Here is a 56,847-nt window from a genome sequence, read left to right on the forward strand (position 1 = left end):
GGCGTCACGCCTCAGCGCTGCGGATAGCCCTTTCAGCAGCAGAGGCGCACAGGCCTTCACTCTCGTGCCCTTTCTGACAATACACACTGAAGTTTCAGAGCAGGCCCGACACCAGACTGCGTTATCACTGACTGGCATTATGCCAGTGGCAGCCTTTTTTGATCTCAGCGACCAAAGAGATCGCGACGTTTAGGTTTCAGCGGCTGGGCTATCAGCACCAGCGCCGCGACCAGCAGATAACCGGCGAACACCACAATCATCCACTGCGGCATGCTGAGCGTCAGGAAAGTCCAGCTGCGTTCTGCACAGTCACCGCTGGCAAGAAACACCGACGGCAGCCACTTATCCAGCGGTAAGCCGCTGGGGAATCGCGCAGCAAAATCACAGGTGGTGAAGGGGTTAGGGTGCAGCTGAATCATGGTATGTTCATAAGAGAGACGCAGACCTTCCCAGGCACTGTAGATCCACAACGCCAGCGCCGCCAGACGCAACGGCGATTTCGGCGCAATCGCACCGACCAGACCCGCGCCCAGCACACCAAACAGCGCATTGCGCTCATAAATACACATCACGCAGGGCTTCAGGCCCATTACGTGCTGAAAAAAGAGTGCTGTTAATTCCAGTGCAAGTGCAGTCAGTGCCAGTAGTAACCAGGCTCCGCGACCACGTGAGCATTGATTCAGATATCGCAACATATTGCATTCCCTGTAAACGTTAATGCCACGCAGTGTAAACCAAAAGCGTTTGCAAACCAGCCAGGGGCAGGGAAAAATCGTGTGCAAACATGACCTGATTCTGATCCAGAGCAGGTTAAATGAGGATAAGCCGGACCTTATCTGCAGAACGACCGTCAGTGAAGCGCGGGGAGATCCGCAGCGGCGACAGAGACGATCGCATGCGGTCAGGAGGCGAAACGGCAGGCGCGGGTTATATGCTGCCAGCGTTCTGCGCTTTCAGGGCGCCTGAACGCTGACACTCAGCGGTGCTGTGGCACGCGCCATTTCAGCGCAGAAAGCCATTCAGCCCGCCCGTGATCCCGAAGCCGCTGATACTGCGGTCAGCCATGCTGAAATATGCGCCTGCGCCCGGTTTTAATGGTTACTCAGGCTATATCCGCTATAGGGCGTCTGGTATGATGAGTGCCCATCATGATTAGAAAAGCAACGAGAACACATTGCTATGGTTATAAAGGCTCAGAGTCCAGCGGGATTTGCTGAAGAGTATATTATTGAAAGCATCTGGAACAGTCGCTTTCCGCCAGGGTCGATTCTTCCTGCTGAGCGTGAGCTTTCTGAATTGATTGGGGTGACGCGCACCACCTTGCGTGAAGTGCTGCAGCGCCTGGCGCGCGATGGCTGGCTGACTATTCAGCATGGTAAACCGACGCGGGTGAACGATTTCTGGGAGACGTCCGGCCTGAATATTCTGGAAACGCTGGCCCGTCTCGATCACGACAGCGTTCCGGTGCTAATCGACAACCTGCTGTCGGTACGCAGCAATCTTTCATCGATCTTTATCAGCCGTGCGCTGCGCCATCATCCGGACAAAGCACGCGAAGTGCTGGAAACCGTCAGTGCGGCTGCCGATCAGGCTGATGCCTATACCGAACTCGACTACCGGGTGTTCCGCGGTCTGGCGTTTGCGTCAGGTAACCCGATTTACGGTCTGATCCTGAATGGCCTGAAAGGGCTCTACACCCGCGTTGGCCGCCACTACTTCTCTAATCCGGAAGCCCGGCAGGTCGCGCGCGATTTCTATCTCAAACTGCTGGAACTGTGCGACAAAGAGCCCGGACAGGATGAGATTGTGGATGTGGTGCGCAACTACGGCCGCCGCAGCGGTGAAATCTGGCACAGTATGCAGAAGAATCTGCCCGACGATCTCGGCAGTAAGCGTTAAAAAAAACCGGACATCGCGTCCGGTTTATTGTTTTAACCCATCAGAGTGACGAACCGCGTGGTGGATTACGATCCAGCAACTCTACGCTGCCATCCTCGTTCTGCTGTTCCAGAATCACATCAAATCCCCACAGACGATGCACATGCTTCAGCACCTCGCGACGGCTCTTATCCAGCGGCGTGCGGCTCTGCGGCACATAGCGCAGGGTCAGGGAACGGTCACCGCGCAGATCGACGTTATAGACCTGAATATTCGGTTCGAGATTACTCAGGTTGTACTGCGCGGAGAGCTGCTGGCGAATCGCCCGGTAGCCCGCTTCATCGTGGATCGCGGCAATTTCGAGATAGTTGTTGCGGTCATCATCCAGTACGGTAAACAGACGGAAATCTCGCATGACCTTCGGCGACAGGAACTGGCTGATAAAACTCTCATCCTTGAACTCGCGCATCGCAAAATGCAGCGTTTCCAGCCAGTCGGAACCGGCGATATCCGGGAACCAGTAGCGATCCTCTTCGGTCGGCGACTGACAGATACGTTTGATATCCTGCATCATCGCGAACCCTAAGGCATAGGGGTTGATGCCGTTATACCACTGACTGTTATAGGGCGGCTGAAACACGACGTTGGTGTGGCTGTGCAGGAACTCCATCATAAAGCGTTCCGACACTTTGCCTTCATCATAGAGGTGATTGAGGATGGTGTAGTGCCAGAATGTCGCCCAGCCTTCATTCATCACCTGGGTCTGTTTCTGCGGATAGAAATACTGGCTCACCTTGCGCACAATGCGCAGGATCTCACGCTGCCATGACTCCAGCAGCGGGGCGTTTTTCTCCATAAAATAGAGCAGGTTTTCCTGCGGCTCAGAGGGGTAGCGCGCGGCTTCAAAGGTCACGGCCTCTTTCTCACGCCGTGGCAGCGTTCGCCACAGGGTGTTCACCTGACTTTGCAGATACTCCTCACGGCTTTTCTGCCGCGCCTTCTCCTCCTGCAGAGAGATCTTCTGCGGGCGCTTATAGCGATCGACGCCATAATTCATTAAGGCATGGCAGGAGTCGAGCAGCCGCTCTACCTCTTCGACGCCATAGCGCTCTTCGCAGTCACTGATATAGTTTTTGGCGAACAAGAGGTAATCGACAATCGACCCGGCATCCGTCCAGCTGCGGAACAGATAGTTATTTTTAAAGAAAGAGTTGTGGCCATAGCAGGCATGCGCCATCACCAGCGCCTGCATGGTCATGGTGTTCTCTTCCATCAGGTAGGCGATGCAGGGATTAGAGTTGATGACAATCTCATAGGCCAGACCCTGCTGACCATGCTTATAGCGCTGCTCGGTCTCGATAAACTTTTTGCCGAATGACCAGTGTGAATAGTTGATTGGCATGCCGACGCTGGAGTAGGCGTCCATCATCTGTTCAGAGGTAATCACTTCGATTTGGTGCGGGTAGGTATCAAGCCGGTAGAGTTTAGCAACCCGGTCGATCTCGGCTAAGTAGACATCAAGCAGTTCGAATGTCCAGTCTGGTCCGTCATTGAGTCGTTTGCTGTCTCTGATGGCTTCGTCAAAGATTGTCGTCATAGCGCACCTCTTTTTTGCAAACCGGCTGACCCGAAAGACAACCCGTTCTGGTTATTTAAGGCTTCATCCTGAAAAAGGGAACCCGAAAAAAACTGAGCGAACACAACAATGATAGCCCACTGTCGCTTATCCGAAATGCGAACTCAAACGAATTCTTTGGCACAAAATCATTAAGAGTCGTGTGGCAGGGGATTTAGCAGCCTTTAATTCTGACTGTATTATAAATATCGAAATCTAATCCTGTTTATAAGCGGAATGTATGGGGTTGAATGAATCTCCTGCAACAGGCAGATTTAACTGCCTTCGTTGTCATTTATTTCTGTGTTTAAGGATTAAGACGCATAAAGCGCTGAAATTGGCCGCGCGACAAGATTTTAGTTACCTGAAAAGTAAAAAAGATGTGAAATGGATGGTGAAATTCTGTGGTGGTGTCCGCTATGTAAATCCGCTGACTATCATCAGTTGAACAGTGAATTATGCTTTTACAGGTCGGGTGGGGGAGCTATGCACGTTGTAATTCTTGGAAGTGGTGTGGTCGGGGTGGCGAGTGCCTGGTATCTGGCGCGTGCCGGACATCAGGTGACGGTCATTGATCGTCAGCCCGCCGCAGCGATGGAGACCAGTGCGGGGAATGCCGGTCAGATCTCACCGGGTTATGCCGCACCCTGGGCTGCGCCCGGCGTGCCATTGAAAGCGGTGAAGTGGATGTTTCAGCGCCACGCGCCACTGGCTATCCGGCTGGATGGCAGTAGTTTTCAACTGGAGTGGATGTGGCACATGCTGCGCAACTGCGACATCAATCACTATCAGCAGAACAAAAGCCGCATGGTGCGGATTGCCGAATATAGCCGTGACTGTCTGAAAGCGTTGCGCAGTGAAACCGGCATCGCCTATGAGGGCCGTCAGGGCGGTACGCTACAACTGTTCCGTACTCAGCAGCAGTTCGACAGCGCCAGCAAAGATATTGCTGTGCTGCGCGACGCGGGTGTGCCCTATGAGCTGCTGCAGGCGCATGAACTGTCTCGCGTTGAACCGGCACTGGCGGCAACCCAGCATAAACTCACCGGCGGATTACGCCTGCCCAATGATGAAACCGGCGACTGTCAGCTCTTTACTCAGCGGCTGGCACAAATGGCCGAAGAGGCGGGCGTAGTCTTCCGCTTTAATACTCCGGTCGACCACCTGCTGCGCGATGGCAATCGCATCTATGGCGTGAAGTGCGGTGATGAGATCATCAAGGCAGACCACTATGTGGTGGCGTTTGGTTCCTACTCGACCGCGCTGTTAAAAAATGTCATCGATATTCCGGTCTATCCGCTGAAAGGCTATTCACTCACTATTCCGATTAAAAATCCTGATGCCGCACCGGTTTCAACTATCCTGGATGAGACCTACAAAGTGGCGGTGACGCGGTTTGACGATCGTATTCGTGTCGGCGGGATGGCAGAAATTGTTGGTTTTAACACCAAACTCACCGAAGCGCGGCGGGAAACGCTGGAGATGGTGGTCAGTGATCTCTATCCTGAAGGCGGTCATCTCGCGCAGGCGAGTTTCTGGACCGGTCTGCGTCCGATGACGCCAGACGGTACGCCGATTGTGGGTGCCACACCGATCTCTAATCTCTGGCTCAATACCGGTCACGGTACGCTGGGCTGGACGATGGCGTGTGGTTCTGGTCAGCTGCTGGCCGATCTTATCTCCGGTAAAAAGCCGGCCATTGCGGCGGATGACTTAGCGGTGTTCCGCTACTTACCCGGTTTCGCGGCGACCTCATCGCCGCTGCGTAACGCCAACGCAACTCGTTAAGTATTCAGGGAGAGAGAGGATGTCACGTCCGATTGTCGCTACCATCAACCAGCAGGCGTTACGTCATAACCTGACTGTTGTTCGCCAGGCGGCACCCGCCTCCCGCGTCTGGTCAGTAGTGAAAGCTAATGCTTATGGCCATGGCATTGATCGCGTGCGCGAGGCGTTATCTGCCACTGACGGCTTCGCGCTTCTTAATATGGAAGAGGCAATCCAGCTGCGCGAACAGGGCTGGAAAAAGCCGATTCTGCTGCTGGAAGGTTTCTTCAAGCCAGAGGATCTGCAGCTGATTGACCGTTATCGTCTCACCACCAGCGTACACAGTAACTGGCAAATCAACGCGCTGGCCAGTGCCAGACTCGCAGCACCGGTTGATATCTATCTCAAAATGAACAGCGGGATGAACCGGCTGGGTTTTCGCCCGGAACAGGTCAACGGTGCATGGCAAAAGCTGCGGGCGCTGAGCACTGTAGGTGAGATGACGCTGATGGCCCATTTTGCCGATGCGGAAAATCCGCAGGGTCTGATTGCGCCATTGCAGCGCGTAGAGCAGGCGGCTGAGGGGCTGAACTGTCCGCGATCGCTCTCCAACTCCGCCTGCACCCTATGGCATCCTGAAGCGCACTTTGACTGGGTCCGTCCCGGCATCATTCTGTATGGCGCGTCGCCCAGCGGTGACTGGCAGGACATTGCAGGCAGTGGCCTGAAGCCGGTGATGACCTTAAGCAGTGAGATTATTGCGGTCCAGCAGCTACAGGCGGGCGATGGAGTGGGTTACGGCTACCGCTATCACGCCAGTGCAGCGCAGCGAATTGGCGTGGTGGCCTGTGGCTACGCGGATGGCTATCCACGGCATGCCCCGACGGGTACGCCCGTCTGTGTCGATGGCGTGATGACTCAGGTGGTTGGTGCGGTTTCGATGGATATGATCACCGTGGATTTAACCCCCTGTCCCCAGGCCGGTATTGGCTCAGCCGTGGAACTGTGGGGGGAGCAGGTAAAAATCGATCAGGTGGCAAAAGCGGCCGGAACGGTAGGGTACGAGCTGATGTGCGCGCTCGCACCCCGCGTTCCGGTCACGGTTATTTAAGCGCGGTCAGGCTACCGCGCATCTTTCTGCTGCAGCGCCAGGCGATAAAGGCCAGCGCTGCACCCAGCAGCATCATCAGACTCAGCGACAGCTTCTCCGCCACCGGCAGCGCCACAATGACAAGACTGCCTGACGCGCCACCAGCCATCTGAATGAATCCCTGCAAGGCGGACGCCACGCCCGCCTGTTGCTGATAGGGCTCCAGCGCATAGCTGGTGGCCGGTCCCACCGTAAAGGCCAGCCCGGCAACTGAAACGGCTACCGGGAACATGTAAAGCGCCCAGTGCGTCTGCATCTCCGTCGGGAAGATCTGCATCCCCGCTACCAGCAGCACCGCGCCCAGCAGCATAGTGAAAAACCCCATCGCCAGGCAGAAAGGGCGACCCGCTTTGCGAATCGCTTTATTGACGAACATGCTGACAAACATGATCCAGAAACCGTTGGCGCCAAAAGCAAAAGAGAACTGGATTGGCGTCAGCCCGCCTTCGGTCATTAATACCTGCGGTGCCAGCGACACGTAGGTCAGCACCATGCCCAGTGCACCGGCATTGGCGAACGCGAACGCCAGAAAGCGCGGCTGACGCAGGATCGCGGCATACTGTTTAATCGGTAATCCTTTCACCCGCAGGGTATCCGCCGGACGCGTCTCTGGCAGCCAGATAATCACCAGCAGCGTAATCAGCACGCCGTAGGCGCAGAGAAACCAGAAGGGCGCGCGCCAGTCAAAGGCGCTGGCCAGCAAACCGCCCAGCAGCGGAGCCAGAGCCGGAACGATGTTTAATGCGCCATTCAGGAAGCCATACGCACGGGCGGCATCATCACCGCTCAGGCGGTCACGCACGCCGCTAAAGGCCACGACCGCGCTGCAGCAGACGCCACAGCCCTGCACCAGGCGGGCAAGGACGAACAGCGGGAATGAGGTGGCGGTGGCGGCGATGGCACTCCCCGTGATGTAAAGCGCCAGGCCCAGCAGGGCAATCGGCTTACGGCCATAGTTGTCCACCAGCGGGCCGGTCACCAGTTGTCCCAGCCCCATGACCAGCAGAAACAGGGGAATGGTGGTCTGCACCAGATTAACCGGCGTTTCCAGCCCTTCTGCGATTTGTGGCAGCGTGGGCAAATAGAGATCGATGCCTAAGGGTGCCAGCAGCACCAGGCTTAATAACAGCAGAGTAAATTTTTGCATAACAACCAGAGGGTAAGCGTTCTGTTAAAAAACGATCGCAGAGGGTAATGATTCAGCGGCAAAAAAGATAGAGGAAGTCGTGCGGAAAGTGCGATGCCTGCTGTAAACAGGCATCGCAGAGGTCTGATTAGTAAGCGCCGTCGCGACGTAACACCACGCCTGCGGTTTTGAACAGGATCGCAATATCGGTCCAGAGCGCCCAGTTTTTGACATACCAGGAGTCAAAATAGACGCGGGTGTCGTAGTCGATATCGTTACGTCCGCTGACCTGCCACAGACCGGTCATACCCGGCTTGGCCATCAGGTAGTAGTCGACATCACCGGCATAACGCTCCAGCTCAGCTTCAATCACGGGACGCGGGCCAACCAGGCTCATCTCGCCACGAATCACGTTCCACAGCTGCGGCAACTCGTCGAGGCTGGTTTTACGCAGGAAACTACCAATCCGGGTCACGCGCGGGTCATTCTTCAGTTTGAAATCTTTGTCCCACTCAATCCGGGCCTCTTCACTGGTTGCCAGTAATTTCTCCAGCACCTCTTTGGAATTGGTCACCATGGAACGGAATTTCAGACATTTGAATTTTTTGCCATTCTGGCCCACACGCTCGTGACCATAAATGGCATTGCCGCCATCACGTTTCACCATATAGCAGAGCAGGGCGAAGATTGGGCCGAGGAACAGCAGCAGCATCGACGCCACCACGATATCAAAGGCGCGCTTCATGAAACGGGAGGAGTGTTTCGCAAGGTTGTTGCTGACACGCAGAATCATTACTTCATGGCTGAAGATAAAGGACATGTCGGTGCCGTAAAGCGGCACGCCGCGCAGCGTCGGGATCACTGAAACTGAACGGCAGTTCATTTTCGACAGGAATTTCAGCCAGCGATCGCGCATCGGCTGCTGCTCATACTCCATAGCCACAATAAACTGCACGTTGTCACGGTCAATGGTCTGCCAGTTGATATCTTTCCAGGTGATCACCGGCACGCCATTCACGCTCTGCTGAGCCGGGACATCATCGACCGAGATAAAGGCCTGTACGTTGTAGCCCAGAATCTCTTCACTCTGCAGCGCCGCGTAAGCTTCGGTGGCGTTTCTGCCGGAGCCAATAATGATGGTCTCTTTCTGCCACTGACCCGCCTTGTGAATGGCGCGTTTAACCAGAGCACGCATCAGCGGCAGCAGCAGCAGGGCATATGTCCAGCTGAAGACCCACACCATGCGGGAGAAATCCCATTTAGAGAAGGCGATCAACGCAAGGTCGAGCAGCGAGAAAACAAATAATGTTTTAATGATCTCTTTCAACTCAAACCAGAAGGGTTTGCGATAGGTGTAGTGACGCAGGCGTACCCAGAACCAGCCGGTACACATGACGGACATAATAAACTGTGCCACAAAACGATATTCAATTTGATGGGGTGGAATAAAGGTATCCAGCTCGCCCCAAATACCCTGTATCGTCGCGGCAGATAAAAACAGTGCGAGGTTAAGTGCAATCAGATCGGAAAAGCTCAGGGCGAATTTCACGATGATATTTTTACGCGTGCCGCTCCACGAGCGGCTCGGGCTATTCATTATCAATGTACTTGCCATAAAACCTGCTCTCTTTCTCAAGTAAAAGATGGCCTGACCAGAATCATGTACGCGCTCAGGGGTGGGCTTCTGAAAAATTAAAAAATAATTTTCAGTCTGTTGCAGTCAGTAAAGCCAGTGCAGCTGCAAAAAAGATAACGGCTAAAGCGTGATAGTACTCACGAAATGTTGCAGCATTGAGAATGAGTATGCAGGAGTTATTTGACAGAGTTAATACGGAAAAAATCTGAAAACATCAAAAGTGATTAAAGTTTTAAATGGCTAAGTTTTGGTTTTTACTGGATAAAATAAGGCGGGGGTTGGTTATAACCAAACTGTTTAAGACGCTTTTTAGGAATTACCGCCAAATCTTACGACTGGCGGTAGTGATAACGGACTCAGGCAGGTTTTTTTAAAATCCAGCGGTCCTGCTGTTTATCGTAATGACCAATCTGCAGATCCACCGGTTCTCCGTCAATCCATGCCGGGACGCTGGTATCGCGATCCCAGCCATCAAGTTGGGTAATTAAGCCGGGATTGGTGTGACAGGGGATGCTGACGGTGTCGAGGTTCTCACTGTCAAGATCGGCATCAACAATCTCATAACGACCAATTTTAACCACGTGTCCCATTCATTTCTCCCGTTTTTGCTGGCATAGACATTTAAGCTTAGCGTATCGACAGAAAATAACGTGGCTGAATGATTAGGATTATTCCTTCTCTTCAGCCGGACGGACACCAATCTTCACAATACGGTTATCCTCTTTCTCCGCGACGGTCCACGTTAGCTGATTCCACTCAACCTGATCGCCAACCACCGGCGCGCCGCCCAGCATACTCAGCACCAGTTGTCCCAGCGACTGCTGATCGTTGGTGTTCTCATCCAGTTCCAGTCCGTAAATCTGCGCAATATCGCGCAGGCGAGCTTCAGCATCCAGAATAAAGTCACCAAAGAAACGCTGGTCGAGGGAAACGGGCGGTGACTGGCTGAACATTTTACCCAGCGCCGGCAGATCGCGCTCACGGCCAATCACGCAGATGACGTCGTTCTCCCTGAGCCGCGTTCCATCATTCGGATGCATCAGCACATTGTCACGGAACAGGGCGGCGATGCGGGTCTCACGTGGCATCTTCAGGTCACGCAGTGCGGCGCCGACGCACCACTTGTCAGCGCTGAGCTGGTAGACGAACTGCTCCCATGGGTTTTCGGGGTGAATATCCAGGCCGATACGGCTGATAGGCGATGCGGTAGGCGGAACCACCACTTTGGCTTTTTTCGCTGCAAAGCCCAGCGAGGTGCCCTGCAACATCAGAGAGACCAGCACCACAAAGAAGGCGATATTAAAATAGAGCGACGCGTTTTCTAATCCGGCCATCATCGGGAAGACCGCAAGGATAATCGGCACCGCGCCGCGTAAACCGACCCAGCTGATAAAGACGCGTTCGCGGGTGGTAAAACTGCGAAACGGCAGCAGACCAATAAAGACCGACAGTGGGCGCGCCACCAGAATCAGCCATAGCGAGAGGATCATCGCCGGAACCGCGATATGCCACAAATCAGACGGGGTGACCAGCAGTCCCAGCACGATGAACATGCCAATCTGACTCAGCCACGCCATGCCGTCAAAGGTCTGCAGAATGCCGTGACGGTTGCGAATCGGCCTGTTGCCCAGTAAAAAGCCGCAAAGATAGACCGCGAGGATGCCGCTGCCCTCTAATACCGTGGTCAGGGCGAACACCAGAATGCCGCCACTCAACGCCAGCAGCGGATAGAGCCCACCGGCCAGACTGATACGGTTAATCAGCTGCTGCAGCGCCCAGCCGCCGCCCAGGCCAAGCACAATACCCAGCCCAAACTGCTGCACCAGATGCACCAGGAACATCCAGTCAAGGCCGCTGCGGCCCTGTTCGATCATCTCAATCAGCGTAATGGTCAGGAACACCGCCATCGGATCGTTACTGCCCGATTCAATCTCCAGCGTGGAGCTGACGCGCTCATTCAGGCCTTTGTCACCCAGCAGTGAGAAGACGGCGGCGGCATCCGTGGAGCCGATAATCGCGCCAATCAGGAAGCCCTGCATCATATCCAGGTTAAACAACCAGGCGGCGACCACACCGGTTAAGCCTGCGGTAATCATGACCCCGACGGTCGCCAGCGACAGCGCTGGCCCCAGGGCGACTTTAAATGAGCTGGCTTTGGTCCGCATGCCGCCATCCAGCAGGATAATCGCCAGCGCCAGGTTCGAGATTAAGTAAGCCGCCGGATAGTTATCAAAGGCGATGCCGCCGATGCCATCAACCCCGGTCAGCATGCCCAGAGCAAGGAAGATCACCAGAATGGGGATACCCAGTCTGGATGAGAAAGAGCTGAGCAGAATGCTCGATGCGACCAGCACGGAACCGATGATAAACAGACTGTAGACAATAGTGTGGTTCAAACCCGATCTCCTGAGATATGACAGTGCGGTGCAGCGACTGGTGACAAATATCCATGCTATCTCTGAAAGATAATGTTTTATCAAGGAGTTGTCATTGTGAAAATGATCATTATACGAATTGCTTAACAGCGTATGGAATCAGATTAATGTGAAGAATGAGGGGGTTGGCAGGCAAGCGGCAGAAAACAGACTGTTTTAGCAGGTTATTCGGAAGATAAAAAAAGCCGGCGATGAGCCGGCTTAGTGCATCAGGCTTCCGTTGCCTGTTTATGGAACAGCGATCGGAACACCGGGTAGATATCTTCCGGCTCACGAATATGTTCGATAGCAAAGTTATCGAACGTCGCCTGCAGATGCTCATACTCGCGCCACAGCGTCTGATGTGCACGGCGGGTAATCTCGATATAACTGTAATAACGCACCACCGGCAGAATATGCTTCGCAAGGATCTCGTGACAGAGCGGTGAATCGTCGGCCCAGTTATCGCCATCCGACGCCTGTGCAGCATAGATGTTCCACTGCGCCGGGTCATAGCGCTCTTTCACCACCTCATCCATGAGTTTCAGCGCACTGGAAACGATGGTGCCACCGGTCTCCTGGGAGTAGAAGAACTCCTGTTCATCCACCTCTTTGGCCTGCGTGTGATGACGAATATAAACCACATCGACATTCTTGTAGGTGCGGCTCAGGAACAGGTAGAGCAGGATATAGAAGCGTTTCGCCATATCCTTGGTGGCCTGATCCATGGATCCGGATACATCCATCAGACAGAACATCACCGCCTGGCTGGAAGGCTCCGGCCGTTTCTCAAAGTTTTTGTAGCGCAGGTCGAAGGTGTCGATAAAAGGCACCCGTTCGATACGCGCCCGCAACTCGGCGATCTCTTTACGCAGCCGCTCCTCTTCAAGAAGCTGAGCCGGTTCAGAGTTCTCAATCTCCCGCAGCGTTTCTTCCAGTTCGTGCAGCATCCGGCGTTTACCCGCCGTCATCGCCGTACGACGCGCCAGCGAGTTCTGCAGCGAACGTACGACGCTGATATTGGCAGGTACACCGTTGGAGGTGAAACCGGCACGGTGGGTCTTATACTCATTCAACTGGCGATGCTGGTTCCGGCGCAGGTTAGGCAGGGCGAGATCTTCAAACAGCAGGTCCAGATACTCATCTTTCGATATCTGGAAGACAAACTCATCCTGACCTTCACCATCCTGGCTGGCATTGCCCTGGCCACTGCCGCCGCCACCACCACCCTGCGGGCGCTCGACCCGGTCATTCTGCACAAAATGGTCGTTGCCCGGATGGACCCGATGGCGGTTGCCACCGCGTCCCTGATGGAAAATCGGCTCATTGATGTCGTCAATCGGGATAGAGACAGACTCACCGCTGCTTACATCGGTCACCGAGCGTTTATTGATGGCCTCGGAGATCGACTGCTTAATTTGCGACTTATAACGGCGCAAGAAGCGCTGGCGGTTTACCGCGCTCTTGTTTTTGCCGTTAAGTCGGCGATCGATGAAATAGGCCATGGTATTCCCCCAAACTACATTGTAAGCAGGCCGGGCGAACCCGACCTTGTCAGACCGGTATCACTTACCGGCAAGCTTACAGACTCTTATCAGGACGATTTACGCACACGCAAATACCATTCACACAGCAGGCGAACCTGTTTGCGGGTATAGCCTTTTTCCATCATGCGATCGACAAAATCATCATGTTTTTTCTGCTCATCGGTAGAGGTCTTGGTATTAAACGAGATCACCGGCAGCAACTCTTCCGTATTCGAGAACATTTTCTTCTCAATCACGGTGCGTAATTTCTCGTAACTGGTCCAGTTCGGGTTGCGACCGTTATTGTGTGCCCTGGCGCGCAGCACGAAGTTGACGATCTCGTTACGGAAATCTTTCGGGTTACTGATGCCTGCGGGCTTCTCGATTTTCTCCAGTTCTGCGTTGAGCGATTCACGATCAAACAGCTGTCCGGTGTCAGGATCGCGATACTCCTGATCCTGAATCCAGAAGTCGGCATAGGTCACATAGCGGTCAAAGATGTTCTGACCATACTCAGAGTAAGATTCCAGATAGGCGGTCTGAATCTCTTTGCCAATAAACTCAGCATATTTGGGGATCAGATAGCCTTTGAGATGCTCAAGGTATTTCTCAGCCTGATCCTGAGGGAACTGTTCGCGCTCAATCTGCTGTTCCAGTACATAGAACAGGTGCACCGGGTTGGCTGCCACTTCGGCGTGGTCAAAGTTAAACACCCGCGACAGAATCTTAAAGGCAAAGCGGGTCGACAGGCCATTCATCCCCTCATCCACACCGGCGTAATCATGATACTCCTGCCAGGACTTCGCCTTAGGGTCGGTATCTTTCAGGCTTTCACCATCATAGACCCGCATTTTGGAATAGATGCTGGAGTTATCCGGATCCTTGAGACGAGACAGGATTGAGAAGCGTGCCAGCGTCTCCAGCGTACCCGGTGCGCAGGGCGAGGTCGCCAGCTCACTGTGATTAAGTAACTTGTCGTAGATTTTGATCTCTTCCGAGACCCGCAGGCAGTAGGGCACCTTGACGATATAAACACGGTCAAGGAACGCCTCATTATTCTTGTTGTTTCGGAACGTCACCCACTCTGATTCATTGGAGTGCGCCAGAATAATGCCGTTGAACGGCAGCGCCGAAATCCCCTCGGTGCCGTTGTAGTTTCCCTCCTGCGTCGCCGTCAGTAAGGGGTGCAGCACTTTGATAGGCGCTTTAAACATCTCAACGAATTCCATGATCCCTTGGTTCGCACGGCAGAGTGCGCCGGAGTAACCGTAAGCATCAGGATCGTTCTGCGCGTGGTTTTCCAGTTTACGGATATCCACTTTACCAACCAGCGCGGAGATATCCTGGTTGTTCTCATCACCCGGTTCAGTTTTAGCAATCGCCAGCTGTTCCAGGATTGACGGCCAGACTTTCACCACTTTGAAACGCGAGATATCGCCGCCAAAGTCGTGCAGTCGCTTAGCGGCCCACGGCGACATGATCGTGCCGAGATAACGGCGCGGCACGCCATACTCTTTTTCGAGAATATGCGCATCTTCCTGCGGATTAAACAGGCAGAGAGGGTGGTCATTAACCGGGCTGCGTTCCCCGTCGGCGCTCAGTACATAGATGGGCACCCGCTGCATCAGCGACTTAAGCCGTTCCGCCAGTGAGGATTTACCGCCACCTACCGGCCCCAGTAAATAGAGGATCTGTTTCTTCTCTTCCAGTCCCTGAGCGGCATGTTTCAGATAGGAGACGATCTGTTCAATCGCTTCCTCCATGCCGTAAAACTCCTCGAACGCCGGATAGCGTCCCATCACACGGTTGGAGAATATTCTGGAAAGGCGTGGCTCCTGAGCAGTATCGACCATTACCGGCTCTCCGATAGCCATTAACAGTCGCTCTGCAGCGTTGGCGTATGCACTGCGATCCTGCTTACAGATAGCAAGAAATTCCTGCAGTGTGAACTCTTCGTCCTTGGCAGCTTCATAACGCTGACGATAGTGATCGAATATATTCATAGCGATGCCCGTCCTTTCGTTTTTAGCACAGGTAAGGAGCGTAATTAGAGGCTTATAGCAGCTCCCGGAAGATATTCTCTGTTGAGTACAGCAACCCTTATGCCAACCTGATCTTTCTTATCGGGATACACAACTTTTGTGGTTACTCTGCTCGTACAAAATGTCTGCTGTTACTTCTAACTGTAGATGGCTTCTAGGAAATTTCCTCCACGGGTTTGGGTTAATGAGGGGAAGATCAACTGTACAGCGGGTCTGTTGTGAGATGCGTTCATATGGGTGATGCTTTAACTTAACGTGTTTTTAACCTTTAATGCCACTTTCATCGGTTAGTCACTTAAAGGATTTCGATATAAGTTAATCCAGCCGTGAAAAAACGTTAGACTTCCTGTTTGATTGTTATATTTATGGAATGAATAAATTGTGAACCAATTCAAATTTAAGACGCTTGTTGCACTTCTGCCCTGTTATTTACTGGCCACACACGTGAATGCCGCACCGCTTTCCATTGGTGCGTCGGTCATCTATGCCGAATCACCTTATCGCGGCGGCCAGGACCGGTATATCCCGGTTCCGGTTATCAATTATGAGGGTGAAGACTTCTGGTTCCGCAGCCTGCAGGGCGGCTACTACCTGTGGAAAGATCCCCAGAACCAGCTGTCACTGACCCTGCTGGGGTCACCGCAGGAGTACAAACCCAGCGACAACGACCTGGGCGACATGAAAGGGCTGGATAAACGCCGCATGACGCTGATGGGTGGCGCAACCTATCGTCACACTGCGGACTGGGGGATTGTCCGTACCTCATTACTGGGTGATGTGCTCAATAACAGCAACGGGATAATCTGGGACCTGACATACCTCTATCGCTTCCAGATGGGTGACTTCAGCCTGACGCCGGGCATCGGGGCCACATGGAATAGCGCCAATCAAAACCGTTATTACTATGGGGTATCCGGGCATGAAAGCGCCCGTACCGGCATCAGCCGTTACAACCCGGATGACAGCTGGTCGCCTTATGTGGAACTGAGCGCCAGCTATCAGATTGCGCCGCAGTGGAATGCCAGCGTCATGGGACGTTACGTCCGCTTCGACAGCGAAATCAAAGACAGCCCGATGATTGATAAAAGCGGGCAGGCGTTAATCTGGACGGGTGTCAGCTATACCTTCTGATAACGCACCAAAAGAGGGCATTTAATGCCCTCTGTTCTTTTACAGGGCCTCAGAATGGGGCGGGAGAGCAGAATGCGTAACACGATTAACTTTGCCGGTTTTAGCGATCTGCCTGTTATTGGTCAGGGCACCTAGTATATGGGTGAAAACCCGGCGCAACGTGCTGATGAAGTCGCTGCTCTGCAGGCGGGTCTTGAGTGCGGATTACAGCTTATTGATACCGCTGAAATGTATGCAGATGGCGGAGCCGAAGAGGTGGTCGGGCAGGCACTGCTGGGCCGTCGCGATCGGGCGCTGCTGGTCTCCAAAGTTTATCCGTGGAATGCGGGCGAAGTGGATGCCATTGCAGCCTGTGAGCGCAGCCTGCGCCGTCTGCAAACCGATTATCTCGATCTCTACCTGTTGCACTGGCGCGGCAATATTCCGCTGGAAGAGACACTGCGCGCCATGGAACGCCTGCAGCAGCAGGGCAAAATTCGTCACTGGGGCGTATCCAATTTCGATACCGACGATATGGCTGAACTGTGGGATGAAGAGAAGGGCGAGGCCTGCGCGACCAATCAGGTGCTCTATCATCTGGCTTCACGCGGCATTGAATTTGATCTGCTGCCGGCATGTCAGCAGCGTGGCGTACCGGTCATGGCCTACTGTCCGCTGGCCCAGGCCGGACGGCTACGTGACTCACTCTTCACCGATCCTCAGCTGACTCAGATTGCACAGCAGAAGGGCATCAGCGTGGCGCAATTACTGCTGGCCTGGGTAATTCGTCAGCCAGGGGTGATTGCCATTCCTAAAGCCAGTTCCGTGGCCCACGTTCAGGAAAATGCGGCGGCGCTGGAGGTGGAACTGACCGATGAGGATTTGCAGCTCATCGATCGCGCCTGGCCAGCGCCACAGCATAAGTTGCCGCTGGATATTGTTTAGCCGTTAACGTTATCGCTGGCTGCGGCTCTCTTTTTGAGGCGGAACGTCGTGGCCAGTCGTGCTGGCTTTTCACCCGCGCTGCGTAACGGTTTGCTGATACGCGCAGTCTCCACACAGACCATGGTCTTATAGCCCTCATTCGCCATATCCGTCATGCTGCAGGAGAGTTCCACACCAGGATTCCAGGTGACAACGTCACTATGATGATGGTGGTACACCTCGATCTGCCGCTCGCCCGCAGTATCATTAATCACTGAGCAGTCTTCTGCTGCGGTAAAGATACGGTCGATACGCCCAGGATAACGCTGTTTGCCGTCGCTGCTGGCCACCTCGCCGTTATTCACTTTGTCGATATAGCTGTTGCCCAGGCCCGAGACTTCCACACCGTTGATGTCGCTGACGGTAAAGTAGCTGTGCAGAGCCGCCGTCGCTTCAAAGTCACCATAGGCTTCCAGCTCTATCTCACAATGCTGGCCCAGCCGGAAGCGGGCAATCAGGGTGAACTCATGCGGCCAGAGCTTCAGCGTCTGAGGGTTGCTCTCCAGCACCAGCGTCAGCATGACGCCATCTTCATTTTCATCATGCGCCGTGAGCTTCCACGGCTGAACCCGCGCAAAGCCGTGTGCCGGTTCGCCCGCCGGGCCGAACCACGGCCAGCAGATCGGAACGCCGCCACGAATCGCCTTACCCGGTGCAAAGAGACTCTTATCGCTCAGCCAGAGTACCGGCTTTTCGCCGCTGGGTTGCCAGGCAATCAGGTGCGCGCCCTGAAGCGTAATGGCTGCCCGCACTTTCGGGTGACTCACCACAATGGCGGGGAGTTCGCCAATCTGGCGCTGGGTGAGGTAAGGGGAGATCTGCGTGACCACCGGCAGAGAAAACAGTTTATCTTGCATGTTCGATTCCTTCCTGAGCGGATCAAAAAAAGGGCGACCGAAGTCGCCCTTATTCTCAATGATGTCTGGCTGCCTTATTTAGCAGAAACCAGTGCAATCAGGTCGAGAACTTTGTTTGAGTAGCCAGTTTCGTTGTCGTACCAGGAAACCAGTTTCACAAAGTTGTCGTTCAGCGCGATACCGGCTTTAGCGTCAAACACTGAAGTCAGGATTTCGCCGTTGAAGTCGGTAGAAACCACGTCATCTTCAACGTAGCCCAGCACGTCTTTCATCTCACCTTCTGCAGCCGCTTTGATTGCAGCACAGATTTCTTTGTAAGAAGCCGCTTTTTCCAGACGCACGGTCAGGTCAACAACGGAAACGTTAGGGGTTGGTACGCGGAATGCCATACCGGTCAGTTTGCCGTTCAGCTCTGGCAGAACTTTACCAACGGCTTTAGCTGCGCCAGTTGATGAAGGAATGATGTTCTGCGATGCGCCGCGGCCGCCGCGCCAGTCTTTATGAGACGGGCCATCAACGGTTTTCTGGGTAGCAGTGGTGGCGTGAACGGTCGTCATCAGACCTTCAACGATGCCAAACTTGTCGTTGATCACTTTTGCCAGCGGTGCCAGGCAGTTAGTGGTACAGGATGCGTTAGACACGATATCCTGGCCATCATATTTGTCGAAGTTTGCACCACGAACAAACATTGGGGTGTCATCTTTAGATGGACCGGTCAGAACGACTTTCTTAGCACCTGCGGTGATGTGTTTACGCGCGGTTTCGTCGGTCAGGAAGATACCGGTTGCTTCAGCAACAACGTCAACGCCTACTTCATCCCACTTCAGGTTGGCCGGATCACGTTCAGCGGTAACACGGATTTTTTTACCGTTAACCACCAGTGCGCCATCCTGAACTTCTACGGTGCCGTCGAAACGACCGTGAGTAGAGTCATACTTCAGCATGTACGCCATGTAATCCGCGTCCAGCAGGTCGTTGATAGCAACGATTTCGATGTCAGAACGCTTTTGAGCAGCACGGAAAACGATGCGACCGATACGGCCGAAACCGTTGATACCTACTTTGATAGTCATATATTCCACCAGCTATTGGTTAGTGAATAAAAGGTTGCCTGTAAAATTACAAAAACCTTACCAGGCGTCAAGCGGAATCGTGTCAATTGTTGCGACAAATCAATTCGCCTGAAAGGAATTATTCGATGCGCAACCGCTTGCGCGCCGCCAATGATATCGCGCTTCGTTGAATCAATCGCCGAATATATAGGGATGCTCCGGATAAAAGGTGATCGATGTCACAAATCCGCTTAGCAGAGAGCAGGCTGAAAGGGTGAGCACAAAAAAAGACCCGGGTTATGTTGATCATTTGTTAGAATAATAGTCGAATTTTTCAGAATGGCACTGCCCGGAATCCTAAAATGGCTAAAGACACCGCACCCGAAGCAAAAATTGCACAGTTGACCGAAATGCAACGCTACGTCACTCAGCAACGCGGAACGGAACCGCCTTACAGCGGCGCACTGCTGCACAACAAGCAGGAAGGGATCTATCACTGTCTGATCTGTGAGGCGCCACTTTTTCTCTCTGAGACGAAGTATGACTCGGGCTGTGGCTGGCCCAGTTTCTACCAGCCGGTCAGTGATGATGCGATTCGCTATATAGAAGATGATTCACACGGTATGCAGCGTATTGAGATCCGCTGTGGCAGCTGCGATGCGCACCTGGGACATGTCTTCCCTGACGGCCCTCAGCCGACCGGCGAACGCTATTGTGTTAACTCCGCCTCGCTGAATTTCACCGACGAGCAGGGCGAACAGACCAAAGGGTAAAGGCGATGAAGGAACAGCTTGAAGCAATGCTTGCATCGATGACGCCTGAAGTCTATCAGCGTCTTGCCACGGCGGTTGAGATTGGTAAGTGGCCGGATGGCGTGGCACTGACTCAGGAGCAGCGCGACAATTGCCTGCAGCTGGTCATGATGTGGCAGGCGCGGCACAACGACGCGCCGCAGCACATGACCATCGGCAAAGGTGGCGAAATGGTGATGAAGTCGAAAAAAGAGCTCAAAGAAGAGTTTGGAATTGACCCTGACGTGACCCGCATCCATCTGCATTAAAAAGAGCTGGCGTCATGCCAGCTCCATTTTAAATCAGAATGGCACCCTGAGCGGTCATCTGGGCAAAGGCAATTTCACTGTCTTCAGGATTCAGATTGACCCCCCGGCAGCCCTCTTTAACCACCTCAACGTGATAACCCAGCTCCAGCGCATCCAGCACGCTATATTTTACGCAGTAATCCGTCGCCAGCCCCAGCATCACCAGATGGGTGATCCCACGCTCACGCAGCCAGCTGTCCAGCTCGGTCTTACGGCGATGACCATTGTCAAAAAAGGCGCTATAGCTGTCGACATCCTGATCCTGGCCCTTATGGAACGTCGCATCGAACAGTGAGCGATCCAGACCCGGATGAAAATCAGCGCCAGCTGAGCCCTGAATGCCGTGATCGGGCCACCAGATCTGGGCCAGACCATTTAACTCGCCCAGCGTGTAGACCGGTTCGCCGGAAATTGAGGCAAAGCTGCCGTGATCGGCCGGATGCCAGTCCTGCAGTGCCAGTACGCATTCCCCGTTTTCACGGAACAGTCGCGCATAACGATTTGCCACCTCGACCGTATGGTCACCCTCATGGACTGCCATCGGGCCGCCGGGGCAAAAATCGTTCTGAATATCAATAATGATGAGTGCCCGCTTCATTACATATCGCTCCGTTTCAGTCTTCAGTCAGTTCGCCGCGCAAATTCTGCTGCATTCTGGCACGGATTTGATCGGCCGAAAGATCCTGGCTGAGTAAAAAGTGTAGCTTTGTCAGCGCCGCTTCCACGGTGAGGTCAAATCCGCTGATGACACCAGCATGTTCCAGCGCATTGCCGGTAGCGTATCCGCCCATATTCACTTTGCCGGAAATACACTGGGTGAGATTTACCACCACGATGCCACGCTCGCTGGCCTGCTGCAATTCTGCCAGAAATTCCTTGTTCTGCGGTGCATTACCCACACCATAGGAGCGCAGGATCAATGCTTTGACTGGCTGACGCAGAAAGTTACGCACAACGTCGGCTGAAATCCCGGGATAGATGGTGACCACGCCAATGGGCTGAGGTGTAATGGTGTGAACCTTCAGTTCGCCCTGACCGGCTGGAGCAGGTGGTGTATTGAGACGACGAATATGAATGCCCGCTTCCAGCAGCGCAGAGAGGTTGGGCGAAGCAAAGGCGTTGAAGCCATCTGCATGTGCCTTGGTGGTCCGGTTACCGCGATAGAGCGTGTTATTGAAAAACAGCGACACTTCGCTGATCGGATAGTTGGCTGCCACATAGAGCGAATTTAAGAGATTCTGCTGACCATCTGAACGTAATTCCGCTAATGGAATCTGCGAGCCCGTGACGATAACCGGCTTGGCCAGATTTTCCAGCATAAAGGAGAGTGCTGAGGCGGTAAATGCCATGGTGTCGGTGCCATGCAGGATCACAAAACCATCATAGCGATCGTAGTTCTGACGGATATCTTCTGCGATAGACTGCCAGTCCTGCGGGGTCATGTCGGAAGAGTCGATCAGCGGCTGATATTCATGAATGGTGAAATCAGGCATCTCAGGGCGGTGGAACTCCGGCATGTTAGCCAGCTGTTGCTGCAGGTGTCCGGAGACGGGAATATAACCCTGCGCCGAACGCTGCATACCGATCGTCCCGCCAGTGTAGGCTACGTAGATGTTTTTCTTTTGCATTAGAGAACTCAGACTCGCCATAAAACGCGCAGTATAAGGGGAATAGCGGGGAAAAGCAGCCCGACCAGCGGCCGGGCTGCGAGGTTTATCGCACTTCGCCGCAGTTCAGGCAGAATGCATAACGGTTCTGAGGATCGTTCTGCTTGTCGAACAGACCAGGCTGGGCTTTCATGGCACTCATCACATCCAGCATCGGTGCTGGCAGCCAGGCTTTCAGCGTATCAGGCAGGACAGCCTGCACCGACGCGTTCATCTGACTCAGCATCATATCCAGGAAGCTCGGGTCATCCTGATACCAGCTCAGCTGCGGCTTACTGACTTTCGCCAGCTCGCCCGCCTTTTTCACGGCATCATCGAAGTCACCCAGTGCATCAACCAGACCATTGGCTTTCGCATCGCTGCCGGTCCAGACGTGGCCCTGTGCAATGGCATCAATCTGCTCTGGCGTTTTATGACGTGACTTCGCCACCAGACCGACAAAGTTGCGGTAGCCATTTTCGATAGTCAGCTGCATCAGTTGCTGCACTTCCGTTGGCAGCGCTTTGGTGGTTGAGATATCCGCCAGCGGTGAGGTCGCAACACCGTCGGTGTGCACGCCGATACTGTCCAGGCTGTTCTCCAGCGTATTGATTACGCCGAAGATGCCAATCGAGCCAGTCAGCGTGCTGGGGTTCGCCACAATGTAACTGGCAGGCGTTGAGATCCAGTAACCGCCGGACGCGGCCATGCCTCCCATCGAGACCACAATCGGCTTACCGGCCGCCTGCGCTGCCGCCAGCTCTTCACGAATCGCTTCCGAGGCGGTGACGCTGCCACCCGGGCTGTTCACCCGCAGAATAATCGCTTTGATTTTCGGATCGAGACGCGCATCGCGGATCTGTGCCGCCGTCGTGTCGCCACCGACGTTGCCCGGCGTCTCTTCACCGTCCATGATGGCACCGCTGGCCATGACTACCGCGATGTTGCCATCCTGCTGCGTGGAGGTGGTTTTCACGCTGTAGTCATAGATGCTGACGCTACGGTAATCGTTGCTCTGCTTATCCAGACCAAAGGTTTTTACCAGCTCCTGATCGGCTGCCGCACGTGAACCCAGGGCATCGACCAGCTTGTTATCCAGCGCATATTGCGCGGTATCGCCTTTCACGGCGTTTAATCCGGCAATAATCGCAGCAGCACCGGGGAAGAGTTGTTCCGGCGTAATCTGGCGATTCGCTGCCACGGTGTTCAGGTAGTTCTGCCACAGCTGACCGACCCAGCGGCTGTCTGCATCCCGTGCGGCAGGGGACATGTCGTCACGCAGGAACGGCTCAACCGCTGATTTGTAGGTTCCGACACGGAAGACGTGCGAGGTGACTTTCAGCTTCTCCAGCAGGGTTTTGTAATAGAGTCCGTTGGTGGCGAAACCATGCAGATCTACGGTGCCCTGTGGCGACAGATAGATTTTGGTGGCGTAGCTGGCAAGGTAATACTGCGCCTGGCTGTAGCTGTCGCCGAGTGCATAAATCGGCTTGCCGCTGTCGCGGAATTCGCGCAGCGCTTTACCCACATATTGCAGTGAAGGCTGATCGCCACCGGCAAATTCGCGTAAATCGAGCACCATGCCTTTAATGTTGCTGTCATCTTTTGCCTGACGAATAGCGTCGACCACATCAAACAGCGAATTTTCCTGTAAGCGATCACTGCTGGCACCCAGCAGCTGGCGGCCAATTTTGCTCAGACGATTGCTTACCGACGGTTTATCCACCAGCACGCCGCTGAGATCCACTTTCAGTGCGCCTTGCTGAATCGGCGCTGAACTGCCGCCCGACCCGCTGACCTGCAGCCAGATCCCTACACCCACCACAATCAACAAAATCAGGAAAATATTCAGAATAAATTCCCTGATAAAATTCAGTACCCGCCAGCTCCAGCGGAACAGACCTGCAATTATTCGCCACAATGTGCGCATCAGACTCTCCATAAATATGTAGCAGGAAGTGGCCGCCGCGCGGACCAGACTTCCCCGACGAGCTCATCCTAAAGAGCGGCGTGTTAAAAGTCAGCAGGAAATCACTGCGCACTGTTACAAAAAATCTGCCTGTGCCAGGATAACGGCAACATTACAGAGATCGGGAGAGAAACATGGACGCACTGGAATTACTGGTCAACCGACGTTCGGCCTCACGCCTGACTGAGCCGGCACCTGCGGGTGACGCACTGGAAAATATCCTGCGGGCCGGCATGCGCGCCCCGGATCACGGCACGCTGCAACCCTGGCGCTTTATCATTGTGGAAAATGAAGGTCGCGACCGTCTGAGCCAGCTGCTGGAGCAGGCAGCACGCGATAAACAGCTGGATGAAAAGGCGATTAACAAAGCGAGCCAGTCACCGTTTCGGGCACCGATGATCATTACGGTGGTGGCACATTGTGAAGAGCACCACAAAGTGCCGCGCTGGGAGCAGATCGCCTCGGCAAGCTGTGCAGTGATGGCCATGCAGATGGCGGCCGTCGCTCAGGGTTACAACGGTATCTGGCGCAGTGGTCCCTGGACCGATGACGAGCAGGTACGCCAGGGGTTTGGCTGCCGCGAACAGGATGCCATCGTCGGCTTTCTCTATCTGGGCACCCCGCAACTCAAATCCAGCACTACGGTGCTCCCACCTGACACGGCGCCCTTCGTCCGTTACTTCTGACTACAATGCTTGTCCGGTTCCGGCAGGGTGCATTTCAGCCCTGCTTTTTGCACGGTTCCTGTGCGAACGATCGCTAACGCCGCGCATCACACTTACGCCAGCGGGCCTGCCAGGCTAACATAGCCCCAGTATTCAAACCGACAGCGGACAACCGGTTATTACTGCGTTCCCCCTGATGTTAAGGATTACCTGATTCAATGCGTTTGTTTATTGCGGAAAAACCGAGCCTGGGGCGTGCTATCGCAGATGTGCTGCCGAAACCGCATCGACGCGGTGATGGATTCATTGCCTGCGGCAACGATCAGATCGTCACCTGGTGCGTAGGCCATCTTCTGGAGCAGGCGCAACCCGACAGTTATGACAGCCGTTATGCGCGCTGGTCGCTGGCGGATTTACCCATCATTCCGGAAAAATGGCAGCTAAAGCCGCGTCCCTCGGTCGCTAAGCAATTGAAAGTGGTTGAGGGCTTGCTGGCGCAGGCGAATGAAGTGGTGCATGCCGGTGACCCGGATCGGGAAGGGCAGTTGCTGGTGGATGAGGTGCTCGACTACCTGAACCTGCCGGCTGAAAAACGCAGCAAGGTGCAGCGCTGTCTGATTAACGACCTCAATCCTCAGGCGGTGGACCGGGCAGTGAACCGTCTGCGTGAAAATCGCGAGTTTATTCCATTGTGCGTTTCGGCGCTGGCCCGCGCCCGTGCAGACTGGCTCTATGGCATTAACATGACCCGCGCCTGGACGCTGTTGGGACGCAATGCAGGCTATGATGGCGTACTGTCGGTGGGCCGGGTGCAGACGCCGGTGCTTGGGCTGGTGGTCCGGCGCGATGAAGAGATCGAAAACTTCGTGGCGAAAGATTACTTCGAAGTGAAGGCGCACATCCTCACGCCTGATGGCGCCCGATTTATCGCCAGCTGGATCCCCAGTGAAGCCTGTGAACCGTGGCAGGATGAAGAGGGCCGCCTGCTCCAACGCGCGCTGGCCGAGCATGTGGTGGCGCGTATTACGGGCCAGCCAGCGATCGTCACTGCTTACAGCGATAAGCGCGAAAATGAGGTGGCGCCGCTGCCCTTTTCCTTATCCAGCCTGCAGATTGAGGCCGCTAAACGTTACGGGCTGAGTGCGCAGACGGTGCTGGATACCTGCCAGCGGCTTTATGAAACCCATAAACTGATTACCTATCCCCGTTCGGACAGTCGCTATCTGCCTGAAGAGCATTTTGCCGGTCGTCATGCGGTGTTAAAGGCGATACAGGCGCATCAGTCACAGCTGATCCCACCGGCAGATTTCGATGCCGATCGCAGAAATCGCTGCTGGGATGATAAAAAAGTGGATGCACACCATGCGATTATTCCAACGGCCCGTTCCAGCGCGGTGAAGCTCAGTGAAAACGAGCAGCATATCTATGAACTGGTAGCGCGCCAGTATCTGATGCAGTTCTGCCCGGATGCGGTATTCCGCAAATGTGTCATCGATCTTGATATTGCCGGCGGAAAATTCGTGGCGAAAGCGCGCTTCCTGGCGGAGGCGGGCTGGCGCGCGCTGCTGGGCAACAAAGAGCGGGATGAAGAGAACGACGGCATGCCGTTGCCGGTGGTGGCGAAAGGGGATGAGCTGTTGTGTGAGCGTGGAGAGGTGCTGGCGAAGCAAACCCAGCCGCCTCGCCCGTTTACCGATGCCACCATTCTTTCTGCGATGACCGGCATTGCCCGTTTCGTTCAGGATAAAGAATTAAAGAAAGTACTGCGTGCGACCGATGGTTTAGGAACGGAAGCCACACGCGCCGGCATTATCGAATTACTGTTTCGTCGTGGTTTCCTGGTGAAGAAGGGCCGCTATATCAATTCTACGGATGCCGGACGTGCCCTGATTCACTCTCTGCCCGATCTGGCAGCACGCCCGGATATGACGGCGCAGTGGGAATCGACACTGACGCGTATCAGCGAAAAGGCCTGCCGCTATGATGAGTTCATGCAGCCGCTGGTGCAGACCTTAACCGGTCTGATCCAGCAGGCGCGACAGCAGCCTGCGGCGCATGCATTTCGGGGATTACCGTCCACCGGACAGAAACGTCCGGTGCGCAAAACCAGGCGTAAAGTGAAGGAGACGGAATGAGGCGTTATTCAGTATTACTGCTCGTGACCCTGTCGCTGGCGACCAGCGTGGCGCAGGCCAACAGTCGTTATCAGTCGATGCCACAGCAGGGCAGCAACGGTGGCAATACCGATGTCGTGGTGGATATGCCACCCGAAGCATGGACACAGGCAGAGAGACGTCAGCCAGACTGTCTCCGCTGCTGTATCTTTGAGAACCGTAATTACACGGAAGGGGCGGTGGTGAAATCAGAGGGGGTGTTGCTGCAATGTACCCGTGATGAACACTCCATCGGCACCAATAACCTGATCTGGAAAATAGTGAAATAGCCGTCGCGTGGCGCTCTGCCACGCGACCGTCAGTTAAAAGCGGAAGGTTGACCAGATGGGCGCGTGGTCAGACGGTTTTTCCATACTCCGGATCTCATAATCAATGCCGGTCTCAACGCAGTGCGACGCCAGGGTTTTGCTCGCCAGCACCAGATCGATGCGTAACCCGCGATTATCATCAAACCCTTTCGAACGGTAATCGAACCAGGAAAAGCGATCCGCCACCTCCGGATTGTGCTCACGCCAGGTATCAACCAGTCCCCAGCCCAGCAGGCGGTCCATCCACTCGCGCTCTTCCGGCAGGAAGGAGCATTTGCCGGTGCGCAGCCAGCGCTTGCGGCTCTCCTCACCAATACCAATATCCCGATCGGTGCTGCTGATATTCATGTCGCCCATAATCAGAACTGGTTTATCAGCAGGCAGATCCTCGGTCAGCAGACGTTGCAGATCGCGATAGAATTTCTCTTTAGCCGGAAACTTGGTGGGATGGTCGCGGCTTTCGCCCTGCGGAAAATAGCCGTTAATTACCGTGATGTCGCCAATCGGGCTGGGAAGTTCCGCGATGATCAGGCGGCGCTGGGATTCTTCGTCATCACCCGGGAAACCCCGGCTCACTGACACTGGCTCAGCTTTGGTTAACAGGGCAACGCCGTAGTGACCTTTCTGTCCATGATAGAAGACGTGATAGCCGAGCTTTGACACCTCTTCCAGCGGGAACATGTCGTCATGGACCTTGGTTTCCTGCAGACCGATAACATCGGGCTGATGCTGTTCGACAAGTGCCTGAAGCTGATGCGGGCGGGCACGCAACCCATTGATGTTAAATGAAACAAATTTCATGAGATCGACCGTTGTTCAGAAATGTCAGGCGGAGATGGTAGCGATTTTTGCTGAAAAAGTCATGGCGGAACAGGCTGAGATTGTGCAAAAGCGGGCATGAACGTGGGGGCGAACAGGAAGCTTGGGTATTGGTCTGGGATTTTGTGCAGCATACGAGATGGTGGTGGGAGAAGGATTATTCGGCGCGTTGCGCCTCACCCTGCGGGCCGCGCTGAAGCGCGTTGTCTTGCGATGCTCGACCCGAACCTTAATCGAAGGTTCTCATCCCTCTCCCCGCAGAACAGGAAGCTTAGGTATCGGTCTGGGATTTTGTGCAGCATACGAGATGGTGGTGGGAGAAGGATTCGAACCTTCGAAGTCTGTGACGGCAGATTTACAGTCTGCTCCCTTTGGCCGCTCGGGAATCCCACCTGGGATAGTGATGTGGCTTAAGATGATTCAGATTCAGATGGTGGTGGGAGAAGGATTCGAACCTTCGAAGTCTGTGACGGCAGATTTACAGTCTGCTCCCTTTGGCCGCTCGGGAATCCCACCATGGCCTGAATCTTTCTCTCTTAAAGCGGGGCGCATCATACCAAATGCGATAAGGGTGTAAAGCGCCCACTGGCAAAACCGCAACTGTTTGCCCACTTTTTACGCGTAGCGCTGAATCTGCAGACAATTCAGCGCACTGGCTGATTAAAGAATAATCGTGCGGTTGCCGTAAACGAACACGCGCTGACCCAGCACTTTGTAAAGTGCGTTGCTCAGGACATTCTTTTCTACGTCGCGACCGGCGCGCATCATCTCATCGGCGGTGTAGCTGTGATCAACGTTTATCACATCCTGCATGATGATTGGGCCTTCATCGAGGTTGTCGTTCACATAGTGCGCGGTGGCACCGATGATCTTCACGCCGCGTTCATAAGCCTGATGATAGGGACGGGCACCGATAAAGGCGGGCAGGAAGGAGTGGTGAATATTGATAATCTGGTTCGGATAACGCTGCACAAAGGCGGGCGTCAGGACGCGCATATATTTCGCCAGCACCACGTAATCGGGCTGATAGCGGTCAATCTCTTCCACCATGCGGTTATCGTGCTCTTCACGCGTCAGTCCCTCATGGCTCACCAGCACAAAGGGAATATCGAAACGCTCAACCAGCGAACGCAGGGTGTCGTGGTTACCCACTACCGCCGCAATTTCCATATCCAGGCCGCCAAACGCGCTCTTCATTAACAGATCGCCCAGGCAATGCGCCTCTTTAGTGACCAGAATCACCACGCGGCGACGACCGGCGCTGTGCAATTCCCGGACTGAACCCTGGGGCAGGGCGCTGTCGAGGTCGGCGAGCAGGGTATTGTCGTTGAAAATCCCTTCCAGCTCGGTACGCATGAAAAAACGCCCGGTGCGATGATCAACAAACTCATTGTTCTGCACGATATTAAGTTCGTGCTTGTAACAAATATTGGTGATTTTGGCGATCAGACCTTTTGCATCGGGACAAATGGTTCGTAAAACTTTTCTTTGCATGGTTTGCGCTTGCATCTCAATCAGAGTCCTGTCAAAGCATTAGGGGTAAAACCGCTGGGGTAGCCGTCAGCTTAACCACAACATTTTTTGTATTTTTTTTCACTGCCGCACGGGCAGCGATCGTTACGCCCCACGGGCGGTGCTGTACCGTCAACATAGTACCAGCGTTGATCCTCGCGAAGAAAGCGTGAACATTCATGAATGGCCTGAATGTTGGTTTTCTCGCGATATCGCGCAAAAAAGGTAACGAAAGCTTCGTTCTCATGGCTTCCATGATTACAACGGGTTACATTCAGGCTGAGCCAGTCGGTTCCTGGAAAACTTTCAGATAAAAGCCCTGACAGCGCCGGATGACGCTTCTCAGGATGCCAGGTCGCAACCAGATAGTCCGCATTATGCTGAACATAAGCGCAATAACGGGATCGCATAAGTTGTTCAGCGGTAACAGGAATCTGGTTACCCTGAAGAAAGGGCTCGCAACATACGCTATACTGCTCTCCGCTACAACATGGGCAGGTTTCTGACACATTATCTCCCGGGAATGATGGGTCGATTTTACAAGCGCGCTATGTTAGCTGACCCCGTGTTGTGATGCTACGTATTGACGGCAGGACCAGACAGAAATGAGAAAGGTAAAAATTGGATTGGCTCTGGGTTCTGGAGCGGCCAAAGGATGGGCGCACATCGGCGTGATCAACGCGCTGGAGCGTGCAGGTATTGAGATCGACGTCGTTGCGGGCTGCTCTGTCGGGGCATTAGTCGGATCTGCCTATGTGAATAACCGCCTGCCGCTGATGGAAAAATGGGTCAGCGCATTTCGCTACTGGGATGTTATTCGCCTGATGGATGTCTCCTGGCAGCGTGGCGGACTGCTGCGCGGTGAGCGGGTCTTTAGCCATGTTCGTCAGCTGATCCCCAATGACACGATAGAGCACTGTCATAAACCCTTTGGCGTAGTGGCAACGAACCTCAGTACCGGTCGTGAACTCTGGCTGACCGAGGGCGATCTGCATCAGGCAGTACGCGCTTCATGCAGTATGCCAGGTTTATTACCGCCGGTGGGCTACAATGGGTATTGGCTGGTGGATGGTGCCGTGGTCAATCCGGTGCCGATTTCACTTACCCGCGCCCTGGGGGCAGACATTGTTATCGCCGTTGACTTACAGCATGACGCGCATTTAATGCAGCAGGATCTCTTTTCCGTGACACCGCAGAATAGCGAAGAAGAAGCTGCCGCAGCGGCATTGAGCTGGGGTGGGAAGCTGCGTCAGCGTCTGGTGAATTTCAGCCAGCGCCGTGCGTCTCAGTCACCTGGCGCGATGGAGATTATGTCCACCTCTATCCAGGTGCTGGAAAATCGCCTGAAGCGGAATCGCATGGCGGGCGATCCGCCCGATGTTTTGATTCAGCCGGTCTGTCCGCAAATTTCGACGCTGGATTTTCACCGTGCTGAGGAAGCCATTGAAGCAGGCAAGGCCGCCGTAGAGAAGAAAATGGATGAACTATTACCACTGGTCCGTGGCAGATAATCAGGTTGTTCATTCAAAGCGGTGACTTCAGCCAATTCTTAAAGGCGCAACTGCGTTTTATGAACCACTATTGAAATATCTGGTACGCAGGGGGAAAGAATGGAAAAACCACTACTCGGCAAAAAGATACTCATTGTCGAAGATGAGGCTGTTTTCCGTTCGTTGCTGGACCAATTTTTGTTATCGATGGGTGCTGTGACGTTACAAGCGGAAGATGGTCTGGAAGCAATTGCACAACTACAACAGCATACTGTCGACCTTATTATCTGCGATCTGGAAATGCCCCGCATGAGCGGCATCCAGTTCGTTGAGCACATTCGTACCCGCGGCAACATTGTGCCGATTTTAATCATCTCAGCCACCGAGAACATGTCGGACATTGCGCATGTATTGCGTCTCGGGGTGCAGGATGTGCTGCTTAAGCCACTGAAAAACTTTGAGCGCTTCCGTGAAGCGGTCTATGAATGTCTCTATCCCTCTATGTTCACTTCGAAAGTGGAAGAGGATGAACAACTGTTCCAGGACTGGGATGCGCTGGTTCGTGATCCTAAAGCAGCTGCCAAGCTGCTCAAGCAACTCCAGCCACCGGTGCAACAGACTATTGCCAACTGCCGGGTTAACTATCGTCAGCTGACGATGGCCGAGCAGCCTGGGCTGGTGCTTGATATCGCGGCGCTCTCCGACAAAGATCTGGCGTTCTACTGTCTGGACGTGACCCGTGCCGGTGATAATGGCGTGCTGGCAGCATTGCTGCTGCGGGCGCTGTTCAATGGCCTGCTGCAGGAGCAACTGACCGGGCAAAAACAGCGTCTGCCGGAACTCAATGGGCTGCTCAGACAGGTCAATCTGTTACTGCGGCAGGCTAACCTTAGCGGCCAGTTCCCGTTACTGGTTGGGTACTATCATCGCGGATTAAAGAACTTAATCCTGGTTTCGGCCGGATTGAATGCCACACTCCATGTTCATGCCCATCAGATTCAGCTCAGCAATGGTGTCCCACTTGGCACTATGGGCAGCACCCATCTTAATCAGATCAGTCAGCGCGCAGAAAACTGGCAATGCCACGTCTGGGGCGCGGGCGGGCGCATTCGGCTGATGCTATCGACGGAAGAATAAGCCATAAAAACAGAGGAATTCTGGCGCTGAGGACAGGGCCAGAGTTTAGCTTTACTGTTGGGTAATAGTCTTAATTTCGACGGTTTGATGCCTTCCAGGATAAATCCGTTCGATACTAACTGATATACTCATTTCCGATTTTAAACCGACATATCAAGTATTAACTTGAACGGCCTATAAGAGAGGTATCTTAATGTCTGCCAATAATACCAAAGTAAAAAAAGCGGTAATCCCGGTAGCGGGTTTGGGTACGCGTATGCTCCCGGCTACCAAAGCGATTCCTAAAGAAATGTTACCGCTGGTTGATAAGCCGTTAATCCAGTATGTCGTTAACGAGTGTATCGCTGCTGGCATCAACGAAATTGTGCTGGTAACGCATTCATCAAAAAATGCCATCGAAAACCACTTTGATACCAGCTTCGAACTGGAATCAATGCTGGAAAAACGCGTTAAGCGTCAGCTGCTGGATGAAATCCAGTCAATCTGCCCGCCACACGTCACCATCATGCAGGTTCGTCAGGGTATCGCTAAAGGTCTGGGTCACGCTGTAATGTGTGCACACCCATTGATCGGCGATGAGCCGTTTGCGGTTATCCTGCCAGACGTCATCATCGACGAATATGAATCAAACCCAACCAAAGATAACCTGGCAGAGATGCTGAGCCGTTATGAAGAGTCTGGCCGCAGCCAGATCATGGTTGAGCCGGTTGCCGATGTGACTGCCTACGGTGTTGTCGATTGCCAGGGCGCAGAACTGAACCCAGGCGACAGCGCACCAATGGTCGGTGTGGTTGAGAAGCCTAAAGCGTCAGAATCCCCATCAAACCTGGCCGTAGTAGGTCGTTATGTTCTCTCTTCAGCGATCTGGCCACTGCTGGCTAAAACGCCTCCAGGTGCAGGCGGCGAAGTTCAGCTGACTGACTCCATTGCGATGCTGATGGAAAAAGAGACAGTTGAAGCATATCACCTGAAAGGCGTCAGCCATGACTGTGGTAACAAACTGGGCTACATGCAGGCTTTCGTTGAGTACGGTGTTCGTCATCCGGTATTGGGCAAAGATTTTTCTGAATGGCTCGATGGCGCAGTTGGCAACAAAAAGTAATTTATAAACACAGGATAACTCGATGAAAGTCACTGTATTTGGTATCGGCTATGTCGGTCTGGTTCAGGCTGCGGTGTTAGCCGAAGTCGGACATGACGTTCTCTGCATTGATGTCGACGAAAACAAAGTCGAAAATCTGAAAAAAGGCATCATTCCTATTTTCGAACCAGGTTTAACGCCGCTGGTAATGTCCAATTACGAAGCGGGTCGTCTGAAGTTCAGCACTGATGCTGAGATGGGCGTAAACCATGGTGTTATGCAGTTTATTGCAGTTGGTACTCCACCAGATGAAGATGGCTCTGCCGATCTGAAATATGTGACCGCCGTAGCGCGCACCATTGCGCAGCATATGAACGATCACAAAGTGGTTATCGACAAATCAACCGTTCCGGTTGGCACAGCAGACAAAGTTCGTGCGGTAATGACGGAAGCGCTGAAAGCGCGTGACGCCAACATCACCTTTGATGTGGTATCTAACCCGGAATTCCTCAAAGAAGGTGCTGCAGTTAATGACTGTATGCGTCCAGAACGTATCGTTGTCGGTACTGACAACGACGACGTGGTAGAACTGTTACGCGAGCTCTATGAGCCGTTTAACCGTAACCACGATCGTATGATCATGATGGATATCCGCAGCGCAGAGCTGACCAAGTATGCAGCAAACTGCATGCTGGCCACCAAAATCAGCTTTATGAATGAGATGTCTAACCTGGCTGAACGTTTAGGCGCGGATATTGAAAAAGTACGCCAGGGCATCGGTTCCGATCCCCGCATTGGCTACCACTTTATCTATCCTGGCTGTGGTTATGGCGGCTCCTGCTTCCCGAAAGATGTGCAGGCGTTAATCCGTACCGCTGAGTCAATTGGCTATCAGCCACGTCTGTTGCAGGCCGTGGAAGATGTGAATGACAACCAGAAAAACAAACTGCCAACCTTTATCAAGCGTCATTTTGGTGACGATCTGAAAGGTAAAACGTTTGCGCTCTGGGGCCTGTCATTTAAGCCGAACACTGACGACATGCGTGAAGCCTCCAGCCGTGTGCTGATGGAAACGCTGTGGGAAGCCGGCGCATCTGTTCAGGCGTTTGACCCGGAAGCGATGGATGAAGCACAGCGCATCTACGGTCACCGCAGCGATCTTAAGCTGATGGGTACCAAAGAAGCCGCACTGCAGGGCGCTGACGGCCTGGTCATCTGTACGGAGTGGCAAAACTTCCGTGCGCCTGACTTCGACATCATCAAAAATGCACTGAAAGAAGCCGTGATTTTTGATGGTCGTAACCTGTATGATCCAGAGCGTATCAGCAAACGCGGTTTCGTTTATTATGCAATCGGCCGCGGAGCGTCTATTCAAACTGCATAATTAACGAGGGATTTATGAACTTTCTGGTCACCGGCGCCGCAGGTTTTATTGGTTTTCATGTCAGCCAGCGTCTGCTGGCCGCCGGTCACCAGGTTGTCGGTATCGATAACCTGAATGATTATTACGACGTAAATCTCAAGCATGCCCGTCTCAATTTAATTAAGGCCGATCCTGGCTTTACTTTTATTGAGATGGATCTGGCGGACCGTGACGCAATGGCGTCACTGTTCGATCAGCAAAAATTCCAGCGCGTTATCCATCTTGGCGCTCAGGCTGGTGTCCGGTATTCCATTGAAAATCCTCATGCCTACGCAGACTCCAATCTGACTGGTCACCTCAATATCCTTGAAGGTTGCCGTCATCATAAAATTGAACATCTGCTCTACGCCTCATCCAGTTCAGTCTATGGTCTGAATCGCAAGATGCCGTTCTCAACCGAAGATAGCGTTGATCATCCGGTTTCTTTATATGCAGCGACCAAAAAAGCCAACGAGTTAATGTCACACACTTACTCGCATCTCTATCAGCTGCCGACCACAGGATTGCGCTTCTTTACGGTCTATGGCCCGTGGGGCCGTCCGGATATGGCGTTATTCAAATTCACCCGTGCAATGATTGCCGGTGAAGCGATTGACGTTTATAACCAGGGCCAGATGAAACGCGACTTTACCTATATTGACGATATTGCTGAAGCCATCGTTCGCCTGCAGGATGTTATTCCACAACAGGACGACAACTGGACGGTTGAAACCGGATCGCCGGCAACCAGTTCAGCGCCTTATCGCGTTTATAATATTGGAAACAGTCAGCCTGTCACGTTGATGAACTATATCGAAGCGATTGAAAAAGCCCTGGGTATTACTGCCAGGAAGAATCTGATGCCAATGCAGCCTGGAGATGTACTGGAAACCAGTGCGGACACCGAAGCCTTGTTTAAGGCAATTGGATTCAAACCGCAGACCGGGGTCGAAGAGGGCGTTAAAAACTTTGTGGACTGGTACCGCGATTTTTACCGCGTCTGAGTAACTGATTAAAAGAAAAAAAGGAAGCTCCGGCTTCCTTTTTTATTGCGCATCAGGCTGCCAGAAAGGCAGTCACTCTGCGGGTCTTTATAGTAAGAAATCGTCCAGCTTTTTACCCTGTTCTTCCAGCGCTTTTTTAATCACGGCCGGTGTGCGGCCCTGACCGGTCCACGTTCTGGACTCGCCTTTTTCATCGGTGTAACCATATTTTGCCGGACGTACTGAGCGTTTACCTTTTGCCGCAGTCCGTGTGTCGGTCAGCGCGTTAATCAGTTCATTCGGGTCAATACCATCAGCCAGTAGCATTTCACGATACTGGTTAAGCTTACGCGTGCGTTCTTCATTTTCTGCCTGAAAATGTGACTCTTCTTCGCGGCGCTCTTTTACTACTACGTCCAGCTTTTCCAGCATCTCTTCCAGTATTTCAACGGAATACTCTCTGGCCTGGGCGCGCAGCGTACGGATATTATTAAGAACTTTTAGTGCTTCGCTCATTGTCCTGGTCTCTGAATAAGGGAAAAGTTGTGTTGCCCGCTAATAGTAGTGGCGACATAAAATAACTGCAATCATAAAAATATGTATATCACTAATTACACAGGTGACTAAAAACAAGTTTTACCAAAAGATTTCACAGTTATGCAGAATAAAAATATTTTCCTTTAGTCCGATATCAAATAAATTTAATGTATTCAGGTCAGCTACAAAAATGTCATTGCTTTTGTTGCGGTTAAAATAAGCAAAACTTATCCCGTTCGGCAGTGCACATAACAGGCGCTGGAAACGGCATGCAGAGGAATAAACGGCCAGCCGTTACACTTTATTCACTCATCAACCGCAACGTATTGCCGCCGCTTTGTGGTAATATGCGCGCCATTCCATTCAGTCCTGATGAAGATACGCCCCGATGGCTCAACTCTATTTCTATTACTCTGCCATGAATGCAGGGAAATCGACCGCACTGCTACAATCCTCATATAACTATCATGAGCGCGGCATGCGTTCACTGGTTTACACCGCTGAAATCGATAACCGCTTTGGTGCCGGGCAGGTGAGCTCCCGTATCGGACTGTCGTCACCGGCCTTGCTATACAACGCAGAGACATCCCTCTACAGGGACATCGCTGCTGAACATGCCGTTCAGCCTGTCCACTGCGTTCTGGTTGATGAGAGTCAGTTCCTGACCCGCGAGCAGGTTAAAGCGCTGTCAGATGTCGTAGACGACCTTGATATCCCGGTGCTCTGTTATGGCCTGCGAACGGATTTTCGCGGTGAACTGTTTGTTGGCAGTCAGTATCTGCTGGCGTGGGCAGATAAGCTGGTTGAACTCAAAACTATTTGTCACTGTGGGCGCAAGGCCAGTATGGTTCTGCGACTGGATAGCGAAGGCAAACCTTTCAGTGAGGGTGAGCAGGTGGTGATTGGCGGTAACGAACGCTATATCTCAGTCTGCCGTAAGCATTATAAACAGGCGATAGAGCAGGGATCGTTGCAGGCGATCCACGGCGCTCAGACTCCGCTGAATTAACCCTATTGTTCAGGCAATAAAAAACCCGCCGAAGCGGGTTTTTTTATCAGACAGTCAGAACGGCACTATCAGACTTTTTTGGCTTTCTTCTCAAGCTTAATACCTTTTACCGGCTGCTCGGCAATGGCTTCGGCTACGCTTGAGAACGGTTCGACAAATTCACGACCGTAGTAGGTATCGAGCATAATCTGTTTCAGTTCAGCAATCAGCGGATAACGAGGGTTAGCACCGGTACACTGGTCATCAAACGCATCATCGGCCAGTTTATCGACTTTCGCCAGGAAGTCCGCTTCCTGCACACCCGCCTCACGGATAGAGGTCGGAATACCAAGTTCAGTTTTAATCTCATCCAGCCAGGCTAGCAGCTTCTCAATTTTCTGCGCGGTGCGGTCGCCCGGTGCGCTCAGACCCAGATGGTCAGCAATCTCGGCGTAGCGACGGCGCGCCTGAGGGCGATCGTACTGGCTGAAAGCGGTCTGTTTAGTCGGGTTGTCATTCGCGTTGTAGCGAATAACGTTAGAGATTAATAGGGCGTTGGCCAGGCCGTGTGGGATATGGAACTCTGAACCCAGCTTATGCGCCATTGAGTGACAAACCCCGAGGAAGGCGTTGGCAAACGCAATACCGGCGATAGTGGCGGCATTGTGTACGCGCTCACGCGCCACCGGATTTTTGGCCCCTTCGGCATAGCTGGCTGGCAGATTCTCTTTCAGCAGTTTCAGTGCCTGCAGCGCCTGTCCGTCAGAGTATTCATTCGCCAGCACTGATACATAAGCTTCCAGCGCATGCGTCACGGCATCCAGACCGCCGAAGGCGCAGAGTGAACGCGGCATATCCATCACCAGGTTGGCATCGACAATCGCCATATCAGGCGTCAGTGCGTAGTCAGCGAGCGGATATTTCTGACCCGTCGCATCATCGGTCACTACAGCAAACGGCGTGACTTCAGAACCGGTACCGGACGTGGTGGTAATGGCAACCATGCGCGCTTTGACACCCATTTTCGGGAACTTGTAGATACGTTTACGGATATCCATGAAACGTAACGCCAGCTCTTCGAAGTGTGTTTCCGGATGTTCGTACATCACCCACATGATTTTCGCGGCATCCATCGGTGAGCCACCGCCCAGCGCGATGATGACATCCGGTTTGAAGCTGTTCATCTGCTCAGCACCTTTACGCACGATGCTCAGTGTCGGGTCAGCTTCAACTTCGAAGAACACTTCCGTTTCAATGCCGTGTGATTTCAGCACGCGGGTCACCTGGTCGGCATAGCCGTTATTGAACAGGAAGCGGTCAGTGACGATAAAGGCACGTTTCGCGCCATCCGTTGCCACTTCTTCCAGCGCAATTGGCAGTGAACCCCGACGGAAGTAGATGGATTTAGGAAGTTTATGCCACAACATATTCTCAGCTCGCTTGGCGACAGTTTTGGTATTGATCAGATGTTTTGGACCGACGTTCTCTGAAATAGAGTTTCCGCCCCACGAACCACAACCCAGCGTCAGAGACGGCGCCAGTTTAAAGTTGTAGAGGTCGCCGATACCGCCCTGCGAGGCGGGGGTGTTGATCAGAATACGCGCGGTTTTCATTTTGTCGCCGAAGTAGTGAACGCGTTCGGTCTGGTTGTCCTGATCGGTATAGAGACAGGAGGTGTGGCCGATACCGCCCATGGCGACCAGTTTTTCTGCTTTCGCGACCGCATCCTGGAAATCTTTCGCCCGATACATCGCAAGGGTTGGTGAGAGTTTTTCATGGGCGAACGGCTCAGACTCATCAACCAGCTTAACTTCGCCAATCAGAATCTTAGTGCTCGGTGGCACGCTGATACCGGCCATCTCCGCAATCTTGAACGCTGGCTGGCCTACGATGGCCGCATTCAGGCCGCCGTTTTTCAGAATGATATTCTGCACCGCACTCAGTTCGGCGCCCTGCAGCATATAACCGCCGTGGCTGGCGAAACGTTCACGCACCGCGTCATAGACTGAATCGACCACAATCACCGATTGTTCAGAGGCGCAGATAACCCCGTTATCAAAGGTTTTCGACATCAGAATCGACGCAACCGCACGTTTCAGATCGGCGGTTTCGTCAATCACGACCGGCGTATTACCCGCACCGACACCAATCGCAGGTTTACCGGAGCTGTAAGCCGCTTTCACCATGCCCGGACCGCCAGTGGCGAGAATCAGGTTGATGTCAGGGTGATGCATCAGTTGATTTGACAGCTCAACGGAAGGTGCGTCGATCCAGCCGATAATATCTTTTGGCGCACCGGCAGCCACCGCCGCCTGCAATACGATGTCTGCAGCTTTGTTTGTTGCATCTTTGGCGCGTGGATGGGGAGAGAAAATGATGCCGTTACGGGTTTTAAGGCTGATTAATGCTTTGAAGATGGCGGTTGAAGTGGGGTTGGTCGTCGGGACGATACCGCAAATCAGGCCAATAGGTTCGGCGATAGTAATGGTGCCGAAAGTATCATCCGTGGCTAACACACCACAGGTTTTTTCATCTTTATAAGCGTTGTAGATATATTCTGAAGCAAAATGGTTTTTGATCACTTTGTCTTCGACGATGCCCATACCGGATTCGGCAACGGCCATCTTGGCAAGCGGGATTCGGGCGTCTGCGGCGGCGAGGGCGGCGGCACGGAAGATGGCGTCGACCTGTTGTTGAGAAAAGTTGGCATATTCACGCTGGGCTTTTTTTACACGTTCAACCAGTGCATTAAGTTCGGCGACATTGGTTACGGCCATGGTGTTCTCCTGAAGGAAGTTAAACTTTTTTAGTAAACAATCCTGCGCCCTGAGTATAGTCACGTTGCCATAAGGCGCTGGACTGGGTCAGAACGCCCGGATTTTCAACTGTTTACTGAACTAGTCTTCTGTTGCAGTCAGTGAGATTTCCTTCGCTGCCGCTAATACTTCCGTTGCGAAAAGATTACCTGGTTTGGGGTAGGGCAATTTTGATGCAGATCAATTTAACCGCAAGCTGACACCTTTCAGCTCCCCTTTACGCCCTTTGTGTATCAAATTGGTTACCTCTTCACGTCATCAGCCTGGTAGCGGCTAAATCCAGTCACTTTTTAATCTCTGGGGTAAAGCGCTGGATGCTCCGTCATTCAACAGTATAAATAGCTGAGTCAGCATCTGGCGTCCGTGCCTGTTTTCACATACATTAGGCGCGTTTTCCCCCCCTGTGGTACGGAGTAAAGTCGTGAACCCTGCGCTGTTAGATTTATCAGGCTATATAAAATTTTTTGTCGGGCTCTTTGCGCTGGTCAATCCGGTGGGAATTATTCCGGTCTTCATCAGCATGACCCGTTATCAGGGGGTGGCTGAGCGTAACAAAACCAACCTCACTGCCAATCTGGCGGTTGCTATTATTCTCTGGACGTCACTGTTCCTTGGTGATGCGATTCTGCATGTGTTTGGCATCTCGATTGACTCCTTCCGCATCGCGGGTGGGATCCTGGTCGTCACCATTGCGATGTCGATGATCAGCGGCAAGCTGGGCGAAGATAAGCAGAATAAGCAGGAGAAGTCAGAAACGGCGATTCGTGAAAGTGTGGGGGTTGTGCCGCTTGCGTTGCCTCTGATGGCGGGACCGGGTGCTATCAGTTCGACCATCGTATGGAGCACCCGCTACCACAGCTGGATAAATCTGCTGGGGTTCACTCTGGCGATAGCCATCTTTGCATTCTGCTGCTGGTTACTCTTTCGGGCCGCGCCGTTAATGGTGCGTATTCTTGGCCAGACCGGTATCAATGTCATTACGCGTATTATGGGTCTGTTACTGATGGCTCTGGGGATCGAATTTGTTGTCACCGGCATGAAGTCCATTTTTCCCGGCTTACTCAATTAAACGCTCACTTATTTCAGAGAGTGAAGTGAAATAATGATCCGTAATGGTGCAGAAGGGGCATTTTATGCACCATTACGATGCAATTATTCGTTGTGCTTAACAGAATCAGGCAATTATAAATTTCATTACTGCGCGCTGGCTCACAGACTTTTTTCTGCGAAATAATGTCACTATTTTCACACGATATTCTGCTCTCTATTTTCTTGTAAGCCTCACAAACTGTCAGAATAATCACGCTATCTTAAATTTCATCACGCTGAAGCCAGATTCCCCAATATAAGTGCCAAAAAAGAGGCTGTTTGCCGCTGCTTTCTGCTCTTAAGAGGGGTTTCCAGCTAAATAGTCTATTTTTCATATCGATATGATATTTTCAGGACGAAAATTAACACTTCCGCTGCCTGACTTCTCATGATAAAAGAGAATTAGTTAACATTTCAGCTATTTTGCTTTGGCGCGCCTTCGCGGCTTCTGATAATTTTTGGCCCAACGTAAAATTTTTTCTCCGAAAGCCCAAAGTGAGAACGCTTTTTGCTTAAGCCTGTCGGGATACTTAATTTAAGGTTGGCGTTTCGCATGATTGGGATGAAGAACTTGCAGCAGCAGCGGTCAAAACTCGCAGTCGTTTTGTTAATGGCTTTTTCGCCGGCCTATGCCGCCACGGTGCCGCCGGGTACAACTCTGGCCGCGCAGCAACAGATTGTGATCAATAACGGCAGTGAAGTCTCCTCGCTGGATCCGCATAAAACCGAAGGCGTGCCGGAATCCAATATTATTCACAACCTGCTGGACGGCCTGGTCAATACCGATAACAGCGGGCAGGTCGTCCCTGGCGTCGCTAAAAGCTGGGAAAACCCGCAACCTACCGTCTGGATTTTTAATCTGCGGGAGGATGCGAAGTGGAGCAACGGTGAGCCGGTTACCGCCGCTGATTTCGTCTACAGCTGGCGCCGTCTGGTGGACCCGAAAACCGCGTCGCCTTACTCCAGCTATCTGCAGGCCGCCCATTTTGCCAACATTGATGCCATCCTTGCCGGTAAAGCGTCACCCGATCAGCTGGGCGTGAAGGCGCTGGATGCCCATCGGCTGCAGATTACCCTGAGTGAGCCTGTTCCTTACCTGGTGGCGATGTTAGCGCATACGGCGATGAAGCCGGTTTATGCGCCTGCCATTAAGCAGTGGGGCGAAGCCTGGACCCGCCCGGGTCATTACATCGGTAACGGTGCCTACACGCTGAGCGACTGGGTAGTGAATGAAAAAATTGTCGTGAAGCGCAATCCTCGCTACTGGGATAATGCGCACACGGTGATTGAGCAGGGCACATTCCTGCCGATCGCTTCTGAAAACAGCGATATCAATCGCTACCGCAGCGGCGGCACGGATATTACCAACAGTGCGGTGCCACCAGAGATGTTTGGCAAGCTGCGCAAAGAGCTGGGCGATGAAGTGAAGGTCAGCCCGCTGCTCTGCACCTTCTACTACGAGATTAATAACAAAAAGCCGCCGTTTACCGATGCACGGGTGCGTGCCGCGCTGAAAATGACCCTCGATCGCGAGGTGATAGCCAATAAGATCATGGCCCAGGGGCAGATTCCGGCTTACAGCCTGACGCCGCCTTTTACCGCCGGTATCAAACTCACTCCACCTGCCTGGTTTACCTGGACGCAGGCGCAGCGTAATGAAGCCGCGAAGAAACTGCTGGCAGAGGCCGGCTTTGATGCTGCCCATCCGCTGACCTTTACGCTGCTCTATAACACTTCCGATCAGAACAAACGGCAGGCGATTGCGGCCGCGTCGATGTGGCAGAAAAATCTGGGTGCTAAGGTGACGCTGCAGAATCAGGAGTGGAAAACCATGCTGGAGACCCGGCATCAGGCGCAGTATGACGTGGTGCGCGCCACCTGGTGTGCCGACTACAACGAACCCTCAACCTTCCTGAACATGCTGATCAGCAACGCCTCGATCAACACTGCGTTTTACAGCAGCGCGACCTTTGATCGTCTGATGGCGGAGACGCTGACGGCAGGCAGCGAGGCGCAGCGCGCCGGCCTGTATCAGCAGGCTGAAACACAACTCGACAAAGACTCACCAATTGTGCCAGTTTACTACCGCGTAAGTGTGCGCCTGGTGAAGCCCTGGGTTGGCGGCTTCACGGGCAAAGACCCGCAGGACATGACAGACCTGAAGTACTATTTCATCAAAAAACACTGATCTGATCGCCCGTTCGGCGAGACAGTCGGAAAGCGCATCAGCAAACAGACCTTTTTTTGGGGTCAATCTCCCTGGTAACAGGCCAGGGAGCCCGCAGACGGGGGACGCCGGGGCAGAGCATCGCCACGGTGACGATAATAAAACTGGAGTGTAATAATGAACAACATCACGAAAAAAAGCCTGATTGCAGCGGGCGTTTTCGCCGCAGTGAGTGCGCTGGCAGGGAATGCGGCTTTCGCGGCAACGGTGCCTGCGGGCGTTGAACTGGCCGCAAAACAGGAGCTGGTTCGCGGCAATGGCGATGAAGTCCAGTCGCTGGATCCGCACAAAATCGAAGGCGTGCCGGAAGATAACGTGGCGCGCGATCTTTACGAAGGTCTGCTGGTCAATGACAGCAACGGTAAACCGATCCCGGCCGTAGCGGAAAGCTATGAAAATAAAGATTTTAAAGTGTGGACTTTCCACTTACGTAAAAATGCCAAATGGTCCAATGGCGAGCCGGTCACCGCGCAGGACTTCGTCTACAGCTGGGAGCGTCTGGTCGATCCTAAAACCGCCTCACCGTATGCCAGCTATCCGCAGTATGGTCATATCCTGAACGTCGATGACATCATCGCCGGTAAAAAGCCCATTACCGATCTGGGCGTCAAAGCCATTGATGATCACACGCTGGAAGTCACCCTGAGTGAGCCGGTTCCCTATTTTGATAAGCTGCTGATCAACTCCGTCATGTCACCGGTCTACAAACCGGCGATTGAGAAGTTTGGCGATCAGTGGACTCAGCCACAGAACTGGGTCGGCAACGGAGCCTTTAAGCTGGACGCGCACGTGATTAACGAGCGTATCACCCTGGTGCGTAACCCAAACTACTGGGACAACGAACACACCGTGCTGAACAAGGTCACCTTCCTGCCTATCAGTTCTGAAGTCAGCGACGTTAACCGTTACTTCTCCGAGAACGGCAGCGACATGACCTATAACAACCTGCCAATTGAGCTGTTTAAAAAGCTGCAGCGTGACAACGGTAAAGAGCTGCACGTCGATCCATATCTCTGCACCTATTACTACGAAATCAACAACCAGAAAGCGCCATTCACCGATCCGCGCGTGCGCGCTGCCCTGAAGCTGGGTCTGGATCGTGACATCATGGTGAATAAAGTGCTGGCGCAGGGCCAGAAACCTGCCTATAGCTACACGCCACCAGCGACCGACGGCATGGACATTCTGCCGCCAGACTGGTTCAAATGGTCACAGGACAAGCGTAATGCCGAGGCGAAAAAGCTGCTGGCCGAAGCGGGCTACACTGCCGACAAACCGCTAACCTTTAACCTGCTCTATAACACCTCCGATCTGCACAAAAAGCTGGCGATTGCTGCCTCCTCGATCTGGAAGAAAAATATCGGCGTGAACATCAAGCTGGAAAACCAGGAGTGGAAAACCTTCCTGGATACCCGTCATCAGGGTAACTACGATGTTTCCCGTGCGGCATGGTGTGCGGACTACAATGAACCGACTTCCTTCCTGAACACCATGTTGTCCAACAGCAGCAGTAACACCTCGCACTATAAGAGCGATGCGTTTGACAAAGTGATTCGCGACGCGATTAAGGCCCCGGATGCTAAAGCCCGTGCAGCTGACTATCAGCAGGCCGAGCAGATCATGGATAAAGACAGCACCATCGTCCCGGTTTACTACTACGTGAATACCCGTCTGGTGAAACCTTATGTCGGCGGTTATACCGGTAAAGATCCACTGGATAAAACCCTGGATAAAAACTTCTACATCATCAAACACTAATAGCATTCAGGCTATCAGCAGTGGCGGCGCGTCTGGCGCCGCCTTTTAATTTTTTTTATATGTTGTGAAGCAACAGCCTGGTAGGTACGGCAATGTTAAAATTCATCCTGCGTCGCTTGCTTGAAGCGCTCCCGACGCTGTTCGTCCTGATTACCATCTCCTTCTTTATGATGCGACTGGCACCCGGCAGCCCGTTTACTGGCGAGCGCACCCTGGCACCGGAAGTGATGGCCAACATTGAGGCGAAATATCACCTCAACGATCCTATCGGTAAGCAGTATGTCGATTACCTGGTGCAGCTGGCGCACGGCGACTTCGGCCCATCCTTTAAATACAAAGATTATTCGGTCAACTACCTGGTCGCGCATGCGTTCCCGGTCTCGGCCAAACTTGGCCTGGCCGCGTTTCTGCTGGCGGTGGTGCTGGGCGTCACGGCCGGGGTTATCGCTGCGCTCAAACAGAACAGCTTGTGGGATTTTGCGGTGATGGGGGTGGCAATGACCGGCGTGGTGATACCCAGTTTCGTGGTCGCGCCGTTGCTGGTTCTGCTGTTCGCCATTACCCTGAAGTGGCTGCCGGGCGGCGGCTGGAATGGCGGGCAGTGGAACTACATGCTGCTGCCGATGGTGGCGCTCTCGCTGGCTTACATCGCCAGTATCGCGCGTATCACCCGTGGGTCGATGATTGAAGTGATGCACTCCAACTTTATCCGCACCGCGCGCGCCAAAGGGTTACCGCTGCGCCGCATTGTAATGCGTCATGCGCTGAAGCCCGCGTTGCTGCCGGTGATCTCCTACATGGGACCGGCGTTTGTCGGCATCATCACCGGGTCGATGGTGATTGAGTCGATCTACGGTCTGCCGGGCATCGGTCAGCTGTTTGTGAACGGCGCGCTGAACCGTGACTACTCGCTGGTAATGAGCCTGACCATTCTGGTTGGTTTGCTGACCATCGTATTCAACGCGATTGTTGACGTGCTCTATGCCGTTATCGATCCCAAAATTCGTTACTGATTGCGGAGTTCGCCATGATGTTAAGTAAGAAAAACAGCGAAGCTCTTGATGCGTTCAGTGAGAAGCTGGAAGTAGAAGGGCGTAGTCTCTGGCAGGACGCGCGTCGTCGTTTTATTCATAACCGCGCTGCCTCCATCAGCCTGCTGGTGCTGTTCCTGATCACCCTGTTCGTGATCTTTGCGCCGATGCTGGCGCAGTTTACCTACGACGATACTGACTGGGCCATGATGTCCTCGCCGCCCGATACCACTTCTGGTCACTGGTTCGGCACCGATTCTTCGGGTCGTGACCTGCTGGTACGTGTGGCTATCGGTGGCCGCATCTCGCTGATGGTGGGCGTGGCTTCTGCGCTCATCGCGGTGATAGTCGGGACGCTCTATGGCTCGATTGCTGGCTATCTCGGCGGCAAAACAGACTCGGTGATGATGCGTATTCTGGAAATCCTTAACTCCTTCCCGTTTATGTTCTTCGTGATCCTGCTGGTGACCTTTTTTGGTCGCAATATCCTGCTGATTTTTGCTGCTATCGGCATGGTTTCGTGGCTCGATATGGCGCGTATTGTGCGTGGCCAGACGCTGAGCCTGAAGCGCAAAGAGTTTATCGAAGCGGCCCATGTGGGCGGGGTATCGACCTGGAAAATCGTGGTGCGCCACATCGTGCCGAACGTGCTGGGCGTGGTGGTGGTTTACGCATCGCTGCTGGTGCCGAGCATGATCCTGTTTGAATCCTTCCTGAGCTTCCTGGGACTGGGTACGCAGGAGCCGCTGAGCAGCTGGGGCGCACTCCTCAGCGACGGGGCAAACTCGATGGAAGTGTCGCCGTGGCTGCTGCTCTATCCGGCAGGCTTCCTGGTCGTCACGCTGTTCTGTTTCAACTTTATCGGCGATGGCCTGCGTGATGCCCTCGACCCGAAAGATCGTTAAGGAGTTTCCCGATGACTATTCATGAATTCCAGCCAGCAATGGCGGCCCGCGCGGGAAGCGAACAGCTACTTACGGTCAAAGATTTACGCGTCACCTTTGGCACGCACGATGGTGATGTTACCGCCGTTAACGACCTGAACTTCTCGCTGCGCGCCGGTGAGACGCTGGGCATTGTCGGTGAGTCCGGTTCCGGCAAGTCGCAAACCGCCTTTGCCCTGATGGGGCTGCTGGCGAAAAATGGCCGCATTGGCGGTTCGGCAATGTTTAATGGCAAAGAGATCCTGAATCTGCCCGAGAACAAGCTCAATAAACTGCGCGCCGAACAGATTGCGATGATCTTCCAGGACCCGATGACCTCGCTGAACCCCTATATGCGGGTGGGCGAGCAGCTGATGGAAGTGCTTAAGCTGCATAAAGGGATGAACAACGCGCAGGCGTTTGAAGAGTCGGTGAGAATGCTGGATGCGGTGAAAATGCCGGAAGCGCGCAAGCGGATGAAGATGTATCCGCATGAGTTCTCCGGCGGTATGCGTCAGCGCGTCATGATCGCCATGGCGCTGCTGTGCCGTCCAAAACTGCTGATTGCCGACGAGCCGACCACCGCGCTGGATGTTACCGTCCAGGCGCAGATTATGACGCTGCTCAACGACCTGAAGCGCGAGTTCAATACTGCCATTATCATGATCACCCACGATCTGGGTGTGGTGGCAGGGATCTGCGACAAAGTGCTGGTGATGTATGCCGGACGCACCATGGAGTATGGCCGTGCCCGCGATGTCTTTTATCAGCCGTCACATCCTTACTCGATTGGTCTGCTTAATGCGGTGCCGCGTCTGGATGCGGAAGGGGAAAGTCTGACGACGATTCCGGGTAATCCACCCAACCTGCTGCGTCTGCCGCAGGGCTGCCCGTTCCAGCCGCGTTGTCCGCACGCTATGGATATCTGCACCCAGGCACCACCGCTGGAACCCTTTGGCGAAGGCCGTCTGCGCGCCTGCTTTAAGCCGGTGGAGGAGTTAGTATGAGCACCGTAGCTGAAAAAAGAGTGTTACTGGAAATCGCCGACCTCAAGGTGCATTTCGACATCAAAGATGGCAGGCAGTGGTTCTGGCAGCCATCAAAAACCCTGAAAGCAGTCGATGGTGTCAGCCTGCGTCTGTATGAGGGGGAAACCCTGGGCGTGGTAGGCGAGTCTGGCTGTGGTAAATCGACCCTGGCGCGCGCCATTATCGGGCTGGTCAAGGCGACCGAAGGTCGGGTCGCCTGGTTAGGCCGTGATCTGCTGGGGCAAAGTGAAGAGGAGTGGCGCAAGGCGCGAAGCGATATCCAGATGATATTCCAGGATCCGCTGGCATCACTGAACCCGCGTATGACCATCGGCGATATTATCGCAGAGCCACTGCGAACCTATCATCCAAAAATGGCGCGTCAGGAAGTGAAAGACCGCGTCAAAAATATGATGATGAAAGTGGGTCTTCTGCCTAACCTGATTAACCGCTATCCGCATGAGTTCTCGGGCGGTCAGTGTCAGCGTATCGGTATCGCCCGCGCGCTGATTCTTGAGCCTAAGCTGATTATCTGTGATGAGCCGGTCTCTGCACTGGACGTCTCGATTCAGGCCCAGGTGGTTAACCTGCTGCAGCAGCTGCAGCGCGAAATGGGCTTATCGCTGATCTTCATTGCGCACGATCTGGCGGTGGTGAAACATATCTCTGACCGGGTGCTGGTAATGTATCTGGGGCATGCGGTGGAGCTGGGTACCTACAAAGAGGTCTACAGCAATCCTCAGCATCCTTACACCCGTGCGCTGATGTCCGCGGTGCCGATTCCCGATCCGGACAAGGAGAAGAACAAGCAGATTCAGCTGCTGGAGGGGGAGCTGCCGTCGCCGATCAATCCGCCATCAGGCTGCGTGTTCCGCACCCGTTGTCCGATTGCCGGTCCGGAGTGTGCGAAAACCCGACCGCTGCTGGAAGGCAGTTTCAACCACGCGGTCTCCTGTCTGAAAGTCGATCCGCTATAATGCAAAACGCCGGGCAATCGCCCGGCGTTTTCTTATCAAATCTGACGCTTACTCACGCCACAGGATATGACAGAGTTTGTGGTCTTTCTCGCGGCACAGCAGCACGCGAGCAAAGACGTCGGTGATCGGTTCACCGTCCGCTTCACCCAGCCCAATCACCACCTCGGCGAAGAAGTCCGGGTTCAGGTCGAAATCGACATGATCTTTCCAGTCTTCAGACGGATCAAACAGCTCTGCGCCACCGCGCTCTTCGAACTGCAGATTGAAGAGAATGACGTCTGCCGGATCAAGATTGTCGACTGCCAGTTCGAGAAAAATATCGTAGGCTTGTTCAAGCGTTTCATCTTCGGTAAGGCGATTATTTAAATCCATAGTCTGTCCTGTCGGCCTGCGGCCATTTACACAATCTGGCTCGTTTTACAGTAAAGGACTGAAGAAGTAAAACAGTCGTTCGACGATGCGTTGCCACCAGGCACGTTTTGCCCAGCGCTTGCCATCCAGCAGGCGGGAACGGGCGATATAGTCATCCTGCACACAGGCGAGATCGCTGCCAAATCCCGCATCATCAACCACCAGCGTCACTTCAAAATTCAGCCATAAACTGCGCATATCTAGGTTCACGGTTCCCACCAGGCTCAGTTGTCCGTCGACCAGCACGCTTTTGGTGTGCAGCAGGCCATCTTCAAACTGATAAATTTTCACGCCCGCTTCCAGCAACTCACTGAAGAAGGAGCGGCTGGCCCAGCCAACCAGCAGCGAGTCATTGTGACGAGGCACAATCACGCTGACATTGACGCCACGCTGCGCCGCCGTACAGATAGCATGCAGCAGATCGTCGCTCGGCACTAAGTAGGGCGTGGTCATGATCAACTGTTCACGTGCCGAATAGACCGCAGTCAGCAGCGCCTGATGGATCATATCTTCCGGGAAGCCGGGGCCGGAGGCGATCACCTGCACGGTGTGGCCGCTCTCCTGTTCAAACGGCATAATGTTGCGATCGGGCGACGGCGGTAAAATGCGTTTGCCGGTCTCTATCTCCCAGTCGCAGCTGAAAACAATCCCCATCGCCGTCGCCACCGGGCCTTCCATTCGCGCCATCAGGTCAATCCACTGACCGACACCCGCGCTCTGTTTAAAGAAGCGCGGATCGACCAGGTTCATGCTGCCGGTATAAGCGATGTAGTTATCAATGAGTACGATTTTGCGGTGCTGACGCAGATCCATCCGTCGCAGGAAGACGCGCAGCAGGCTGACCTGCAACGCTTCCACCACATCGATTCCGGCATTGCGCATCATGCCGACCCAGGGACTGCGGAAAAAGGTAACACTGCCCGCAGAGTCGAGCAGCAGACGGCAATGAACGCCACGGCGTGATGCCGCCATCAGCGATTCCGCCACTTCATCCGCCAGACCGCCGGGATGCCATATATAGAACACCATCTCAATGTTGTGGCGGGCCAGCTGGATATCCCGAATCAGCGCCTGCATCACGTCGTCGGCGCTGGTGAGCAGCTGCAGCTGGTTGCCCTTGACCCCGGCGATGCCCTGACGATGGTAGCAAAGCTCAAACAGCGAACGCGCAACGTCGCTGTGTTCGGTGGCAAAAATTTCACGGCACTGCTTAAGGTCAGTAAGCCAGCGGGCAGTGGATGGCCACATGGTGCGGGCGCGCTCCGCACGACGTTTACCCAGATGCAGTTCGCCAAAAGAGAGATAAGCGATAATCCCTACCAGCGGCAGAATATAGATCACCAGTAGCCAGGCCATCGCGGATGTCACAGCCCGTCGCTTCATTAACACGCGCAGCGTAACCCCGGCGATCAGCAGCCAGTAACCAAACACCAGCAGCCAGCTGATCAGGGTATAAAAAGTGGTCATAAAGTGGACATCCCGTTCGCGCTTTCGTCCGGCAAGTTTACGTGCAGATGACGGCTAACGGAACCCTTTATCCCGGACATCCTCGATGAAGGATCCGATTTGGCATTACCGCAGAGATCTCTATAATGCCCTCGCGTATATCTCGTGTGTATGACGTCAGAGAGGAAGTGATGAAACGAAGCAGAAATGAAGTGGCGCGCTGGAGAATGTTACGGCAGGTGCATCGCCGCCGCTCACGCTGGCTGGAAGGGCAGTCGCGGCGGTATAAGCGTATCCACTGCATTCGCCATCAGCTGGCACAACAGCAGCGTCGTTCGATTCTGTTTATTACGCAGATAATATAGCTCAAGCCCGGTGAATTCAGCCTGTGGGACAAAGCAGGCTATTCAGACTTCAAATCAGGCTTCAAAAAAAACCGATTCTGCCATCGCCCGTCGCGCTATCAGGTGCTCCTGATGCGACGCGCCACGATCGCTGACTTCGCGCATCAGACATTCCATTGAGCTGCCCAGCTCAGTCGGCCTGTGGTAACCCACACGATCGTACCATTCGTAAGACCACTTACGCGATTTACGCTGATAATAGACAGTGAGCCACACTGAGCAATTAGCAGGGTAACCACTCATCACTTCTATTTTGGGGTCAACAATAGAAAGAAGCCGGGATAACAGCGGGTCGAGCAATGTAAGGGACTGGCCAGAATAAGTTTTATGCATAATGTGCCCGCGACTGTGCTGTGCATCCATTCAGAGGTTCAACTCACAAGGGGTAAATGTAGACAGCTCTGCGAGATAATTCCTCTTTAATACTAAAAAAAGGGCGGAAAGATCATATTTTAATAGTAAAACAGGTCATGCAGGCGCGGACTAAAGAGGGAATATTAACAGGATAAAAACCGCAGGCTAAGAAGTTGTACAACTTTACAATGTTGTAATGTGCTGTTATTTATGGGTTTGTTGTCATTAAAACAAAACGAACTGATTTTTTAAGCTAAATATCTGTACAGATAGCTCGTTGTTGTATAACTTTATCGCATCGGTTATTAATCTTAAATGAATCCTATGAGGGTCAACCATGCAGACTAACGTTCGTATTCCCGCTTCAGTCTCTGACATCTCCGCGTATTTACACAGCGCCGCGCAGCCCTCACAACAGGCCATTCTTGGCTCCGTCGTGACGGAAATTATCAGTTCGGGCCGTAGTCTGAATCGTAAAGCGATCTGCTCAAAACTGATTGGCCGTTTACAGCATGTCACCAGTCCGGAAGAAGAACAGCACTATCATGCGCTGATTGGCCTGATTCTGGATCGCGGTTAACGCATCGCTGAAAATATGCCAGCGGCGGGAAAATAAAGAGAGCGTGTATTACTGAAAGACCAGGCCGGTATACTGCCGGTTTATAATCAATGTTGCTCAGAACAACGCTTTAATTTATTAAGATCAGTTGGTCGCTGCGTTTATTCGCGAGGCAAATATTCAGACCGGCCGGTCGCTGCGACAGAGCGTTATGTGCTGCTCTGTCGCAATGAAATCTCAGGCTGATTAACCAGCGAGACGTTGTGTCGTCATCACCAGCGTCACGTTCACCAGCTGCAGTGCCGCCGCCAGCACGATTAGCATGACAATCCACTGCTTTTTATTACGCCAGCCCTGAGTTCGCCAGAGATAAACCGCGCTGCCGATCAGTAAAGCGATAATGGCCAGTAGCCCCAGAATGATTATCTGCATCTTTTCTCTCTTAAACGATCAAAATAAAAATGGCTTCTGTGCCAGGCACAGAAGCCATTTTCACTGCTGACTCACGATCAGAAGACGCGTTTAAACGGTTTAACCGAAACCTGCTTATAGACGCCCGCCGCGAAGTAGGGGTCATCCTGTGCCCAGGATTGTGCTTCTTCTAATGACGGGAATTCAGCAATCACGGTTGAGCCGGTAAAGCCCGCTACACCAGGATCGTTGCTGTCGACAGCAGGCATCGGGCCTGCAATGATCAGGCGTCCCTCTTCCTGCAGCAGTTTGAGCCGTGCCAGATGGGCAGGGCGCACGGCATTACGTTTTTCCAGTGAATCTGCAGTATCTTCTGCATAAATGACGTAAAGCACTAAGGAACTCCCATTAACCAGAATTTCGCAACACGTTAAGTGATTGCCCATCAGAGTGCAAACGAAACCTCAGCGTGGTTAATGGCTCAGCATAAAGGGCTAAAAAGCGCTTTTCTTCAGGCCGGATGGCGGGAGTTATTGAAACTGATTGCTATTTGCATTTAAAATCGCTGCTTCATTCAATCACTGCGACTGTTATGACCACGCTGACTATGCCATTACCTAAACGCACGCCTGTCTCCATGTTGTTGTCTGTTGCTTTGCATGGGGCCGTGATAGCCGGAATTCTGTATGCTTCATTCCAGCAGGTGATTGAGGTGCCCAAAGCGTCGCAGCCTATCAGCGTTACCATGGTCGCCCCTGAAGTCCAGCCTGAGCCTGCACCGGCCATCGTGGAGCCGCCTGCGCCACAGCCCGAGCCTCAGCCAGAACCTGAACCGGTGCCGGAACCTCAGCCCGTGCCCGAACCGCCGAAAGCGGAGCCGGTGCCGATTCCCAAACCTGAGCCTAAGCCAAAGCCCAGACCGAAACCAGAGCACAAGCGGGAGCAGCCTAAACGCGAGGTGAAGCCGCGTCAGGAGAGCAAACCGCAGGCCGACCCGTTTAAGCAGGAAGCCCCGGCGACGCAGAACAAACCGACCACGGCGCCAAAATCTACGCCGTCACCCACCTCATCGGCCTCAACCGGCCCAAAAGCACTAAACGTCAGTAAGCCTGGCTATCCACAACGCGCATTTGCACTGCGTGTAGAGGGGCGGGTACGGGTGAAGTTTGATGTTGATAGTGAGGGACGGGTGGATAACATCCAGATCCTCTCTGCTGAGCCGCGCAATATGTTTGAGCGTGAAGTTAAGCAGGCGATGAAAAAGTGGCGCTATCAGAGCGGACGGCCAGGGCAGGGTCTGACCATGAATATCGTGTTTAAGATTAATGGTGGGGCCAGCATAGAATAATGCGTCAGGTCAGGCTGAAACAGCCTGACCTGTTTTTCATTCGCCGGGTTGCTGGTTAGCGCGACCGGCTGGCAGAGGACGGGAATTACCCTCATTGTCGACCGCCACATAAATAAACACCGCTTCCGTCGCAATGTAAGTTTGTCCAATCGGCTCAGACGACACTTTTTTGATCCACACTTCAACATTGATCGTCATGGAGCTGTTGCCGGTACGGAGACAGCTCGCATGGCAGCTCACCACATCGCCCACCGCGACGGGCTTCATAAATGACATGCCGTCAACGCGAACCGTCACCACGCGTCCTTCAGCGATCTCTTTCGCCAGGATAGCGCCACCCATATCCATCTGTGACATCAGCCAGCCACCAAAAATATCGCCGTTGGCGTTGGTGTCTGCTGGCATGGCGAGCGTACGCAGCACCATTTCGCCTTTCGGCAATGTATGTTTTTCGCCCATTGCTTCCACTTCTATGCAGGTGAATGCTAAAAAAATGCCCGGCGGACCGGGCAGATGATTATTTTTGTTCCTGCTGCGGCATCTGTCGCCAGATGTAAAGCCCGCTGAGCAGGGTAAACAGTAAGGTCAGACCGGAAAGACCGAACACTTTAAAGTTAACCCAAAACGCCTGAGATAACCAAAAGGCGACATAGATGTTTACCAGGCCGCAGATGAAGAAGAACAGCGCCCAGGCAACGTTGAGCCGACGCCAGACCGCATCGGGCAGTTGTAACTCTTTGCCCAGCATGCGCTGAATCAGCGTCTGCTCCATAAACCACTGGCTGTAGAGCAGGGCGGCGGCAAACAGGCTGTAGATAACCGTAACTTTCCACTTAATGAACTCATCGTTGTGGAACACCAGCGTCAGGGTGCCAAAGACCGCCACCAGCACAAAGGTGAAAATTGTCATCTTTTCCAGCTTGCGATAGAGCACCCAGCTGACAACCAGCGCCAGACCGGTCGCGACAATCAGTGCGCCCGAGGCGACAAAAATGTCATACAGCTTGTAGAAGATGAAAAAGACCACCAGGGGAAGAAAGTCGAGTAGCTGCTTCATAGTTTTTCCATTCAGAGTTGACTGCAAATGTGCCCGAAGGCACATCGTCAATCAACGTAACAGCATATAGAGCCGATAAAGATAGATAATCAACATCGCCGAAACCACATTGCCTGCCGCGGTGAAAATCACCGACGAGACATTCAGCGGTAAAACCGTCAGCGAAGAGAAGAACAGCATCACCACTACTTTGGCCAGCAGCCAGAGCAGAATAGCGGGGGCAATCAGCTTCACATTCTTCCACGCCATCCGCATGCTGGCCCTCATGGCGGCAAAAACACCCATCTTCTCACTGGCCACCATCACCGGAGCCAGCGACAGCAGAATCGTCAGCAGAATGCCTGGCACCACCAGCACCATAAAGCCCAGTTGCGCCACCAGCGTCATCAGGAAGGTGAGCAGCAGCAGCTTTGGCAGCAGCGGCGCTGAAGCACCAATCGCCCGCAACGCACTGACACGCTGGCCGGAAGAGACCATTGGGATCAGATAGAGCATTCCGCCGAGCAGCAGCGTGTTCCCCATCAGCGCAGCGAAGGTGCTGGCCGCCGAGGCGCGCAGCAGCACCTGCTGCTGTTCCGGTGACATATTCTGCACCATCTCAAACAGCGAACCGGCGCTATCGTCACCCTGTTGCAGGAGGGCCATCTGATCGGCACCCGGCGTCAGCACATGCACCAGCATGACGGTGATAAAAGCGGCCAGCAGCGACATCAACAGCACCGTAGCCAGTTGATGGCGCGCGAAATTTCCTGTGTCACGGTATAACGAGCTTGCCGTGATAGACATGTACACTCCTTTGAGGAACCGGGTTAATTAACCCGGCGATTGTACATGTTCTGGCAGCTCGCGGGCACCCGCTGCGGCATAACTTTCTGTCATGACAGGTAAAGATGGAGAAAAAAGGGCGGGAAGGCCATACCGGGCGCGGGCGCGATCGCAGGCTTCATTGTGGATACCAGCTTCGCCCGACATCGAAAATTCCCGACAGGGCGTCGGACGTTGTTCGTAAACTCCGCACGAGACACAGCCGCCAATCTCGCCCTCAAGGGCAACGCAGCGCGGCGCGCGATCGTTCGTTCCACGCATATTGCGCATTAACAGGCTGAGCGGTTCGGTTAATGCGGTCGGCACCGGGCCGCCTGCATCATCGGCTTCGGCCCAGTAAAATGAGACGCGGAAATGGGCGCAGCAGGCGCCACAGCTGACACAAGGGTTAGTTATTTCACTCATTTGATCACCCGCCCCTCCCAGGGCATCGAACCAAAATCACCAGAGAAGATAAGCAAAATAGGCCCGGCGAAATTATTCAGCAAGGGGAATTTTGCTGCGCCAGCCTGAGCCGAAATTGATCTAAATCAATTCATTGTTTTTTAAGTAATTTATCTGAAAGGTACAGAGTGCAATTTTCTGTAAATCACGTTAAATATTTGCCAGCAAAAAAGCGATGACGTTCGCGACATTAACATTAAGCAAAGGAGTGATGATGAAACTGGCAAAATGCGCGATGCTGCTGGCTCTGGCTTTACCCCAGCTGGCAATGGCCCACGAAGCAGGCGACTTCTTTATGCGTGCCGGCAGTGCCACCGTCCGGCCCACCGAAGGTTCCGATAATGTGTTAGGGATGGGCGAGTTCAGCGCATCCAACGATACGCAGCTGGGCCTGACCTTTACTTACATGGCAACGGACAACATTGGTGTCGAATTACTGGCCGCCACACCGTTCCGTCACAAAGTGGGCCTGGGCCCGACCGGAACACTGGCAACGGTACGCCAGTTACCGCCTACGCTGATGGTGCAGTACTACTTTTTTGACAGCAAGAGCAAAGCGCGTCCTTACGTTGGCGTGGGTATCAACTACACCACCTTTTACGATGCCGATTTCAATCAAACGGGCCGCGATGCGGGCCTGACCGATCTCAGCGTGAAGGATTCCTGGGGTGTAGCGGGTCAGGTCGGTCTGGATTATCAGATTAACCGTGACTGGATGCTGAACGCGTCGGTGTGGTACATGGATATTGATACTGAAGTGAAGTTTAAAGCG

At 53.5% G+C, this 56,847-nt stretch carries 53 protein-coding genes, 2 tRNA genes, 1 other RNA gene and 1 pseudogene (1 of these 57 cut by a window edge); 27 read left to right on the forward strand and 30 right to left on the reverse strand.

The window, feature by feature from the left end:
* Positions 1–164: 164 nt before the first annotated feature.
* On the reverse strand, positions 165–695 hold the full coding sequence (dsbB, locus tag EPG66_RS01160; RefSeq protein ID WP_010260580.1) for a disulfide bond formation protein DsbB: 531 nt from the start codon (positions 693–695) through the stop codon (positions 165–167).
* 484 nt (positions 696–1,179) lie between these two features.
* Between dsbB and fadR the strand changes: the two genes are divergently transcribed.
* A complete protein-coding gene (gene fadR / locus EPG66_RS01165) occupies positions 1,180–1,899 on the forward strand; it encodes a fatty acid metabolism transcriptional regulator FadR (protein ID WP_182685762.1) in 720 nt (239 codons plus the stop codon).
* Positions 1,900–1,939: 40 nt separating this feature from the next.
* Here fadR and EPG66_RS01170 read toward each other — a convergent pair whose 3' ends face one another.
* Entirely contained in the window at positions 1,940–3,475 is a 1,536-nt protein-coding gene (locus EPG66_RS01170; protein ID WP_022625556.1) for a SpoVR family protein, read from the reverse strand.
* Between the two features lie 504 nt (positions 3,476–3,979).
* Between EPG66_RS01170 and EPG66_RS01175 the strand changes: the two genes are divergently transcribed.
* Positions 3,980–5,281, forward strand: coding sequence for a D-amino acid dehydrogenase (locus EPG66_RS01175; RefSeq protein ID WP_182685764.1), 1,302 nt, complete (start codon positions 3,980–3,982; stop codon positions 5,279–5,281).
* 19 nt (positions 5,282–5,300) lie between these two features.
* Positions 5,301–6,371: a catabolic alanine racemase DadX gene (dadX, locus tag EPG66_RS01180; RefSeq protein WP_182685767.1), complete on the forward strand. Its 1,071-nt coding sequence runs from the start codon at positions 5,301–5,303 to the stop codon at positions 6,369–6,371.
* Here dadX and EPG66_RS01185 read toward each other — a convergent pair.
* The 6 genes from EPG66_RS01185 to yeaG all read right to left on the reverse strand — a co-directional run bounded on the left by EPG66_RS01185 (position 6,364) and on the right by yeaG (position 15,115).
* On the reverse strand, positions 6,364–7,557 hold the full coding sequence (locus EPG66_RS01185; protein WP_182685769.1) for a multidrug effflux MFS transporter: 1,194 nt from the start codon (positions 7,555–7,557) through the stop codon (positions 6,364–6,366). The two genes, dadX and EPG66_RS01185, sit on opposite strands and share 8 nt — an antisense overlap.
* Positions 7,558–7,684: 127 nt before the next feature.
* Positions 7,685–9,151 carry an undecaprenyl-phosphate galactose phosphotransferase WbaP gene (gene wbaP, locus EPG66_RS01190; RefSeq protein WP_029519111.1) on the reverse strand — a complete coding sequence of 489 codons (1,467 nt, stop codon included), beginning with the start codon at positions 9,149–9,151 and terminating at the stop codon, positions 7,685–7,687.
* 377 nt (positions 9,152–9,528) lie between these two features.
* On the reverse strand, positions 9,529–9,762 hold the full coding sequence (locus EPG66_RS01195; RefSeq protein WP_010260598.1) for a DUF1480 family protein: 234 nt from the start codon (positions 9,760–9,762) through the stop codon (positions 9,529–9,531).
* A gap of 78 nt (positions 9,763–9,840) precedes the next feature.
* Positions 9,841–11,568 carry a potassium/proton antiporter gene (locus EPG66_RS01200; RefSeq protein ID WP_031592768.1) on the reverse strand — a complete coding sequence of 576 codons (1,728 nt, stop codon included), beginning with the start codon at positions 11,566–11,568 and terminating at the stop codon, positions 9,841–9,843.
* 248 nt (positions 11,569–11,816) lie between these two features.
* Positions 11,817–13,091, reverse strand: coding sequence for a YeaH/YhbH family protein (locus EPG66_RS01205; RefSeq protein WP_031592767.1), 1,275 nt, complete (start codon positions 13,089–13,091; stop codon positions 11,817–11,819).
* An 89-nt stretch (positions 13,092–13,180) separates the two neighbouring features.
* On the reverse strand, positions 13,181–15,115 hold the full coding sequence (yeaG, locus tag EPG66_RS01210) for a protein kinase YeaG (protein ID WP_010260606.1): 1,935 nt from the start codon (positions 15,113–15,115) through the stop codon (positions 13,181–13,183).
* A 420-nt stretch (positions 15,116–15,535) separates the two neighbouring features.
* Between yeaG and EPG66_RS01215 the strand changes: the two genes are divergently transcribed.
* Together EPG66_RS01215 and EPG66_RS01220 are read left to right on the forward strand one after the other, a co-directional pair.
* Positions 15,536–16,285, forward strand: coding sequence for a MipA/OmpV family protein (locus tag EPG66_RS01215; RefSeq protein ID WP_031592766.1), 750 nt, complete (start codon positions 15,536–15,538; stop codon positions 16,283–16,285).
* Positions 16,286–16,357: 72 nt separating this feature from the next.
* Positions 16,358–17,209 (forward strand): annotated as a pseudogene (locus tag EPG66_RS01220) (aldo/keto reductase).
* Here EPG66_RS01220 and EPG66_RS01225 read toward each other — a convergent pair.
* On the reverse strand, positions 17,206–18,105 hold the full coding sequence (locus tag EPG66_RS01225; protein WP_031592764.1) for a D-hexose-6-phosphate mutarotase: 900 nt from the start codon (positions 18,103–18,105) through the stop codon (positions 17,206–17,208). The pseudogene EPG66_RS01220 and the gene EPG66_RS01225 sit on opposite strands and share 4 nt — an antisense overlap.
* A 74-nt stretch (positions 18,106–18,179) precedes the next feature.
* Positions 18,180–19,178 carry a glyceraldehyde-3-phosphate dehydrogenase gene (gene gapA / locus EPG66_RS01230; protein WP_003852747.1) on the reverse strand — a complete coding sequence of 333 codons (999 nt, stop codon included), beginning with the start codon at positions 19,176–19,178 and terminating at the stop codon, positions 18,180–18,182.
* A 341-nt stretch (positions 19,179–19,519) separates the two neighbouring features.
* Here gapA and msrB point away from each other — a divergent pair, with 341 nt between their 5' ends.
* Together msrB and EPG66_RS01240 are read left to right on the forward strand one after the other, a co-directional pair.
* The gene (gene msrB, locus EPG66_RS01235) at positions 19,520–19,930 is read left to right on the forward strand and encodes a peptide-methionine (R)-S-oxide reductase MsrB (protein WP_010670269.1); all 411 of its coding nucleotides are present in this window, start codon (positions 19,520–19,522) and stop codon (positions 19,928–19,930) included.
* Positions 19,931–19,935: 5 nt separating this feature from the next.
* Positions 19,936–20,217: a YeaC family protein gene (locus EPG66_RS01240; protein WP_003852750.1), complete on the forward strand. Its 282-nt coding sequence runs from the start codon at positions 19,936–19,938 to the stop codon at positions 20,215–20,217.
* A 28-nt stretch (positions 20,218–20,245) separates the two neighbouring features.
* On the opposite strand, the gene pncA is transcribed toward EPG66_RS01240, so the two are convergent.
* The 3 genes from pncA to sppA form a co-directional block, all read right to left on the reverse strand.
* A complete protein-coding gene (pncA, locus tag EPG66_RS01245; RefSeq protein WP_031592761.1) occupies positions 20,246–20,854 on the reverse strand; it encodes a bifunctional nicotinamidase/pyrazinamidase in 609 nt (202 codons plus the stop codon).
* 16 nt (positions 20,855–20,870) lie between these two features.
* Positions 20,871–21,884, reverse strand: a complete 1,014-nt coding sequence (ansA, locus tag EPG66_RS01250; protein WP_010260629.1) for an asparaginase — start codon at positions 21,882–21,884, stop codon at positions 20,871–20,873.
* A gap of 85 nt (positions 21,885–21,969) precedes the next feature.
* Positions 21,970–23,832, reverse strand: coding sequence for a signal peptide peptidase SppA (sppA, locus tag EPG66_RS01255; RefSeq protein ID WP_022625563.1), 1,863 nt, complete (start codon positions 23,830–23,832; stop codon positions 21,970–21,972).
* 173 nt (positions 23,833–24,005) lie between these two features.
* On the opposite strand from sppA, the gene EPG66_RS01260 reads away from it, so the two are divergent.
* From EPG66_RS01260 to EPG66_RS01270, 3 genes are all read left to right on the forward strand, one after another.
* Positions 24,006–24,557: an NAD(P)H nitroreductase gene (locus EPG66_RS01260; RefSeq protein WP_031592757.1), complete on the forward strand. Its 552-nt coding sequence runs from the start codon at positions 24,006–24,008 to the stop codon at positions 24,555–24,557.
* A gap of 197 nt (positions 24,558–24,754) precedes the next feature.
* The gene (locus EPG66_RS01265) at positions 24,755–26,671 is read left to right on the forward strand and encodes a DNA topoisomerase III (protein ID WP_182685771.1); all 1,917 of its coding nucleotides are present in this window, start codon (positions 24,755–24,757) and stop codon (positions 26,669–26,671) included.
* Positions 26,668–26,979, forward strand: a complete 312-nt coding sequence (locus EPG66_RS01270) for a DUF1496 domain-containing protein (protein WP_069026352.1) — start codon at positions 26,668–26,670, stop codon at positions 26,977–26,979. Before EPG66_RS01265 ends, EPG66_RS01270 begins: the two co-directional genes overlap by 4 nt.
* Positions 26,980–27,012: 33 nt before the next feature.
* On the opposite strand, the gene xthA is transcribed toward EPG66_RS01270, so the two are convergent.
* The 6 genes from xthA to EPG66_RS01300 all read right to left on the reverse strand — a co-directional run bounded on the left by xthA (position 27,013) and on the right by EPG66_RS01300 (position 29,858).
* Positions 27,013–27,819, reverse strand: coding sequence for an exodeoxyribonuclease III (xthA, locus tag EPG66_RS01275; protein ID WP_039386242.1), 807 nt, complete (start codon positions 27,817–27,819; stop codon positions 27,013–27,015).
* Positions 27,820–27,977: 158 nt separating this feature from the next.
* Positions 27,978–28,105, reverse strand: a non-coding RNA gene (locus EPG66_RS01280) — RtT sRNA.
* 40 nt (positions 28,106–28,145) lie between these two features.
* Positions 28,146–28,230 (reverse strand) — tRNA-Tyr (locus EPG66_RS01285).
* Positions 28,231–28,268: 38 nt separating this feature from the next.
* Positions 28,269–28,353, reverse strand: a tRNA-Tyr gene (locus tag EPG66_RS01290).
* 144 nt (positions 28,354–28,497) lie between these two features.
* The gene (purU, locus tag EPG66_RS01295) at positions 28,498–29,346 is read right to left on the reverse strand and encodes a formyltetrahydrofolate deformylase (RefSeq protein ID WP_003852258.1); all 849 of its coding nucleotides are present in this window, start codon (positions 29,344–29,346) and stop codon (positions 28,498–28,500) included.
* 56 nt (positions 29,347–29,402) lie between these two features.
* A complete protein-coding gene (locus EPG66_RS01300) occupies positions 29,403–29,858 on the reverse strand; it encodes a YchJ family protein (RefSeq protein ID WP_029519106.1) in 456 nt (151 codons plus the stop codon).
* A 96-nt stretch (positions 29,859–29,954) separates the two neighbouring features.
* Here EPG66_RS01300 and rssA point away from each other — a divergent pair, with 96 nt between their 5' ends.
* From rssA to EPG66_RS01325, 5 genes are all read left to right on the forward strand, one after another.
* Complete coding sequence (gene rssA, locus EPG66_RS01305) at positions 29,955–30,860, forward strand: patatin-like phospholipase RssA (protein ID WP_010244341.1); 906 nt, start codon at positions 29,955–29,957, stop codon at positions 30,858–30,860.
* A gap of 99 nt (positions 30,861–30,959) precedes the next feature.
* Positions 30,960–31,976, forward strand: a complete 1,017-nt coding sequence (gene rssB, locus EPG66_RS01310) for a two-component system response regulator RssB (RefSeq protein WP_010244345.1) — start codon at positions 30,960–30,962, stop codon at positions 31,974–31,976.
* Positions 31,977–32,169: 193 nt separating this feature from the next.
* A complete protein-coding gene (gene galU / locus EPG66_RS01315; RefSeq protein ID WP_031593142.1) occupies positions 32,170–33,078 on the forward strand; it encodes a UTP--glucose-1-phosphate uridylyltransferase GalU in 909 nt (302 codons plus the stop codon).
* Positions 33,079–33,100: 22 nt separating this feature from the next.
* Positions 33,101–34,441: a UDP-glucose dehydrogenase family protein gene (locus tag EPG66_RS01320; RefSeq protein ID WP_031593141.1), complete on the forward strand. Its 1,341-nt coding sequence runs from the start codon at positions 33,101–33,103 to the stop codon at positions 34,439–34,441.
* 14 nt (positions 34,442–34,455) lie between these two features.
* Positions 34,456–35,463 carry an NAD-dependent epimerase gene (locus EPG66_RS01325; protein ID WP_031593140.1) on the forward strand — a complete coding sequence of 336 codons (1,008 nt, stop codon included), beginning with the start codon at positions 34,456–34,458 and terminating at the stop codon, positions 35,461–35,463.
* A gap of 87 nt (positions 35,464–35,550) precedes the next feature.
* Here EPG66_RS01325 and hns read toward each other — a convergent pair whose 3' ends face one another.
* Positions 35,551–35,958 carry a histone-like nucleoid-structuring protein H-NS gene (gene hns, locus EPG66_RS01330; protein WP_031593138.1) on the reverse strand — a complete coding sequence of 136 codons (408 nt, stop codon included), beginning with the start codon at positions 35,956–35,958 and terminating at the stop codon, positions 35,551–35,553.
* Positions 35,959–36,367: 409 nt separating this feature from the next.
* Here hns and tdk point away from each other — a divergent pair, with 409 nt between their 5' ends.
* Positions 36,368–36,988 (forward strand): thymidine kinase, encoded by a 621-nt coding sequence (tdk, locus tag EPG66_RS01335; RefSeq protein ID WP_031593137.1) that lies wholly within the window; start codon positions 36,368–36,370, stop codon positions 36,986–36,988.
* A gap of 68 nt (positions 36,989–37,056) precedes the next feature.
* Here the strand turns inward: tdk and adhE are convergent, their stop codons facing one another.
* Complete coding sequence (gene adhE / locus EPG66_RS01340) at positions 37,057–39,744, reverse strand: bifunctional acetaldehyde-CoA/alcohol dehydrogenase (RefSeq protein WP_039386255.1); 2,688 nt, start codon at positions 39,742–39,744, stop codon at positions 37,057–37,059.
* Positions 39,745–40,204: 460 nt separating this feature from the next.
* On the opposite strand from adhE, the gene EPG66_RS01345 reads away from it, so the two are divergent.
* The 7 genes from EPG66_RS01345 to oppF all read left to right on the forward strand — a co-directional run bounded on the left by EPG66_RS01345 (position 40,205) and on the right by oppF (position 48,816).
* Complete coding sequence (locus tag EPG66_RS01345) at positions 40,205–40,852, forward strand: YchE family NAAT transporter (protein ID WP_010244367.1); 648 nt, start codon at positions 40,205–40,207, stop codon at positions 40,850–40,852.
* Positions 40,853–41,434: 582 nt separating this feature from the next.
* Positions 41,435–43,060: an ABC transporter substrate-binding protein gene (locus EPG66_RS01350; RefSeq protein WP_115758656.1), complete on the forward strand. Its 1,626-nt coding sequence runs from the start codon at positions 41,435–41,437 to the stop codon at positions 43,058–43,060.
* A gap of 156 nt (positions 43,061–43,216) precedes the next feature.
* The gene (gene oppA, locus EPG66_RS01355) at positions 43,217–44,857 is read left to right on the forward strand and encodes an oligopeptide ABC transporter substrate-binding protein OppA (RefSeq protein WP_031593134.1); all 1,641 of its coding nucleotides are present in this window, start codon (positions 43,217–43,219) and stop codon (positions 44,855–44,857) included.
* Positions 44,858–44,949: 92 nt separating this feature from the next.
* Complete coding sequence (gene oppB / locus EPG66_RS01360) at positions 44,950–45,870, forward strand: oligopeptide ABC transporter permease OppB (protein ID WP_010244379.1); 921 nt, start codon at positions 44,950–44,952, stop codon at positions 45,868–45,870.
* Positions 45,871–45,884: 14 nt separating this feature from the next.
* Positions 45,885–46,793 (forward strand): oligopeptide ABC transporter permease OppC, encoded by a 909-nt coding sequence (gene oppC, locus EPG66_RS01365; protein ID WP_010244382.1) that lies wholly within the window; start codon positions 45,885–45,887, stop codon positions 46,791–46,793.
* Positions 46,794–46,804: 11 nt separating this feature from the next.
* The gene (oppD, locus tag EPG66_RS01370; protein WP_010244386.1) at positions 46,805–47,818 is read left to right on the forward strand and encodes an ABC transporter ATP-binding protein; all 1,014 of its coding nucleotides are present in this window, start codon (positions 46,805–46,807) and stop codon (positions 47,816–47,818) included.
* Complete coding sequence (gene oppF / locus EPG66_RS01375; RefSeq protein ID WP_010244389.1) at positions 47,815–48,816, forward strand: murein tripeptide/oligopeptide ABC transporter ATP binding protein OppF; 1,002 nt, start codon at positions 47,815–47,817, stop codon at positions 48,814–48,816. The genes oppD and oppF overlap by 4 nt, the downstream gene beginning before the upstream one ends.
* 48 nt (positions 48,817–48,864) lie before the next feature.
* Here the strand turns inward: oppF and EPG66_RS01380 are convergent, their stop codons facing one another.
* Entirely contained in the window at positions 48,865–49,188 is a 324-nt protein-coding gene (locus tag EPG66_RS01380) for an HI1450 family dsDNA-mimic protein (protein WP_003853921.1), read from the reverse strand.
* 45 nt (positions 49,189–49,233) lie between these two features.
* Complete coding sequence (gene cls, locus EPG66_RS01385; RefSeq protein ID WP_182685773.1) at positions 49,234–50,694, reverse strand: cardiolipin synthase; 1,461 nt, start codon at positions 50,692–50,694, stop codon at positions 49,234–49,236.
* A gap of 170 nt (positions 50,695–50,864) precedes the next feature.
* On the opposite strand from cls, the gene EPG66_RS01390 reads away from it, so the two are divergent.
* Positions 50,865–51,038, forward strand: coding sequence for a YciY family protein (locus EPG66_RS01390; RefSeq protein WP_003853917.1), 174 nt, complete (start codon positions 50,865–50,867; stop codon positions 51,036–51,038).
* A 54-nt stretch (positions 51,039–51,092) separates the two neighbouring features.
* On the opposite strand, the gene EPG66_RS01395 is transcribed toward EPG66_RS01390, so the two are convergent.
* Positions 51,093–51,410, reverse strand: coding sequence for a hypothetical protein (locus EPG66_RS01395; RefSeq protein WP_031593132.1), 318 nt, complete (start codon positions 51,408–51,410; stop codon positions 51,093–51,095).
* 358 nt (positions 51,411–51,768) lie between these two features.
* Between EPG66_RS01395 and ycgZ the strand changes: the two genes are divergently transcribed.
* Positions 51,769–52,011 carry a regulatory protein YcgZ gene (gene ycgZ / locus EPG66_RS01400; protein ID WP_010244401.1) on the forward strand — a complete coding sequence of 81 codons (243 nt, stop codon included), beginning with the start codon at positions 51,769–51,771 and terminating at the stop codon, positions 52,009–52,011.
* 225 nt (positions 52,012–52,236) lie between these two features.
* Here ycgZ and EPG66_RS01405 read toward each other — a convergent pair whose 3' ends face one another.
* Together EPG66_RS01405 and EPG66_RS01410 are read right to left on the reverse strand one after the other, a co-directional pair.
* A complete protein-coding gene (locus EPG66_RS01405) occupies positions 52,237–52,422 on the reverse strand; it encodes a hypothetical protein (RefSeq protein ID WP_039386262.1) in 186 nt (61 codons plus the stop codon).
* Between the two features lie 77 nt (positions 52,423–52,499).
* Positions 52,500–52,796, reverse strand: coding sequence for a YciI family protein (locus EPG66_RS01410; RefSeq protein ID WP_010244407.1), 297 nt, complete (start codon positions 52,794–52,796; stop codon positions 52,500–52,502).
* Between the two features lie 197 nt (positions 52,797–52,993).
* On the opposite strand from EPG66_RS01410, the gene tonB reads away from it, so the two are divergent.
* Positions 52,994–53,749: a TonB system transport protein TonB gene (gene tonB, locus EPG66_RS01415; RefSeq protein WP_182685775.1), complete on the forward strand. Its 756-nt coding sequence runs from the start codon at positions 52,994–52,996 to the stop codon at positions 53,747–53,749.
* Between the two features lie 36 nt (positions 53,750–53,785).
* Here tonB and yciA read toward each other — a convergent pair whose 3' ends face one another.
* The 4 genes from yciA to EPG66_RS01435 are packed head-to-tail and all read right to left on the reverse strand — an operon-like array spanning position 53,786 to position 56,036.
* Positions 53,786–54,208 carry an acyl-CoA thioester hydrolase YciA gene (gene yciA, locus EPG66_RS01420; RefSeq protein ID WP_010244413.1) on the reverse strand — a complete coding sequence of 141 codons (423 nt, stop codon included), beginning with the start codon at positions 54,206–54,208 and terminating at the stop codon, positions 53,786–53,788.
* 58 nt (positions 54,209–54,266) lie between these two features.
* Positions 54,267–54,806 (reverse strand): septation protein A, encoded by a 540-nt coding sequence (locus tag EPG66_RS01425; protein WP_010244416.1) that lies wholly within the window; start codon positions 54,804–54,806, stop codon positions 54,267–54,269.
* Between the two features lie 51 nt (positions 54,807–54,857).
* The gene (locus EPG66_RS01430; RefSeq protein ID WP_010244420.1) at positions 54,858–55,592 is read right to left on the reverse strand and encodes a YciC family protein; all 735 of its coding nucleotides are present in this window, start codon (positions 55,590–55,592) and stop codon (positions 54,858–54,860) included.
* A gap of 27 nt (positions 55,593–55,619) precedes the next feature.
* Positions 55,620–56,036, reverse strand: a complete 417-nt coding sequence (locus EPG66_RS01435) for a YkgJ family cysteine cluster protein (protein ID WP_115758647.1) — start codon at positions 56,034–56,036, stop codon at positions 55,620–55,622.
* A gap of 250 nt (positions 56,037–56,286) precedes the next feature.
* Between EPG66_RS01435 and ompW the strand changes: the two genes are divergently transcribed.
* A protein-coding gene (gene ompW, locus EPG66_RS01440; RefSeq protein ID WP_182685777.1) for an outer membrane protein OmpW crosses the window boundary here: on the forward strand, positions 56,287–56,847 show its 5' portion. 75 nt of this gene lie beyond the right edge of the window; only the first 561 of its 636 coding nucleotides appear in the window; it begins with the start codon at positions 56,287–56,289; its stop codon lies beyond the right edge, outside the window.

The organism is Pantoea pleuroti, assembly GCF_014156615.1.
Lineage (GTDB): Bacteria > Pseudomonadota > Gammaproteobacteria > Enterobacterales > Enterobacteriaceae > Pantoea > Pantoea agglomerans.

What these genes read in the sequence shown, in the direction of transcription:
- dsbB (WP_010260580.1), bottom strand. Translation starts at nt 695, where the DNA reads ATGTTGCGATATCTGAATCAATGCTCACGTGGTCGCGGAGCCTGGTTA.
- sppA (WP_022625563.1), bottom strand. Translation starts at nt 23,832, where the DNA reads ATGCGCACATTGTGGCGAATAATTGCAGGTCTGTTCCGCTGGAGCTGG.
- oppF (WP_010244389.1), top strand. Translation starts at nt 47,815, where the DNA reads ATGAGCACCGTAGCTGAAAAAAGAGTGTTACTGGAAATCGCCGACCTC.
- xthA (WP_039386242.1), bottom strand. Translation starts at nt 27,819, where the DNA reads ATGAAATTTGTTTCATTTAACATCAATGGGTTGCGTGCCCGCCCGCAT.
- oppD (WP_010244386.1), top strand. Translation starts at nt 46,805, where the DNA reads ATGACTATTCATGAATTCCAGCCAGCAATGGCGGCCCGCGCGGGAAGC.
- gapA (WP_003852747.1), bottom strand. Translation starts at nt 19,178, where the DNA reads ATGACTATCAAAGTAGGTATCAACGGTTTCGGCCGTATCGGTCGCATC.
- rssA (WP_010244341.1), top strand. Translation starts at nt 29,955, where the DNA reads ATGAGAAAGGTAAAAATTGGATTGGCTCTGGGTTCTGGAGCGGCCAAA.
- tonB (WP_182685775.1), top strand. Translation starts at nt 52,994, where the DNA reads ATGACCACGCTGACTATGCCATTACCTAAACGCACGCCTGTCTCCATG.
- msrB (WP_010670269.1), top strand. Translation starts at nt 19,520, where the DNA reads ATGGCTAAAGACACCGCACCCGAAGCAAAAATTGCACAGTTGACCGAA.
- rssB (WP_010244345.1), top strand. Translation starts at nt 30,960, where the DNA reads ATGGAAAAACCACTACTCGGCAAAAAGATACTCATTGTCGAAGATGAG.
- oppB (WP_010244379.1), top strand. Translation starts at nt 44,950, where the DNA reads ATGTTAAAATTCATCCTGCGTCGCTTGCTTGAAGCGCTCCCGACGCTG.
- oppC (WP_010244382.1), top strand. Translation starts at nt 45,885, where the DNA reads ATGATGTTAAGTAAGAAAAACAGCGAAGCTCTTGATGCGTTCAGTGAG.
- adhE (WP_039386255.1), bottom strand. Translation starts at nt 39,744, where the DNA reads ATGGCCGTAACCAATGTCGCCGAACTTAATGCACTGGTTGAACGTGTA.
- ycgZ (WP_010244401.1), top strand. Translation starts at nt 51,769, where the DNA reads ATGCAGACTAACGTTCGTATTCCCGCTTCAGTCTCTGACATCTCCGCG.
- EPG66_RS01425 (WP_010244416.1), bottom strand. Translation starts at nt 54,806, where the DNA reads ATGAAGCAGCTACTCGACTTTCTTCCCCTGGTGGTCTTTTTCATCTTC.
- EPG66_RS01390 (WP_003853917.1), top strand. Translation starts at nt 50,865, where the DNA reads ATGAAACGAAGCAGAAATGAAGTGGCGCGCTGGAGAATGTTACGGCAG.
- EPG66_RS01175 (WP_182685764.1), top strand. Translation starts at nt 3,980, where the DNA reads ATGCACGTTGTAATTCTTGGAAGTGGTGTGGTCGGGGTGGCGAGTGCC.
- EPG66_RS01195 (WP_010260598.1), bottom strand. Translation starts at nt 9,762, where the DNA reads ATGGGACACGTGGTTAAAATTGGTCGTTATGAGATTGTTGATGCCGAT.
- EPG66_RS01405 (WP_039386262.1), bottom strand. Translation starts at nt 52,422, where the DNA reads ATGCAGATAATCATTCTGGGGCTACTGGCCATTATCGCTTTACTGATC.
- galU (WP_031593142.1), top strand. Translation starts at nt 32,170, where the DNA reads ATGTCTGCCAATAATACCAAAGTAAAAAAAGCGGTAATCCCGGTAGCG.
- EPG66_RS01430 (WP_010244420.1), bottom strand. Translation starts at nt 55,592, where the DNA reads ATGTCTATCACGGCAAGCTCGTTATACCGTGACACAGGAAATTTCGCG.
- wbaP (WP_029519111.1), bottom strand. Translation starts at nt 9,151, where the DNA reads ATGGCAAGTACATTGATAATGAATAGCCCGAGCCGCTCGTGGAGCGGC.
- EPG66_RS01320 (WP_031593141.1), top strand. Translation starts at nt 33,101, where the DNA reads ATGAAAGTCACTGTATTTGGTATCGGCTATGTCGGTCTGGTTCAGGCT.
- EPG66_RS01260 (WP_031592757.1), top strand. Translation starts at nt 24,006, where the DNA reads ATGGACGCACTGGAATTACTGGTCAACCGACGTTCGGCCTCACGCCTG.
- EPG66_RS01185 (WP_182685769.1), bottom strand. Translation starts at nt 7,557, where the DNA reads ATGCAAAAATTTACTCTGCTGTTATTAAGCCTGGTGCTGCTGGCACCC.
- EPG66_RS01170 (WP_022625556.1), bottom strand. Translation starts at nt 3,475, where the DNA reads ATGACGACAATCTTTGACGAAGCCATCAGAGACAGCAAACGACTCAAT.
- ansA (WP_010260629.1), bottom strand. Translation starts at nt 21,884, where the DNA reads ATGCAAAAGAAAAACATCTACGTAGCCTACACTGGCGGGACGATCGGT.
- purU (WP_003852258.1), bottom strand. Translation starts at nt 29,346, where the DNA reads ATGCAAGCGCAAACCATGCAAAGAAAAGTTTTACGAACCATTTGTCCC.
- fadR (WP_182685762.1), top strand. Translation starts at nt 1,180, where the DNA reads ATGGTTATAAAGGCTCAGAGTCCAGCGGGATTTGCTGAAGAGTATATT.
- dadX (WP_182685767.1), top strand. Translation starts at nt 5,301, where the DNA reads ATGTCACGTCCGATTGTCGCTACCATCAACCAGCAGGCGTTACGTCAT.
- yciA (WP_010244413.1), bottom strand. Translation starts at nt 54,208, where the DNA reads ATGGGCGAAAAACATACATTGCCGAAAGGCGAAATGGTGCTGCGTACG.
- cls (WP_182685773.1), bottom strand. Translation starts at nt 50,694, where the DNA reads ATGACCACTTTTTATACCCTGATCAGCTGGCTGCTGGTGTTTGGTTAC.
- EPG66_RS01270 (WP_069026352.1), top strand. Translation starts at nt 26,668, where the DNA reads ATGAGGCGTTATTCAGTATTACTGCTCGTGACCCTGTCGCTGGCGACC.
- oppA (WP_031593134.1), top strand. Translation starts at nt 43,217, where the DNA reads ATGAACAACATCACGAAAAAAAGCCTGATTGCAGCGGGCGTTTTCGCC.
- EPG66_RS01225 (WP_031592764.1), bottom strand. Translation starts at nt 18,105, where the DNA reads ATGCAAGATAAACTGTTTTCTCTGCCGGTGGTCACGCAGATCTCCCCT.
- EPG66_RS01380 (WP_003853921.1), bottom strand. Translation starts at nt 49,188, where the DNA reads ATGGATTTAAATAATCGCCTTACCGAAGATGAAACGCTTGAACAAGCC.
- EPG66_RS01435 (WP_115758647.1), bottom strand. Translation starts at nt 56,036, where the DNA reads ATGAGTGAAATAACTAACCCTTGTGTCAGCTGTGGCGCCTGCTGCGCC.
- EPG66_RS01325 (WP_031593140.1), top strand. Translation starts at nt 34,456, where the DNA reads ATGAACTTTCTGGTCACCGGCGCCGCAGGTTTTATTGGTTTTCATGTC.
- EPG66_RS01205 (WP_031592767.1), bottom strand. Translation starts at nt 13,091, where the DNA reads ATGGCCTATTTCATCGATCGCCGACTTAACGGCAAAAACAAGAGCGCG.
- tdk (WP_031593137.1), top strand. Translation starts at nt 36,368, where the DNA reads ATGGCTCAACTCTATTTCTATTACTCTGCCATGAATGCAGGGAAATCG.
- yeaG (WP_010260606.1), bottom strand. Translation starts at nt 15,115, where the DNA reads ATGAATATATTCGATCACTATCGTCAGCGTTATGAAGCTGCCAAGGAC.
- EPG66_RS01350 (WP_115758656.1), top strand. Translation starts at nt 41,435, where the DNA reads ATGAAGAACTTGCAGCAGCAGCGGTCAAAACTCGCAGTCGTTTTGTTA.
- pncA (WP_031592761.1), bottom strand. Translation starts at nt 20,854, where the DNA reads ATGAAGCGGGCACTCATCATTATTGATATTCAGAACGATTTTTGCCCC.
- EPG66_RS01395 (WP_031593132.1), bottom strand. Translation starts at nt 51,410, where the DNA reads ATGCATAAAACTTATTCTGGCCAGTCCCTTACATTGCTCGACCCGCTG.
- EPG66_RS01265 (WP_182685771.1), top strand. Translation starts at nt 24,755, where the DNA reads ATGCGTTTGTTTATTGCGGAAAAACCGAGCCTGGGGCGTGCTATCGCA.
- EPG66_RS01240 (WP_003852750.1), top strand. Translation starts at nt 19,936, where the DNA reads ATGAAGGAACAGCTTGAAGCAATGCTTGCATCGATGACGCCTGAAGTC.
- hns (WP_031593138.1), bottom strand. Translation starts at nt 35,958, where the DNA reads ATGAGCGAAGCACTAAAAGTTCTTAATAATATCCGTACGCTGCGCGCC.